At 72.5% G+C, this 52,423-nt stretch carries 54 protein-coding genes; 23 read left to right on the forward strand and 31 right to left on the reverse strand.

Translation table 11 applies throughout. The features are described 5' to 3' along the window. Positions 1–795: 795 nt before the first annotated feature. On the reverse strand, positions 796–1,200 hold the full coding sequence (locus L6E12_RS12715; RefSeq protein WP_236228107.1) for a DUF5318 domain-containing protein: 405 nt from the start codon (positions 1,198–1,200) through the stop codon (positions 796–798). Between the two features lie 257 nt (positions 1,201–1,457). On the opposite strand from L6E12_RS12715, the gene L6E12_RS12720 reads away from it, so the two are divergent. The 5 genes from L6E12_RS12720 to L6E12_RS12740 all read left to right on the forward strand — a co-directional run bounded on the left by L6E12_RS12720 (position 1,458) and on the right by L6E12_RS12740 (position 6,715). Beyond that, positions 1,458–2,009, forward strand: coding sequence for a PadR family transcriptional regulator (locus L6E12_RS12720; RefSeq protein ID WP_236228108.1), 552 nt, complete (start codon positions 1,458–1,460; stop codon positions 2,007–2,009). A gap of 74 nt (positions 2,010–2,083) precedes the next feature. Further along, entirely contained in the window at positions 2,084–3,175 is a 1,092-nt protein-coding gene (locus L6E12_RS12725) for an inositol-3-phosphate synthase (RefSeq protein WP_236228109.1), read from the forward strand. A gap of 219 nt (positions 3,176–3,394) precedes the next feature. Then, on the forward strand, positions 3,395–5,458 hold the full coding sequence (locus L6E12_RS12730) for a PhoX family phosphatase (RefSeq protein WP_236228110.1): 2,064 nt from the start codon (positions 3,395–3,397) through the stop codon (positions 5,456–5,458). Positions 5,459–5,587: 129 nt separating this feature from the next. Further along, a complete protein-coding gene (locus tag L6E12_RS12735) occupies positions 5,588–6,271 on the forward strand; it encodes an SDR family oxidoreductase (RefSeq protein WP_236228111.1) in 684 nt (227 codons plus the stop codon). Between the two features lie 42 nt (positions 6,272–6,313). After that, positions 6,314–6,715, forward strand: coding sequence for a hypothetical protein (locus L6E12_RS12740; RefSeq protein ID WP_236228112.1), 402 nt, complete (start codon positions 6,314–6,316; stop codon positions 6,713–6,715). Here the strand turns inward: L6E12_RS12740 and L6E12_RS12745 are convergent. From L6E12_RS12745 to L6E12_RS12775, 7 genes are all read right to left on the reverse strand, one after another. Beyond that, positions 6,630–7,940 (reverse strand): amidohydrolase family protein, encoded by a 1,311-nt coding sequence (locus L6E12_RS12745; RefSeq protein WP_236228113.1) that lies wholly within the window; start codon positions 7,938–7,940, stop codon positions 6,630–6,632. The two genes, L6E12_RS12740 and L6E12_RS12745, sit on opposite strands and share 86 nt — an antisense overlap. 19 nt (positions 7,941–7,959) lie before the next feature. Further along, positions 7,960–8,982 (reverse strand): nitric oxide synthase oxygenase, encoded by a 1,023-nt coding sequence (locus L6E12_RS12750; protein WP_236228114.1) that lies wholly within the window; start codon positions 8,980–8,982, stop codon positions 7,960–7,962. Positions 8,983–9,077: 95 nt separating this feature from the next. Continuing rightward, positions 9,078–9,710 carry a tRNA (guanosine(46)-N7)-methyltransferase TrmB gene (gene trmB, locus L6E12_RS12755; protein ID WP_236228157.1) on the reverse strand — a complete coding sequence of 211 codons (633 nt, stop codon included), beginning with the start codon at positions 9,708–9,710 and terminating at the stop codon, positions 9,078–9,080. 93 nt (positions 9,711–9,803) lie between these two features. Next, on the reverse strand, positions 9,804–10,319 hold the full coding sequence (locus L6E12_RS12760) for a hypothetical protein (protein WP_236228158.1): 516 nt from the start codon (positions 10,317–10,319) through the stop codon (positions 9,804–9,806). A gap of 394 nt (positions 10,320–10,713) precedes the next feature. Further along, the gene (locus L6E12_RS12765; protein WP_236228115.1) at positions 10,714–11,439 is read right to left on the reverse strand and encodes a hypothetical protein; all 726 of its coding nucleotides are present in this window, start codon (positions 11,437–11,439) and stop codon (positions 10,714–10,716) included. Then, positions 11,439–12,203, reverse strand: coding sequence for a hypothetical protein (locus L6E12_RS12770; RefSeq protein ID WP_236228116.1), 765 nt, complete (start codon positions 12,201–12,203; stop codon positions 11,439–11,441). Before L6E12_RS12770 ends, L6E12_RS12765 begins: the two co-directional genes overlap by 1 nt. Then, positions 12,200–13,147, reverse strand: a complete 948-nt coding sequence (locus L6E12_RS12775; protein WP_236228117.1) for an ATP-binding cassette domain-containing protein — start codon at positions 13,145–13,147, stop codon at positions 12,200–12,202. The genes L6E12_RS12770 and L6E12_RS12775 overlap by 4 nt, the downstream gene beginning before the upstream one ends. A gap of 215 nt (positions 13,148–13,362) precedes the next feature. Between L6E12_RS12775 and L6E12_RS12780 the strand changes: the two genes are divergently transcribed. Both L6E12_RS12780 and L6E12_RS12785 read left to right on the forward strand, forming a co-directional pair. After that, complete coding sequence (locus tag L6E12_RS12780) at positions 13,363–13,956, forward strand: TetR/AcrR family transcriptional regulator (protein ID WP_236228118.1); 594 nt, start codon at positions 13,363–13,365, stop codon at positions 13,954–13,956. A gap of 1 nt (position 13,957) precedes the next feature. Then, entirely contained in the window at positions 13,958–14,875 is a 918-nt protein-coding gene (locus L6E12_RS12785) for an SDR family oxidoreductase (RefSeq protein WP_236228119.1), read from the forward strand. Between the two features lie 158 nt (positions 14,876–15,033). Here the strand turns inward: L6E12_RS12785 and L6E12_RS12790 are convergent, their stop codons facing one another. The 3 genes from L6E12_RS12790 to L6E12_RS12800 all read right to left on the reverse strand — a co-directional run bounded on the left by L6E12_RS12790 (position 15,034) and on the right by L6E12_RS12800 (position 17,825). Continuing rightward, positions 15,034–15,867 (reverse strand): C39 family peptidase, encoded by an 834-nt coding sequence (locus tag L6E12_RS12790; protein ID WP_236228120.1) that lies wholly within the window; start codon positions 15,865–15,867, stop codon positions 15,034–15,036. A gap of 103 nt (positions 15,868–15,970) precedes the next feature. After that, positions 15,971–16,627, reverse strand: a complete 657-nt coding sequence (locus tag L6E12_RS12795; protein ID WP_236228121.1) for a response regulator transcription factor — start codon at positions 16,625–16,627, stop codon at positions 15,971–15,973. Between the two features lie 4 nt (positions 16,628–16,631). After that, positions 16,632–17,825 (reverse strand): sensor histidine kinase, encoded by a 1,194-nt coding sequence (locus L6E12_RS12800; RefSeq protein ID WP_236228122.1) that lies wholly within the window; start codon positions 17,823–17,825, stop codon positions 16,632–16,634. 157 nt (positions 17,826–17,982) lie between these two features. On the opposite strand from L6E12_RS12800, the gene L6E12_RS12805 reads away from it, so the two are divergent. The 7 genes from L6E12_RS12805 to mctP all read left to right on the forward strand — a co-directional run bounded on the left by L6E12_RS12805 (position 17,983) and on the right by mctP (position 27,364). Continuing rightward, positions 17,983–19,560 (forward strand): dynamin family protein, encoded by a 1,578-nt coding sequence (locus L6E12_RS12805; protein WP_236228123.1) that lies wholly within the window; start codon positions 17,983–17,985, stop codon positions 19,558–19,560. Position 19,561: 1 nt separating this feature from the next. Then, on the forward strand, positions 19,562–20,122 hold the full coding sequence (grpE, locus tag L6E12_RS12810; RefSeq protein WP_236228124.1) for a nucleotide exchange factor GrpE: 561 nt from the start codon (positions 19,562–19,564) through the stop codon (positions 20,120–20,122). Next, on the forward strand, positions 20,119–21,957 hold the full coding sequence (locus tag L6E12_RS12815) for a dynamin family protein (RefSeq protein WP_236228125.1): 1,839 nt from the start codon (positions 20,119–20,121) through the stop codon (positions 21,955–21,957). The genes grpE and L6E12_RS12815 overlap by 4 nt, the downstream gene beginning before the upstream one ends. Positions 21,958–22,069: 112 nt before the next feature. Next, a complete protein-coding gene (locus L6E12_RS12820; protein WP_236228126.1) occupies positions 22,070–22,843 on the forward strand; it encodes a DUF6802 family protein in 774 nt (257 codons plus the stop codon). A gap of 364 nt (positions 22,844–23,207) precedes the next feature. Continuing rightward, positions 23,208–25,031, forward strand: a complete 1,824-nt coding sequence (locus tag L6E12_RS12825) for a phosphoenolpyruvate carboxykinase (GTP) (protein ID WP_236228127.1) — start codon at positions 23,208–23,210, stop codon at positions 25,029–25,031. Positions 25,032–25,460: 429 nt separating this feature from the next. Next, positions 25,461–25,733, forward strand: coding sequence for a DUF3311 domain-containing protein (locus tag L6E12_RS12830; protein WP_236228128.1), 273 nt, complete (start codon positions 25,461–25,463; stop codon positions 25,731–25,733). Further along, positions 25,730–27,364, forward strand: coding sequence for a monocarboxylate uptake permease MctP (gene mctP, locus L6E12_RS12835; protein WP_236228129.1), 1,635 nt, complete (start codon positions 25,730–25,732; stop codon positions 27,362–27,364). The genes L6E12_RS12830 and mctP overlap by 4 nt, the downstream gene beginning before the upstream one ends. A 66-nt stretch (positions 27,365–27,430) precedes the next feature. Here mctP and L6E12_RS12840 read toward each other — a convergent pair whose 3' ends face one another. Then, a complete protein-coding gene (locus L6E12_RS12840) occupies positions 27,431–27,814 on the reverse strand; it encodes a hypothetical protein (protein ID WP_236228130.1) in 384 nt (127 codons plus the stop codon). Between the two features lie 397 nt (positions 27,815–28,211). On the opposite strand from L6E12_RS12840, the gene L6E12_RS12845 reads away from it, so the two are divergent. Next, positions 28,212–28,784 carry a peroxidase-related enzyme gene (locus tag L6E12_RS12845; RefSeq protein ID WP_236228131.1) on the forward strand — a complete coding sequence of 191 codons (573 nt, stop codon included), beginning with the start codon at positions 28,212–28,214 and terminating at the stop codon, positions 28,782–28,784. Between the two features lie 32 nt (positions 28,785–28,816). Here the strand turns inward: L6E12_RS12845 and L6E12_RS12850 are convergent, their stop codons facing one another. From L6E12_RS12850 to L6E12_RS12870, 5 genes are all read right to left on the reverse strand, one after another. Next, complete coding sequence (locus L6E12_RS12850) at positions 28,817–29,713, reverse strand: ROK family protein (protein ID WP_236228132.1); 897 nt, start codon at positions 29,711–29,713, stop codon at positions 28,817–28,819. Positions 29,714–29,881: 168 nt separating this feature from the next. Beyond that, complete coding sequence (locus tag L6E12_RS12855) at positions 29,882–30,028, reverse strand: hypothetical protein (RefSeq protein ID WP_181400036.1); 147 nt, start codon at positions 30,026–30,028, stop codon at positions 29,882–29,884. Positions 30,029–30,247: 219 nt separating this feature from the next. Beyond that, positions 30,248–31,441 carry an ATP-binding protein gene (locus tag L6E12_RS12860; protein ID WP_236228133.1) on the reverse strand — a complete coding sequence of 398 codons (1,194 nt, stop codon included), beginning with the start codon at positions 31,439–31,441 and terminating at the stop codon, positions 30,248–30,250. A 53-nt stretch (positions 31,442–31,494) separates the two neighbouring features. After that, positions 31,495–32,121, reverse strand: a complete 627-nt coding sequence (locus L6E12_RS12865) for a hypothetical protein (RefSeq protein ID WP_236228134.1) — start codon at positions 32,119–32,121, stop codon at positions 31,495–31,497. A gap of 81 nt (positions 32,122–32,202) precedes the next feature. After that, complete coding sequence (locus tag L6E12_RS12870) at positions 32,203–33,510, reverse strand: acetyl-CoA C-acetyltransferase (RefSeq protein WP_236228135.1); 1,308 nt, start codon at positions 33,508–33,510, stop codon at positions 32,203–32,205. Positions 33,511–33,599: 89 nt separating this feature from the next. Here L6E12_RS12870 and L6E12_RS12875 point away from each other — a divergent pair, with 89 nt between their 5' ends. The 4 genes from L6E12_RS12875 (at position 33,600) to L6E12_RS12890 (ending at position 37,067) form a co-directional block, all read left to right on the forward strand. Beyond that, entirely contained in the window at positions 33,600–34,961 is a 1,362-nt protein-coding gene (locus tag L6E12_RS12875; protein ID WP_236228136.1) for a 3-oxoacyl-ACP reductase, read from the forward strand. Further along, the gene (locus tag L6E12_RS12880) at positions 34,961–35,824 is read left to right on the forward strand and encodes a MaoC/PaaZ C-terminal domain-containing protein (protein ID WP_236228137.1); all 864 of its coding nucleotides are present in this window, start codon (positions 34,961–34,963) and stop codon (positions 35,822–35,824) included. Before L6E12_RS12875 ends, L6E12_RS12880 begins: the two co-directional genes overlap by 1 nt. 70 nt (positions 35,825–35,894) lie before the next feature. Further along, a complete protein-coding gene (locus L6E12_RS12885; protein WP_236228138.1) occupies positions 35,895–36,524 on the forward strand; it encodes a hypothetical protein in 630 nt (209 codons plus the stop codon). 9 nt (positions 36,525–36,533) lie between these two features. Next, positions 36,534–37,067 carry a DinB family protein gene (locus L6E12_RS12890; RefSeq protein ID WP_236228139.1) on the forward strand — a complete coding sequence of 178 codons (534 nt, stop codon included), beginning with the start codon at positions 36,534–36,536 and terminating at the stop codon, positions 37,065–37,067. 3 nt (positions 37,068–37,070) lie between these two features. On the opposite strand, the gene L6E12_RS12895 is transcribed toward L6E12_RS12890, so the two are convergent. Continuing rightward, positions 37,071–37,721, reverse strand: coding sequence for a TetR/AcrR family transcriptional regulator (locus L6E12_RS12895; RefSeq protein ID WP_236228140.1), 651 nt, complete (start codon positions 37,719–37,721; stop codon positions 37,071–37,073). A gap of 76 nt (positions 37,722–37,797) precedes the next feature. On the opposite strand from L6E12_RS12895, the gene L6E12_RS12900 reads away from it, so the two are divergent. Both L6E12_RS12900 and L6E12_RS12905 read left to right on the forward strand, forming a co-directional pair. Further along, positions 37,798–38,451: an SCP2 sterol-binding domain-containing protein gene (locus L6E12_RS12900; protein ID WP_236228141.1), complete on the forward strand. Its 654-nt coding sequence runs from the start codon at positions 37,798–37,800 to the stop codon at positions 38,449–38,451. Positions 38,452–38,477: 26 nt separating this feature from the next. Then, positions 38,478–39,086 (forward strand): alkyl sulfatase C-terminal domain-containing protein, encoded by a 609-nt coding sequence (locus L6E12_RS12905; protein WP_236228142.1) that lies wholly within the window; start codon positions 38,478–38,480, stop codon positions 39,084–39,086. Between the two features lie 46 nt (positions 39,087–39,132). Here the strand turns inward: L6E12_RS12905 and L6E12_RS12910 are convergent, their stop codons facing one another. Genes L6E12_RS12910 through pdhA form a run of 3 tightly spaced genes read right to left on the reverse strand, consistent with a single transcriptional unit; the run spans position 39,133 to position 42,845 of the window. Further along, positions 39,133–40,611, reverse strand: a complete 1,479-nt coding sequence (locus tag L6E12_RS12910; protein WP_236228143.1) for a dihydrolipoamide acetyltransferase family protein — start codon at positions 40,609–40,611, stop codon at positions 39,133–39,135. A 3-nt stretch (positions 40,612–40,614) separates the two neighbouring features. Beyond that, positions 40,615–41,640 (reverse strand): alpha-ketoacid dehydrogenase subunit beta, encoded by a 1,026-nt coding sequence (locus L6E12_RS12915; protein WP_236228144.1) that lies wholly within the window; start codon positions 41,638–41,640, stop codon positions 40,615–40,617. Then, the gene (gene pdhA / locus L6E12_RS12920; RefSeq protein ID WP_236228145.1) at positions 41,640–42,845 is read right to left on the reverse strand and encodes a pyruvate dehydrogenase (acetyl-transferring) E1 component subunit alpha; all 1,206 of its coding nucleotides are present in this window, start codon (positions 42,843–42,845) and stop codon (positions 41,640–41,642) included. Before pdhA ends, L6E12_RS12915 begins: the two co-directional genes overlap by 1 nt. Before the next feature lie 373 nt (positions 42,846–43,218). On the opposite strand from pdhA, the gene L6E12_RS12925 reads away from it, so the two are divergent. Next, positions 43,219–44,637, forward strand: coding sequence for a M20/M25/M40 family metallo-hydrolase (locus tag L6E12_RS12925; RefSeq protein ID WP_236228146.1), 1,419 nt, complete (start codon positions 43,219–43,221; stop codon positions 44,635–44,637). A gap of 44 nt (positions 44,638–44,681) precedes the next feature. Here L6E12_RS12925 and L6E12_RS12930 read toward each other — a convergent pair whose 3' ends face one another. The 10 genes from L6E12_RS12930 to L6E12_RS12975 form a co-directional block, all read right to left on the reverse strand. Beyond that, on the reverse strand, positions 44,682–44,933 hold the full coding sequence (locus tag L6E12_RS12930) for a hypothetical protein (protein WP_236228147.1): 252 nt from the start codon (positions 44,931–44,933) through the stop codon (positions 44,682–44,684). Then, entirely contained in the window at positions 44,930–46,750 is a 1,821-nt protein-coding gene (locus tag L6E12_RS35375; RefSeq protein ID WP_236228148.1) for a glycohydrolase toxin TNT-related protein, read from the reverse strand. Before L6E12_RS35375 ends, L6E12_RS12930 begins: the two co-directional genes overlap by 4 nt. Then, positions 46,747–47,055, reverse strand: coding sequence for a type VII secretion target (locus L6E12_RS12940; protein WP_236228149.1), 309 nt, complete (start codon positions 47,053–47,055; stop codon positions 46,747–46,749). Before L6E12_RS12940 ends, L6E12_RS35375 begins: the two co-directional genes overlap by 4 nt. A 22-nt stretch (positions 47,056–47,077) precedes the next feature. Next, positions 47,078–47,626 (reverse strand): YbaB/EbfC family nucleoid-associated protein, encoded by a 549-nt coding sequence (locus L6E12_RS12945; RefSeq protein WP_236228150.1) that lies wholly within the window; start codon positions 47,624–47,626, stop codon positions 47,078–47,080. A 34-nt stretch (positions 47,627–47,660) separates the two neighbouring features. Next, entirely contained in the window at positions 47,661–48,779 is a 1,119-nt protein-coding gene (locus L6E12_RS12950; RefSeq protein WP_236228151.1) for an ADP-ribosylglycohydrolase family protein, read from the reverse strand. A gap of 22 nt (positions 48,780–48,801) precedes the next feature. Beyond that, positions 48,802–49,650: a WXG100 family type VII secretion target gene (locus tag L6E12_RS12955; RefSeq protein ID WP_236228152.1), complete on the reverse strand. Its 849-nt coding sequence runs from the start codon at positions 49,648–49,650 to the stop codon at positions 48,802–48,804. Further along, positions 49,650–50,000, reverse strand: coding sequence for a type VII secretion target (locus L6E12_RS12960; protein ID WP_236228153.1), 351 nt, complete (start codon positions 49,998–50,000; stop codon positions 49,650–49,652). The genes L6E12_RS12955 and L6E12_RS12960 overlap by 1 nt, the downstream gene beginning before the upstream one ends. Continuing rightward, positions 50,000–50,434: a YbaB/EbfC family nucleoid-associated protein gene (locus tag L6E12_RS12965; RefSeq protein ID WP_236228154.1), complete on the reverse strand. Its 435-nt coding sequence runs from the start codon at positions 50,432–50,434 to the stop codon at positions 50,000–50,002. Before L6E12_RS12965 ends, L6E12_RS12960 begins: the two co-directional genes overlap by 1 nt. 26 nt (positions 50,435–50,460) lie before the next feature. Then, positions 50,461–51,240, reverse strand: coding sequence for a hypothetical protein (locus L6E12_RS12970; RefSeq protein WP_236228155.1), 780 nt, complete (start codon positions 51,238–51,240; stop codon positions 50,461–50,463). Positions 51,241–51,343: 103 nt separating this feature from the next. Beyond that, positions 51,344–52,111 carry an ESX secretion-associated protein EspG gene (locus tag L6E12_RS12975; protein ID WP_236228156.1) on the reverse strand — a complete coding sequence of 256 codons (768 nt, stop codon included), beginning with the start codon at positions 52,109–52,111 and terminating at the stop codon, positions 51,344–51,346. A gap of 89 nt (positions 52,112–52,200) precedes the next feature. On the opposite strand from L6E12_RS12975, the gene L6E12_RS35090 reads away from it, so the two are divergent. Beyond that, the coding region (locus L6E12_RS35090; protein ID WP_304523879.1) for a hypothetical protein at positions 52,201–52,423 on the forward strand (223 nt) is incomplete at its 3' end.

The raw sequence follows: 52,423 nt of genomic DNA on the forward strand, positions 1-52,423 counted from the left end.
CCCACCGGCCCACCAGGGCCGCCGGGTCCGCCTGCCGGTCCACCGGGACCGCCCGCCGCCGGGCCGGGCCTGCCGGGGCCACCCTGGCCGGGGTCACCGGCACCGGGCCACGCGGGCCCGGCCTGCGGCCCACCAGCCCTGCCCGGGCCACCGGGACCGCCCGCTGGGCCCGGTCCACCGTTGGGGCCGGGACCGCCACCGGGACCAGGACCGCCGTTCGGGCCAAGTCCGCCGTGGGGACCGGGGCCGCCGTTCGGGCCGGGCCCGCCACGGGGACCAGGGCTGCCGTTGGGGCCGGGTCCGCCGTTGGGGCCGGGAGCGCCGCCGGGGCCGGGGCCGCCGGGTCGAGCGGGTCCACCGCGACCCTGACCGGCGGGGAAACCGCCGTTGGGGCCGGGACCGCCCGGCCTGCCCTCGGGCCCACCCGGCCCGCCACTCGGTCTGCCCTCGGGACCGCCAGGTCCGCGTCCACCCATCCCGCCACCCATGTTCACATCACCATTCGAGCCAGGCCCGGTCGGGCCGCCGCGTCCACTGCCGTTGCCACCCCGGTCGCCCGCCCGCTCCCGCGGGGCGGGTCGCTCTTCCCCGGGCTCGTCGTCCCACAGCGGGCTGTAGAAGCCCGTCTGCTCCTCCTGCGGGGGTGCAGCGGGTTCGCCGGACGGCCACCCGGGGTCACCGGATCGCCGCGTGTCGCCGTGGTCGTTCACGAGAAAGGGCCTCCCAGACCGGCCGCACCCGGGGGTGCGCCGTTCGGTGGTCGTGCTGTGCTCGGTCGAGCGGAGAAAGCGCTGGTCACTCCGCCGCCGTCCTCCTGCGGGGCTTGGGCGTGCGAACGCCCCCCTTCCCCAGGACGTACGACTGGACCAGGTGGTTCCACGAACACGTCCGGCAGACCTCGACCGCGTGGACGGTGAACTCCTCGAACAGCCCCGCCATCCGCTCCAGCTCCTCGACCGCGCGGGCCGAACCGGAGACGTGCTTGAGCTCGTCCCCGTAGACCCAGCTGACCTGGGTCAGCTGTTCCCTGCGGCAGACCGGGCAGGTCACGTCGGTGGCCTGGCCGTGGAACTTCGCGGCGCGCAGCAGGTACGGGTTGGCGTCGCACACCTCGTTGGTGCCGACGCGACCCGAGTGGACCTCGGCGAGCAGCGACCTGCGCTGCAACGCGTAGTCGACCACCTGCCGCTGCGTTCGCACGGGAACAGCGTACTTGCCGCCGATACCACGGCGATGGGCCGATCGGGCCAGCCGACGTGCACCGTGCGTCACGTTTGTGATCCGAACGGTTCCGGAACGCTTCCTGACCGGCCACGACGCGCGGTCTCCCGACTACCCGCCCCACCTGCGCAGTTCACGTGTCCATCGACACACGGTTCCGAGTTGTCCACCGAGCTGATGTATCGGCACGATATAGTCATCCAGTAGGTCAGCGATCGGTGCGACGGGAGGTGTCCGTGCTTGAGTTCGCGATCCTCGGCCTCCTGCACGAGGCATCGATGCACGGGTACGAGCTGCGCAAGCGCTTGCACGACCTCCTCGGCACCCTCCGCGCGTACTCCTACGGCTCGCTGTACCCGACCCTGCGGCGGCTGCTGCGGGCCGGGCTCATCGCCGAGGAGGCCCCGGAGGCCGAACCGGCGAGGTCGTCGTGGGGCAGGCGCGGCAAGCGCGTGTACAAGCTGTCCGCCGAGGGCAAGGAGCGGTTCGCCGAACTCCTCGCCGACGCGGGCCCGCAGACCTGGGACGACGAGGGGTTCAACGTCCACATGGCGTTCTTCTCGCGGACCCCGGCCGAGGTGCGGATGCGCATCCTGGAGGGCAGGCGCAGGCGCGTCGAGGAGCGCAGGGAGGGCCTGCGCAGCTCGATGGCCAGGGCGGGTGAGCAGATCGACCGCTACACCCGGGAACTGCACCGGCTGGGACTGGAGACCAGCGAGCGCGAGGTGCGCTGGTTGAACGAGCTGATCGCGCACGAGCAGCGCGAGCAGCGCGGACCGACTGAGTAACCCCCGGCAGGCGTTGCGGCCTGTGACCGAGTCCCGCGTGCACTGCGCGGCTTGAATCGAGAAGGAGAACCGGCATGGGCGAGAACCGCCAGAGCGTGCGGGTGGCCATCGTCGGCGTCGGCAACTGCGCCGCGTCGCTGGTGCAGGGCGTGCACTACTACCGCGACGCCGACCCGGCCACCCGCGTCCCCGGGCTGATGCACGTCCAGTTCGGGGACTACCACGTGCGCGACGTGGAGTTCGTCGCCGCGTTCGACGTGGACGCGAAGAAGGTCGGCAGCGACCTGTCCGAGGCGATCGGCGCCTCGGAGAACAACACGATCAAGATCTGCGACGTGCCGCCGCTGGGCGTGCCGGTGCAGCGCGGCCACACCTACGACGGCCTCGGCGAGTACTACCGCGAGATGATCACCGAGTCGGACGACGCCCCGGTCGACGTCGTCGCCGCGCTCAAAGAGGCCGAGGTCGACGTCCTGGTGTCCTACCTGCCGGTGGGCTCCGAGGAGGCGGACCGCTTCTACGCGCAGTGCGCCATCGACGCGAAGGTGGCGTTCGTCAACGCCCTGCCGGTGTTCATCGCCTCGGACCCGGAGTGGGCGCAGAAGTTCACCGACGCTGGGGTCCCGATCGTCGGCGACGACATCAAGTCCCAGGTCGGCGCGACCATCACGCACCGGGTGATGGCGAAGCTGTTCGAGGACCGCGGGGTCGAGCTGCAGCGCACGTACCAGCTCAACTTCGGCGGCAACATGGACTTCATGAACATGCTGGAGCGCAAGCGCCTGCAGTCGAAGAAGATCTCCAAGACGCAGTCGGTCACCTCGCAGATCCCGCACGAGATGGCCAAGGCGGACGTGCACATCGGCCCGTCGGACCACGTGCCGTGGCTCGACGACCGCAAGTGGGCCTACGTCCGGCTGGAGGGCCGCTCGTTCGGCGACACCCCGCTGAACCTGGAGTACAAGCTCGAGGTGTGGGACTCGCCGAACTCGGCGGGCGTGATCATCGACGCGGTGCGCGCGGCCAAGATCGCCCTGGACCGGGGCGTCGGCGGCCCGATCCTGTCGGCGTCGAGCTACTTCATGAAGTCCCCGCCGGAGCAGTACGCCGACGACGCGGCCTACCGCGCGGTCGAGGACTTCATCAAGGGCGCCATCGAGCGCTAGGCCGAGCTTCGGACCAGGACCGGACCGGGAGGCGGCGCGCGGGGGACCCCGCTCGCCGCCTCCGGCGCGTCCGCGACCCGACGACCTGCTTGGACCGCCCGGGTGTTCGTCTGCCGTTCACCTCGATGTCCGTCCCCCCTGGTGTTGGACTCTTACGGTCACGCCGTTCCCCACCGCGACCTAGGGCTTGTCCGTGTCCGGGCAAACCGAGGAGGCACCTTGTCCACCACTGACGGCCGGATCGACCTGCCGCTGCTGCCGCCGAACCACCCGCTGGGCCGCTCGGCGCTGACCTGCCAGTACCGCTGCGCCAACGCCTGTTCGCACGAGGCCCCGAACCACTCGGACAACGCGTACTTCGGCGACGTCGTGCGCTCGATCGTCAGCAGGCGCGGGATGCTCCGCGCGGGCGCCGTCCTGGCCGTCGCGGGTGCGGGCGCCACCGCGCTCGCGGGCACCGCCGCCGCCGACCGCGGCAGGCCCGACAAGCCCGGGAAGCCCGCCCCGGCGCCGAGGGGCCTGGACTTCCAGGCCGTCGCCGCCAACCGCGAGGACAAGCTGGTCGTCCCGCCCGGCTACCAGTCGAACGTGGTCATCCGCTGGGGCGACCCGGTGCTGCCCGGCGCCCCGACCTTCGACTTCGACAACCAGACGGCCGCCGCGCAGGCCAAGCAGTTCGGCTTCAACAACGACTTCTGCGGCCTGGTGCCGTTCGGCCACGACCGCTGGCTGATGGGCTCGAACCACGAGTACACCACCGAGTCCGCGATGTTCCGCGGCTACGACGCCGCCAACCCCACCGACGAGCAGATCAAGATCGGCTGGACCGGTCACGGCTTCTCCGTCGTCGTGGTGGAGCGCGAGCACCGCACCGGCAAGATCGTGCCCAGGCTCGACCGGCGCTACAACCGCCGCATCACCGTGCAGACCGAGTTCGAGTTCGCCGGTCCCGCCGCGGGCAGCCGGTTCCTGCGCACCAACGCCGACAAGACCGGCCGCAAGGTGTTCGGCACCTTCGGCAACTGCGCCGGTGGCGTCACCCCGTGGGGCACGATCCTGTCGGGCGAGGAGAACTTCAACGGCTACTTCGCCAACGGTGACACCATCACCGACCCGGTGGCGCAGGCCCGCGTCGCCCGCTACGGCACCCCGAAGGGCGCCAGCCTGCGCAAGTGGGAGCGCCTCGACCCGCGCTTCGACCTGTCGAAGGACCCCAACGAGTTCAACCGGCACGGCTGGGTCGTGGAGATCGACCCGTTGGAGCCCGACGCCAAGCCGGTCAAGCACACCTCGCTCGGCCGCTTCAAGCACGAGGGCGCCACCATCCAGATCGCCCGCGACGGCCGCGTGGTCGCCTACCTCGGCGACGACGAGCGCTTCGACTACGTCTACAAGTTCGTGTCGAAGGAGCGCTTCGCCCCCGGTGCGAGCAAGCGCGCCCGCGCGCACAACAAGACCCTCCTGCACGAGGGCACCCTCTACGTCGCCAAGTTCACCGGCGACAGCCCCGCCGCCGAGATCGGCACCGGCACCCTCCCGGCCGACGGCCAGTTCGACGGCTCCGGCCAGTGGATCCCGTTGGTCTCCGGCAACGAGTCCCACGTCGAGGGCTTCACCGCCGAAGAGGTCTACGTCTTCACCCGCCTCGCCGCGGACAAGGTCGGCGCCACCAAGATGGACCGCCCCGAGGACGTGCAGCCCAACCCGGTCACCGGCCGCGTCTACGCCGCGCTGACCAACAACACCGATCGCGGCAAGCCCGGCAAGGAGGGCCCCACCGAGATCAACCCCCGCAACGGCAACCGGCACGGCCACGTGCTGGAGTGGGAGGAGAGCCGGGGCGACCACACGGCCACCACGTTCGCCTGGCGCCTGCTGCTCGTCTGCGGTGACCCCGCCACCTCCGACACCTACTTCGGCGGCTACGACAAGACCCAGGTCAGCCCGATCAGCTGCCCCGACAACCTGGCCTTCGACCGCTACGGCAACCTCTGGATCTCCACCGACGGCAACGCCCTGGGCTCCAATGACGGCCTCTTCGCGGTCCCGACCACGGGTCCCGAGCGCGGTCGGGTCAAGCAGTTCCTGACCGTCCCGCTCGGCGCGGAGACCTGCGGCCCGATCGTGGAGGACGACTTCGTCCTGGTCTCGGTCCAGCACCCTGGCGAGCTCGACGGCGCCAGCGCCGACAACCCGCTCACCCACTGGCCCGACGGCGGCACCTCCCAGCCCCGCCCGTCCGTGGCGCAGATCTGGAAGCCCGGCCGCCGCGTCGGCTGCTGAGCACCGGGCTGCCCGGGCCGCACCGGCCCGGGCAGCCCCCGGCCCCACCGCCGGGGCGTTCCCCCGCCGCGACTCGGGGGTGTCCCCGGCCCCGGCGTGCCCGTTCCGGGGCCTCGATAGGTTCGTGCCATGACCGCCCGCCCGCTCGCCCTCGTCACCGGTGCCTCCCGGGGGATCGGTGCCGCCATCGCCCGCGCGCTCGCCCCCGACCACTCGCTGCTCCTCGGCGGCCGCGACGTGGACACCCTGCACGCCGCCGCCGACCGGCTGCCCGACGCGCGGGCGTGGCCGGTCGAGCTGACCGACCCGACCGCGCTCGCCGCCGCCACCTCCGGCATCCCCGCCCTCGACGTGCTCGTGCACTCCGCGGGCACCGCCGAGGTCGGCCCGCTCACCGAGGCGACCGCCGAGCGCTGGCGGGCCACGTTCGAGCTCAACGTGGTCGCCGTCGCCGAGCTGACCCGGCTGCTGCTGCCCGCGCTGCGCCAGGCGCGGGGCCACGTCGTGCTGATCAACTCCGGGCAGGGGCGCACCGCCTCCCCCGGGTGGGGCCCGTACGCGGCGAGCAAGTTCGCCCTGCGCGCCTACGCCGACGTGCTGCGCGGCGAGGAGCAGACCTCCGGCCTGCGCGTCACCACCGTCTACCCCGGCCGCACCGACACCGACATGCAGAGGGCGATCCGCCGCGACGAGGGCGGCGACTACCGCCCCGAGGACTACCTGACCCCGGACTCGGTGGCCAAGGCCGTGCGCGCGGCCGTCACCGCGGACCCGGACGCCCACCTCACCGAGGTGGTCATCCGACCGCGGTGAAACGGTTTGCGGCCGGGGGCGCGGTGCCGCGACAGTCGACCCGTGACCGCCGAGCACCGCGCCGCCGAGCCGGATGAGCCGACCCGGTCGACGCCCACCCCCGGCAGCGGGGTGGGCGGGGATCGGGGCGCGGACCCCGCCCCCCGGCCACCCCGCCACCGGGTCCGGCTGAACGCCGAGGAAAGAGCGGCGATCAGCCGCTTCCTCCGGTGGAGCGCGGGGTTCGGCGCGGTGCTGGTGGGTCTGGCCGCGCTCCTGGGGTGGCTGGTCGACGACGTCCCCACGGCGTTCCTGCTGTTCGTCTTGGCCTTCTGGATCCCCCAGGAGACCGTCGACTTCGTCCGCGAGTACCGGCGGCTCAGGCGGACAGCAGCCGCCCGGTCACCTTCCCCGCCCGCTCCTGGGCCGCCCGCCGGTCCACCAGGACCGGTTCCCCCTCGGTGACCACCGGGGTGCCCGCCACCCACACGTCCGTGACGCTGCGCGAACCGGCCGCCCACACCAGGGTGGAGAGCACCTGCTCGTCCGGCACGTCCAGGCCCGCGGCGAAGGCCGGGTCGTCGACGCCGATGTGCACCACGTCGGCCCAGCGGCCCGCTTCCAGGGCGCCGATGTCGGTGCGGTGCAGCGCGTCGGCGCCGCCGCGGGTGGCCAGCAGCAGCAGGTCGGCGGCCTTCACCACGGTCGAGTCCAGCGTGGCGACCCGAGCCAGCATGCCCGCGAGCCGCACGTCCTCCCACAGGTCGAGGTCGTCGTTGGAGGCCGGGCCGTCGGTGCCGATGCCGGTGGCGACGCCCGCGGCGCGCAGGTCGCGCAGGCGGGCGATGCCCGACGCCAGCTTCATGTTGGAGCCGGGGCAGTGCGCCACCGACACGGAGTTCGCCGCGAACAGGGCGATGTCGGCGTCGGACAGGTGCACCGAGTGCGCCGCGAGGACGCGACCGCCGTAGACGCCCGCCCGCTCCAGCAGCGCCGGGACCGAGCCGAACTCCTCCCGCTGCTTGACGTCCTCGGGCAGCGACTCGGCCACGTGGATCTGCAGCAGCGCGCCGCGGGCGCGGGCCTCGGCGGCCACCTCGGTCAGCGCGGCGGGGGTCAGGGTGTAGGCCGAGTGCGGGCCGTAGCCGACCTCGACCCGCTCCCCCGGGCCCGAGCGCACCCCGTCGGCGTCGATCCAGGCGTTGATGCCCGCGAGCTGCTTGCGCCAGTCCCAGCCGGGGACGTCCATCACCGCCGGGGCCAGCACCGCCCTGGCGCCGGTGTCGAGGACCGCGCGGGCGACCTCCTCGGCGTGGAAGTACATCTCCGCGCTGGTGGTGACACCGGCGCGGAGCATCTCCACCGAGCCGAGCACCATGCCGTCGTAGACGTCGGACGGGGTGAGGCGGCCCTCGGCGGGCCAGATGATCTCGGTCAGCCAGCGCATCAGCGGCAGGTCGCCGCCCATGCCGCGGAGCACGGTCATCGGGCTGTGCGCGTGCGTGTTGATCAGACCCGGCAGCAGGATGCCGGTCAGCTCGCGGACCGGGCCGGTGTGCTCGGGCGCGGAGTGGAACGGGCCGCAGTGGACGATCCGGCCCGCGTCGTCGAGGTCGACGACGGCGTCTCGCAGCACGGTGCAGGAGGGGTCACACGGGAGGACGACGGGGGCGCGCAGACGCAGACTCATGCACCCGGATGATGCCACGTCACCGCGGGCGGACCGGCGCCTGGCGCAGGAAGGCGGGACCGCCGGTGGGCTCGATGGCGGGCAGGTAGGCGTCCGCCGAGTGCTCGACGCTGACCCCGGCCCGGTCGAACGAGTGCAGCACCGCGCGGTTGAACTCCAGGCCGACCCGCTCGCGCCACAGCGTGCGGTCGCTGGAGGTGTCCAGGCCGAGCCGCTCGGCCACCACCCGGCCCAGGCCGTACGCGCCGTCGTCGGCGAAGGACTCCTCGCCGATGCCGCGGGCCAGGTAGACGCCGTTGAACGGGGCGGACGGGTAGTCGATGCCGCCGATGTGCAGCCGCATGTTGCTGACCACCGGCACCGCGTGCCAGCGCAGCGCCAGCCCGGCGAACCAGGGCAGCTCCGGGTGCGCCAGCGGCACCTCCAGCACCGCCGCCCTGGGCACCTGGTGCAGCCGCACGCCCTCGTGGCCGGTCTCGACCACCAGCGGCAGCAGGTCGAACGGGCCCTGGTCGCCGGGGGACAGCCAGCCGAGCCTGCACACGGCGGTGGTGAAGTCGACGAACCGCCGGTCGCCGTGCACCCGGTCGCCGTCGCGGTACCCGGCGTAGCGCACGAGCTGGTCGTTGCGGATGCGCGGGCCCGGCCGCCACGGGGTGTCCGGGGCGAACACGCTGACCATCGGGCGGACCGTGCCGCCGCCGGTGGCCATCCGCAGGTGCCGCACGCACTCCTCGGCCACGTCCTCGGCGTCGCGCACCGACCGCAGGTCGCGCACCAGCAGCCCGCGCCAGGGGACCCCGTCCGGGCACCAGCCGCTCTCGCGCAGCGCGATCCGGGCGCCGAAGGCCAGTTCGGCTGGGGTGTGCCGGTAGGTGCCGGTGGCGGCGATCTCGGCCCGGACCTTGGCCAGCCGGGTCTCCAGCTCGCCCGCGCGGGGCCGGGCGCCGTGGAACCGGCGCAGGAACCGCTCGGCGACGTCGAACAGCCCCGGCCGCCCCACAGCCGGGAGCAGACCTCGGTCGTCGCGCAGAGCGGTCACTTAGTGTCTATCGGCCCGAATGGGCCCGTACTGGAGTACTCGTATGGGTGGTTTTTTCGGCTCTTCTACTACAGAGAGTCAGCGCTGCCAGCCGGTCACACTCGCTCGAACAGCAGATCGCGGCTGATCCGACCCTCCACCTCGGCCCGCGCCTCGAACTTCGTCAGCGGGCGCCAGTCCGGCCGCGGCGCCCACCCGTCGTACCGGTTGCGCAGCAGCGGCTCGGCGGAGAGCACCTCCAGCATCTGCTCGGCGTAGTCCTCGACGTCCGTGGCGCAGTGCAGCACCCCGCCGGGGGCCAGCCGCGACGCGGCCAAGGCCACGAACCCGGCCTGCACCAGGCGGCGCTTGTGGTGCTTCTTCTTCGGCCACGGGTCCGGGAAGTAGATGCGCACGCCGTGCAGCGAGTCGGGGGCGATGTGCTCGCCGAGCAGCACCACCGCGTCCCCGCGCAGCAGCCGCAGGTTCCGCAGCTCCATCGCCTCCGCGCGCAGCATGAGCTGGGCCAGACCGGGCTGGTAGACCTCGACGGCGAGGTAGTTCAGCTCCGGGGCGGCGGCGGCGAGCTGCGCGGTGGTCTCGCCCATGCCGGAGCCGATCTCCAGCAGCAGCGGCGCCGAGCGGCCGAACCAGGAGTCGGCGTCCAACGGCCCCGGCGGCAGGTCGGGGACCTGCCTGCCCAACTCGCCCCAGCGCCGCTCCCAGGCACGCGCCTGGCCGACGGTCATCCGCCCGCCGCGGTGCACGAAACTGACTACGCTGCGCTTGCGCGGCTCCTGGTCCGTCGGTGTCACGGCGGACAGCCTGCCACCCGCCCCCGGTCAGGGTGCCAGGGACTCCAGCCGGGCGAGGTTCTTGCGCAGGTCGACCAGGCCGCCGACGGCGATCGGCGCGGGCGTCGGACCGGCGTGCACCGGCACGACGTCCAGCCAGCCGGGGTGCCGGTGGGTGTAGGCCAGCGTCGTGGGCATCCCGGGTTCGCCGAGCCTGCGCTCGGACGGCATGTACTCCCAGTAGCCGGTGTCGCCGTCCACGCCCCACGGCACGAACACCCAGCCGGGGCGGGCGTCGAGCAGCTTGGCCGTGCGGTCCTCGACGGAGAACCCCTCGCGCCGCGAGGACAGGCCGCCGTCCGCGATCGCGCGGAGCCACCAGGGCGCCGGGAGCTCGCTGTGCGGGGCGGCCAGGACCGCGGCCCGGAACAGCGCGAGGACCTGAGCCTCCGGTGCCCGGTGCACCCAGGCGCGGCGGGCCTCCGCCGGAACTCCCGCCGAAGTGGTGTCGGGCTGTTCGAGCGCCTCCGACCACTCCAGTTCGATCAGGGGCTCGACGAGCAGGCCGCGGTTCTGGCCGCGCTGCTCGGACGGCTGCCGCGTCGAGCGTGTGCCGGAATCAACCACCGTCAAGGTCCACCTCCAGGGCTCCGAGACGGGTTTCTCACGTCCATCTGACCCCGGGACGGCGAGCGGCGTCCGCAAGCTGTGGGCCGCCTCACAGGCTCTTAACGCGGTCTTAATCCGGATGGTCGATCCGGGAAACGCGACAGCGGCGCGCGGGCGGAAATCGGCCTCCCGCAACAGGATCGGTTCAGTGCTGCGTCCACTGCGGACTGCCCGCACCGCTCCCGGCGCCGGACGCGCGAGGGCCCTGGGCACCCCCCGAAGGTGCCCAGGGCCCACCGCTCCCCGAGGGGGTCCGGCCGTTCCCCGAAGACCGGCCGGACCCGTGGTCCTACGCGTCCCGCTTGTTCACCACGACCACCGAGACGGCCAGGAGCACCGCGGCGATCCCGGCGAAGTAGGCCATCGACGCCCACGGGCCCAGCACCGGGTCCGGCCCGGGGTCGCCCAGGAACCGGTTGACCGCCATGAACGGCAGCCAGTCCTGGACGTCGTCGCCGACCCGCGGGATGAGCCCCACCAGGTTCTCCAGCAGCATCGTCCAGATCAGCAGGATCGAGATCGCCCCGGCCGACTGCCGGACCAGCGCGCCGACCGCCACCGCGATGACGGCCGCCACCGCGAACACCAGCCCGATCCCGGCCACCGAGCGCCACCCGGCCTCACCCGAGATCGCCAGGTCCGCGCCGGGGGCGAGCACCTTCGCCGTGCCCCAGGCGCCGAAGGCGGCCACCTCGCCGATCACGCCCGCCAGCGCCGCCACCACGCCCGCCTTGGCCAGCAGCACCGCGGTGCGGTTGGGCACGGCCTGGAAGGCGGTGCGGATCGTGCCGAACCGGTACTCGGTGGTGATCGCCAGCGCGCCCATCACCAGCACGACCATCAGGCCGAACTGCCAGCCGAACAGCGTGCTGCGCAGCCCCAGGGCGGTCGGGTCGTCCTCGGCCAGCGCCAGCAGCCCGGCGAAACCGATCACCATCCCCAGCGCGAGCACGGCGCAGAACCAGGGCGAGCGGGTGCTGAACAGCTTCATCCGCTCGGTCGCGAGCAGGGTCATCAGGCGTCCCTCCGGTTGGTCGTGACGACCGCGGCGGCGAAGACCAGCGCGGCCACCCCGGCGAAGTACAGGAGCGCGGGCCACGGGCCCAGGGCGGCGTCCGACGGCGGCGGGCCGTAGAACACGTCCCGCCCGGTCGGGTCCGGGTCCCCGGTGATCAGCTTGTCGGCCATGGTGAACGGCAGCCACCGGTGGATGTCGTCGCCGACCCGCGGGATGAGCTGGACCAGGCCCTCGACCAGGAAGCTCCAGATCAGCAGGATCGAGATGGCGCCCGCCGACTGCCGGACCAGGGCCCCCACCCCGACCGCCAGCACCGCGGCCACCGCGTAGACCAGGCCCACCCCGGCCACCGCGCGCCACTCGTAGGGCGTCTGCAGCGCCAGGTCGGCGTTCGGCGCGAGCAGCTTCGTGATCCCCCACGAGCCGAACGCGGCCACCTCGCCGATGATCCCGGCCACCAGGGCCACCACGGCGGTCTTGGCGAACAGCACCGGGGTCCGGCCGGGCGAGGCGAGGAACGTGGCCCGGATCGTGCCGAACCGGTACTCGGTGGTGATGGCCAGCGCGGCCATCACCATCACCACGACCATCCCGAACGTGTAGCCGAACTGGCTGGCCCCCACGGTCACCGGCGCCTGCGCGTCGGCGGTGGCCGCCATCAGCGCGGCGAACCCGATGGTCAGCGCCAGCGCCAGCGCGGCGCACCACCACGGTGAGCGGGTGGTGAACAGCTTCATCCGCTCGACGGCGAGCAGCGTCATCGCTTCACGCCCTCGGTGGTCAGCAGCGCGGCGGCCTCGTCGGCGATGTCGGTGTGGTACTCCACCGAGTCGCCGGTGAGCTGCATGAACGCCTCTTCCAGCGAACCGCGCTGCGGGCTCAGCTCGTGCAGCACCGCCCCGCTGCGCGCGGCCAGCTCGCCGATCTCGGCGATGTCCATCCCGGACACGACCAGACTGTCGCCCTCGTCCCGGATGGACACGCCCGAGCGGCCCAGCGCGGCGCGCAGGTCGGCGAGCTGCGGGCTGCGCACCAGCACGGTGTTCTCGGTGGCCTGGGCGACGAAGTCCTCGGTGCTCGACTGCGAGATCAGCTTCCCGCGGCCGATCACCACCAGCTCCTGCGCGGTCAGCGCCATCTCCGAGAGCAGGTGGCTGGAGACGAAGACCGTGCGGCCCTCGTCGGCCAGCCGGTGCATGAACTTGCGGATCCAGAGGATGCCCTCCGGGTCCAGGCCGTTGACCGGCTCGTCGAACAGCAGCACCTGCGGGTCGCCGAGCAGCGCCCCGGCGATGCCCAGCCGCTGCGACATGCCCAGCGAGAAGCCGCCCGCGTTCTTGCCCGCCACCCCGGTCAGGCCGACGATGTCGAGGACCTCGTCCACCCGCTTGGCGGGGATCCGGTTCGACTTGGCCATCCACGCCAGGTGGGCGCGGGCCGAGCGGTTCGGGTGCACCCACTTCGCGTCGAGCAGCGCGCCGACCGTGCGCAGCGGGTTCTTGAGGTCGCGGTAGTTCTTGCCGCCGATGTGCACCGACCCCCCGGTCGGCGTGTCCAACCCCAGGATCATCCGCATCGTGGTCGACTTCCCGGCGCCGTTCGGGCCGAGGAAGCCGGTGACGCGTCCGGTCGGGACGGTGAACGACAGGTTGTCGACCGCGACCGTCTTCCCGTACCGCTTGGTGAGGCCCACTGCCTCGATCATGCTGATCTCCCCTTGTTGTCCTGCGTGTCCCCCGGGCTGACCCGACCAGCGTGTCCCACCGCCGGTCGTGGGCGCGTCGTCCTGTGGTCGTGCGCGCCCGTCATCTTCAGGAGGTAGCTTCCCGCCCCCTGGATACCCCGCGGCATCGGTGAGCACCCTGAGTCGACCCTGATCCGTTGATGACAGGGTTTCTGAACCGTGGTTCAATAACTGGTGTGGCCCGCCCGAAGACGATCACCGACGACCGGCTGCTCGCCGCCGCCGCGGTGGTCGCCGGGCGGATCGGCCCAGCGTTCACCCTCGCCCAGGTGGCCGGGGAGGCGGGGGTGTCGGTCGGCACCGTCGCCGGGCGCTTCGGCTCCAAGCCCGGCCTGCTCGCCGCGCTGACCCGGTACACCACCGCGAACGCGGTCGCGGCCGTGCGCGCGGCGCGGATGGCCGAACCGGACCCGGTCGCCGCCCTCCGGGCCGCCGCGGTGAGCACCCACGGCGGACTCGGCGACGCCGAATCCGCCGCCAACCACCTGCGCCTGCTCGGCGTCGACCTGGGCGACGCGCGGCTGACCGCCCTGCTCGGCGAGCACTTCGCCGCCCTGGAGGTCGAGCTGCGCGCCGCGGTCGAAGCCGCGGACCTGCCCGCCGCGCCACCGCCACCGGTGGCCGCGCGGGTGCTGCTCTCGCTGGTCAACGGCGCATCGATCGACTGGTCGATCCGCCCGAGCGGCCTGCTCGCCGACCGGCTCACCGAGGACACCGACGCCGTGCTCGACGCCTGGCGCCGGACCACCGAACCGATGAGGGGGAACTGACATGGCACGCCCGCTGGAGGGCAAGGTCGCCGTGGTCACCGGGGCGACCCGGGGCTGCGGCCGCGGCATCGCGGTCGAACTGGGCGCGGCCGGGGCGACCGTCTACGCCACCGGCCGCACCACCCGCGAGACCGCGTCACCGATGAAGCGCACCGAGACCATCGACGAGACCGCCGAACTGGTCGACGCGGCGGGCGGCACCGGCGTCGCCGTCCGCTGCGACTTCACCTCGGTGTCCGATGTGGACGCCCTGCGCGACCGGGTCGCCGCCGACCACGGCCGCATCGACGTGCTCGTCGACGACGTCTGGGGCGGAGACCAGTTCGTCGAGTTCAACACCGACTTCTGGGCGTCGGACCTGGACCGGGCGCTCGGCGTGGTGCGCAACGGCCTGGAAACGCACCTGATCGCCCTGCACCGGTTGCTGCCGCTGGTCGTCGCCCGCCCCGGCGGCCTGGTCGTCGAGGTCACCGACGGCGACGACGAGGAGTACAACCACGGCGTCGGCATCCCGTACTTCCTGGTCAAGTCGGGTGTCCGGGCCATCGGCCGCGTATTGGGCAAGGACCTCGCCGCGCACGGCGCCACCGGCCTGGCCGTGACCCCCGGTTTCCTGCGCTCGGAGATGATGCTGGAGCACTTCGGCGTCACCGAGGACAACTGGCGCGACGGCACGGCCAAGGACCCGAACTACATCATGGCCGAGTCCCCGCACTACGTCGGCCGGGCCATCGCCGCCCTCGCCGCGGACCCGGGGGTCTCCCGGTTCGCCGGGCGCACCATGGCGAGCTGGACCCTGATGCGCGAGTACGGCTTCACCGACCTCGACGGCTCCCGCCCCGACTGGGGCCGCTGGTTCGCCGAGGTCGTCAAGCCCGGCGTCGACCCGACCACGGTGGACGCCTCGCAGTACCGCTGACGGGCGGTTCAAGAGCCGAGATTTTCAGGATGTGCCCGGGTGGGTGGCTGGTAACTGCGCACATGCGGTTCGAGTGGCTGGTGGTCTCGCCGGCGGAGCCGGGGTTTGCCCGCAAGTCGGTCATCCACCCAGCCGGGCACCCCCACCAAAACCCCGGGCTAGAGCAGGACCCCCGCCCGGCCGAGGTCGTGGTCCCAGTACGCGCGCAGGACCGTGGCCGAGGTGCGGTAGACGACGGTGTCGGAGGCCGGGTCGAGGACGAGGTACTGCCCGCCCTCGTACCCGGCCACCGTCAGGAAGTGCGGCACGCGGTTGCCCGACCAGGGCAGGCTGACCATGTTCCCGGCCAGCACGACCGGCCTGCCCGCGCGCACGTGGGCCAGGGTCGCGTCGAGGTCGCCGAAGAGGACGCGGGCCTGGACGCCGTTGCGGGCCAAGGCGGTGCGCACGTCCTGCTCGCCGGTGCCGAACTGGTTCGGGTTGTTCCAGGTGGGGTCGTAGCCCATGTCGCGGCGGGCCTGGTTGATCGCGGTGACCGGGCTGGTCGGGCTCCAGCCGCGCGGGGTCACGCCCGCGGCGAGGAGGGCGGTCACCACGCTGGTCGGGCCGCAGTCCTCGCCCTGGTTGGGTTGGCCCTGGAACTGCGAGACCGGCACCAGCCTGCCCTGCGCACCGCCGCAGTCGGGGACGCCGGGGATGCGGTAGTCGTGCCCGGTCGCCATGTACGCGTCGGCCAGGTAGCCGCCCAGGGCGGGGACGAAGTCCCACAGGTCGCTGGTGAAGCCGCGGGTGTTGGTCACCGACTGGCCCCTGGCCTGGCAGGAGATGTCGACCGCGCGGCCGTCGAACACCAACCCCAGCGACCCGCTCGCGGAGGTGGGCGAGACCCGGACGTTGAGGCCGTCGCCGTCGGTGTTGCCCACCGTCGCCGGGGCCGCCTGGGCGACGCCCGCCAGGCCGCCCACGCCTGCGGCGACCAAGGCCACGACCACTGAGAACCGCTTGAAGATCACAGGGAACCCCCGGTGCCGGTGGACAACTCCCGCGATCATGGCCGAGGGCGCCCGCGGCGGGTACCGCTCGGGTGCGAAGACCTCAGAGATCGCCCGGGCGGACCAGCCCGGTCTCGTAGGCCAGGACCACCGCCTGCACCCGGTCGCGCAGGTCCAGCTTGGACAGCACCCGGCCGACGTGGGTCTTCACCGTCGCCTCGGACAGGAACAGCTTGCGGGCGATCTCCGCGTTCGACAGGCCCTGGGCGATGAGCACCAGCACCTCCCGCTCCCGCTCGGTCAGCACCTCCAGCGCCGACGGGTCGCGGGGTTCGCCGCCGCCGGGGCCGAGGAACCGGTCCAGCAGCCGCCGGGTCACGCTCGGGGAGACCACCGCGTCGCCCGAGGCGACCGAGCGCAGGGCGGAGACCAGGTGGCTCGGCGGGGTGTCCTTGAGCAGGAACCCGCTGGCGCCGTTGCGCAGCGCCGACAGGGCGTACTCGTCCAGGTCGAAGGTGGTCATCACCAGCACCTTCGCCGTGCCCGCCTCGGTGATCGCCCTGGTGGCCTCGACGCCGTCGAGGACCGGCATCCGCACGTCCATCAGCACCACGTCCGGCCGCAGCGCCGCGGCCAGCTCGATCGCCGCCCGCCCGTCGCCCGCCTCGCCGACGACCTCCATGTCCTCCTGCGCGCCGAGCACCATGCGGAAGCCGACCCGCATCAACTCCTGGTCGTCCACCAGCACGATCCTGATCACGGCCTCAACCTAACCTCTCCGCCACCGGCAGCACGGCCCGCACCCGCCAGCCGCCCCCCGGGCGCGGCCCCGCCTGGAGGGTGCCGCCGAAGACGTTCGCCCGCTCCCGCATCCCGATCAGCCCGTTGCCGCCGCCGGTGGTCAGGCCGGGCGCGGTGCTCAGCCCGGGGCCGCGGTCGGTGATGTCCAGCTCCACCCGGTCGCCGACGCGGGAGACCAGCACGTCGGCCCGCGCCCCCGGACCGGCGTGCTTGATCGTGTTGGTCAGCGCCTCCTGCACGATCCGGTAGACGCCCAGGCCGACGCCCGCGGGCAGCGAGTCCAGCTCCCCGGCCAGGTCCAGCCGCACCGGGACACCGGTCGCCCGGACCCGCTCGGCCAGCTCGGCGATGGACCGGGTGCCCGGCTGCGGCGCCCGCCCGGACCCGGTGCCGTCGCTGCGCAGCACGCCCAGCAGCCTGCGCAGCTCGGTCAGCGCCTCGCGGCCGGTCGCCGAGATCACCGACAGCGCCTGCTCGGCGGCCTCCGGCTGGGTGCGCACCGCGTAGGCGGCGCCGTCGGCCTGCACCACGATCACGCTCACCGCGTGCGCCACCACGTCGTGCAGCTCGCGGGCGATCCGGGTCCGCTCGTCGGCGACGGCGATCCGCGCCTGCTGGTCGCGCTCGGTCTCCAGCAGGTCCAGCCGCCGCTCGACCTCCACGTGGTAGGCCCGGCGGGCCCCGGAGAACTCCCCCAGCGTCCAGCACAGCGCGAACACCACCGAGAACACCGCGGCCGGGACCACCCCCTCCGGCATCCCCATCCGCCACACCGCCCAGGCCACCGTGCCGATGGCCAGCCACACCGCGTACAGCGCCGCCTGCCTGCGCCCGACGTAGGCCACCACCGTGTAGAGGCAGATGCCCAGCGCCAGGTCCGCCATCCGAATCCGCATGTCGCCACTGCCGGGCTCCGCGCCGTGGGTGAACAGTTGCAGGAACCCGGCGGCGAGGATCAGGTAAGCGGCGAGCATCGGCCGGTGCCTGCGGACCAGCAGGGGTGCGAGCAGGCCCACCCCGACCACCCAGTACCAGAGCGACATCGAGCCGCCCGGCAGGCCGGTGCTGGCCAGCGTTTCCAGCCCGGCCAGCGCCAGGGCCAGCACGGTGTCCCCCGCCGTCGGGTGCGCTTTCAACCACAGGCTCAGCCACCGCACCCGCTCAGCGTAGGTTCCGCGACCGTTCCCGCGCGTCAGCCCGCCGTCGCACCCCGTGTCCTCCCGGAGGTTGACCGGGCCGCGCGGTAGCGGCAAGCGGGGGACGCGGCGGAATCGACCATGGCACGATTCCCCCATACCGAGGGGAGGGACGGCCGTGACGACCGCGACCGAGCAGCAGCACCTCGCCGGACCGCTGTCCGCGGCGGTGGCGAACCTGTGCCAGCGCTTGCAGCCGCAGGTCTCGGCGCGGACCGCGGCCGGGTTCCGGGAGGTCCTGCGCAGGCTCTCCGCCCCGTTGCAGGTCGCGGTGGCCGGGCGGATCAAGTCGGGCAAGTCCACCCTGGTCAACGCGCTGATCGGGCGGCGGGTGGCGCCGACCGACGTCGGGGAGTGCACCCGGCTGGTCACCCGGTTCCAGTACGGGACGGTCGACCGGGTGGAGCTGGTGTTCTTCGACGGGCGCAAGCAGGTGCTCCCGTTCGACGTCGGCGGGATGATCCCCAACGACCTGGAGGTGGACTTCGACCAGGTCTCGCACCTGGAGGCGTACCTGACCAACGCCGTCCTGCGCGACCTGACCGTCATCGACACCCCCGGCCTCGGTTCCCTCGACGCGGCCTCGGTCAAGCGCACCGAGCAGTTGCTCGGCGCGGCCAAGCACGCGAAGCCCGACTCCGAGGACGAGGCCGAGGCGGGCGGCGACGAGCTGGACGACACCTCGCGCAACGCCGTCGCGGGCGCCGAGGCCGTCCTCTACGTGGTCACCCAGGGCGTGCGGGCCGACGACCAGCAGGCGCTCGCCGCGTTCACCGCCGCCACCGCCAGCCGCGAGGCCGGACCGGTCAACGCGATCGCCGTGCTCAACAAGGCCGACACGATCACCCCGGAGTCGGTCGCGGGCAGCGACGGCGACGTGTGGAAGGCCGCGACCCTGCTCGCGGAGAAGCAGGCCGCCACCCTCAAGCCCCGGGTCGCCGACGTCATCCCGGTGATCGGGCTGCTGGCCGAGTCCGCCGAGTCCGGCGGGTTCACCTCCGCCGACGCCGACGCCCTGCGCAGGCTGGCCGACCTCGACGACGCCACCTGGGAGACGATGCTGATCTCCGCCGACATCTTCACCACCTGGGACTGCGAGGTCCCCACCGGCACCAGGGTGCGGCTGCTGGAGACGCTCGACCTCTACGGCATCCGCACCGCCGTCGACGCGCTGCGCGCCGAGCCGGAGCTGACCGCGGGCGCGCTGCGGCGCAGGCTGCTCGACGCCTCCGGGCTCGCGGGCGTGCGCAACCGGCTGGACGCGGTCTTCCGCGCCCGCGCCGACGGCATCAAGGCCGCCGCCGCGCTGGCCAGCGTCACCGCGCTCGCGCACGCCTCCGGCGACCCCGGCGAGCGGCAGCGGGTGCACGACGCGATCGAGGTGCTGCTGGCCAAGCCGGAGGCCCACCAGCTCCGCCTGCTGGAGGCGCTGACCCTGGTCACCTCCGGCGCGGTGTCGATGCCCGACGACCTGGCCGAGGAGGTGCTGCGGGTGGGCAGCAGCGCCGTCGTCGGCGAGCAACTGGGCATGAAGGGCCGCCCGCACAAGGAGCTGTCCGCGTACGCGCTGGAGCGCGCGGGCTGGTGGCGGTCGTTCGCGTCCTTCGGTGCCACGCCCGCGCAGAGCCGGGTCGCGCACGTGGTGCACCGCTCGTACTTCCTGATCTGGCAGCAACTCCGCGAACAGGCTGGGTGAGATGGCTTCCTGGTTCAAGGGCAAGCGCAAGGACACCGGCGAGGACAACACCGTCGAGGTCCGGGCCCGGGTCATCGCCGACGCCGCGCACGCGGGCTCCTACGTCGAGCAGGCCCCGTCGGGGGTGCTGCCGGTGCAGTACCCGCCCACCGAGGCGCCGCAGCAGCAGCCCCCGCCGCCCCCGCAGGAGGAGGTCGAGTTGGAGAACGACTTCCGCGTCGAGCCCGCGCTGGTCAGCATCGCCCCCGAGGTCTACGACCAGGTCCTCGACGAGCGCCGGGCGCTGGTGGCGCTGGCGCTGTACGCGCACGACCGGGCGCGCAGCTCCGGGGTGGCCGAGCGGATCGAGGCGGGCCTCGCCGAGGTCGGGGTCACCGCGCTGCGCCCCGACGGCGACGCCTTCGACCCGGCCGTGCACGAGGCCGGGGGCACCCTGGACACCGGGGACGCCGCGCTTGACGGCACGGTCGCCGAGACCGAGGTGGTCGGGTTCAGCGACCGCGGCCTGGTGCTGCGGGCGCCGATCGTCACCGTCTACCGGGCGGGGGCGAGCACCGCGTGACCCAGGCCAAGGCGCAGCCGCTGTCGCTGCCCAAGCAGGTCGCCCAGGCCCGCGAAGCGCTGCTCAAGCTGCTGCGCGAGTCGGCCCCGGAGTCGGCGGCGTGGGTCGAGGAGATCCGCGGCAAGCGCCGCAAGCTGCCCTCGGTGGTGGTCGTCGGCGAGACCAACCGGGGCAAGAGCTCCCTGGTCAACGCGATGATCGACGCGCCGGGCCTGTCCCCTGTGGACGCCGACGTCGCCACGGCCACCTACCTGGTGTTCGGGCACGCCGAGCAGTGGCGGGCGCGCGCCTGCTACCCCGGGCAGCTCGAACCGGTGCCGGTGCCGCTCGACCGGCTGGTCAACTGGGTCTCCGCCGCGCACGAGCTGCCCGACGGCGAGCTGCCGCCGCGCCACGTCGAGGTCGACGGCCCGGCGCCGCTGCTGGAGAAGCTGGTCATCGTCGACACCCCCGGCGTCGGCGGGCTGGACTCGGTGCACGGCGAACTGGCCGTGGAGGCCGCCGCCACCGCCACCGCGCTGCTGTTCGTGGTCGACGCCTCGGCGCCGTTCACCTCCGGCGAGCTGGACTTCCTCGCGGGCATCGGCGACCGGGTCGAGACCGTCGTCTTCGCACTGTCCAAGGTGGACGCCTACCGCGGCTGGCGGCAGGTGCTGGAGGCGAACCGGGCGCTGCTGGCCGAGCACGCGCCCCGGTTCGCCGGTGCCACCTTCCACCCGGTGTCCTCGCGGATGCACGACATGGCCGCGAAGGCGCCCACCCCCGAGGCCGCCGACATGCTCAGGGAGCGCTCCGGCGTGCCGGAGCTGCTGGCCGCGCTGGAGGCGCTGCTGGTCGGCCGCTCCGCCATGCTGGGTGAGGCCAACACCCTGCGCGCGCTGTCGTCGGCCCTGGGCGAGCTGAAGGTGCTGCTGGACAACGAGCGCCGCGCGCTGACCACCGGCGAGGCGGAGGCGGAGGCGCTGCGCGCCCGCAAGGACGAGCTGGCCGCCGAGCGCCGCTCCTCCACCCGCGGCTGGCAGGTGAAGCTGCGCAGCGAGGTCCAGCGCGCCCGGCTGGAGAACGCCCACGAGGTCAGCCGGGAGATGCGCGACCTGCAGTCCTGGTTCCGCCAGGCCATCGACAACGCCGACCGCGACCAGCTCAAGCTGCTGCCCGCCCACGTCGACACCGCCATGCAGATGGTGTCCGGCCGGATCAGCGAACGCGTCGGCGCCCGGCTCAACCAGGTGGCCGACACGGTGCTCGCGGAATTGTTCTCCGCGGACGAACTGGAAGTGATCCGCTCCCAATTCGCGCGGTCCGGGCATTCGCAGGTGATCCTGCGCGGCGCCGAGAAGCGCGCGCCCACCGCCGAGGACAAGCTGCTGGTGTTCATGGGCGGGGTCAGCGGCATCGGCGCGGGGAAGATGGCGGTGCTGCCGCTGGCGGGCGCGGTCGCCGCGCCGATCCTGCTGGTGCCCACGATCATCATCGGCCTCGGCGCGGGCTGGTGGATCGCGCGCACCCGCAAGCACACCGCGGACAAGGCGCACATGAAGACCTGGCTCAACGAGTCCATCGCCGACACCCGGTCCACCCTGGACCAACTGGTCACCGAGCAGCTCATCGACGCGGAGTCGCAACTGTCGCTGGCCCTGGACGAGGCGCTGGGCAAGCGCATCACCGGGATCGAGGAGCAACTGCGCGAGGTGGACAAGGCGCTGCGGCTGGACGTGGCCGAACGGCAGAAGCGGACCACCTCGGTGAGCAAGCGCCTCGCCGAGGTGACGGCGGGCCGGGAACGCGCGGAGAAGCTCCTCGCCGACATCCGCGCGGTCCGGGACAAGAAATAACCCGCACGCCAGTCACGAGAACCCCCGTAACGGCGGGAACCGGACAGGCGAATCGTCAGTCATATCCGCAACAAGCAGATGAAGCCCGTGAGGGACGAGTAAGGGGTACGTCATGTACGTGGACGAGACCGGCGCGGACGACACCACCGACACCACCGCCGACGAGCAGGGCCACGACGTCCTCACCGTCGAGGTCGGTGGCGAGGAGTACGAGGTCAGCGAGAACTACGACTACGACGGCGACGGTGACAACGACGCGGCGGTCGTGCAGACCGAGGACGGCTACATGGCCTTCTCGGACTCCGACGGCGACGGCAACGCCGACACCGTGGTCGAGCTCGACAGCGAGGGCAACGTGACCTCCGCGGCCGAGTACGACGAGAGCACCGGCGAGTGGACCGAGGCCGAGCCCGGCTCGGTGGCGAACCCCTCCGGCGACGGCGCCGACGACTCCGGCTCGTCCGCCCCCACCGCCACCGACGACAGCGCCGACGCCGACGCAGCCCCCGCCTCCACCGGCGGTGGCGGCGAGATCCTCGTCGACACCCCCGAGGGCGACATGACCGCGGGCACCGCCGAGTACGACTCGGACGGCGACGGCGTCAACGACACCGCCGTGGTGACCGACGAGTCGGGCAGCACCTACGCCTTCACCGACACCGACGGTGACGGCTCCGCCGACCAGGCCGTGGTGATCGAGGCCGACGGCGACGTCACCGTGGCCCAGCACACCGGCGACGACGAGTGGACCACGGTCGAGACCGGTCACATCGGCGCCGACGGCGGCTACGAGGCCGACGGCACCGGCTCCACCGGCGGCGACACCGCGGGCGGCGAGCAGAGCGCGGGCGCCAGCACCGGCTCCGACGCCGCCTGGCAGAGCTGATCCCCGTACGGCAGGCCCCCAGGACCCCCGGTGCGCTCGCACCGGGGGTCCTGTCCGTCTCCCCCGGTGGACGTGGGGGATTTCACTGCCCGTGACGGTTGTTCCGGAAACGAACACCCACCAGCCGCAATCGCCGCAGCGTTCAGGTTCTGAATCGATTCCCTGATCGGTCTTGTGAGGGAGCCGACAGGACAGACATCGGTTACCTGCGCGTCACTTCGCTAACCTCGATGTATTCCTTCACGGCCAGCACCCGCTCCGTCCTGGGGCGGGTACCGAGCCCATTCGATGAGGACACCGACGTCCGGTCGGGACAAAGGCGTCCTGATCGGCATTTCGGCGTTCAGTCAGGAGACGAGGCGAGATGACGGCAGTGACTATCCCTGGCGTTGACCAGGCACCGACCACGCACAAACGGCTCCTGGCCTGGGTGCGTGAGGTGGCCGAGCTGACTACTCCGGACGCCGTGGTCTGGGTCGACGGGTCCGAGGAGGAGTGGACCAGGGTCACCGACAAGCTGGTGGCCGCGGGCACCTTCACCCGCCTGGAGAAGAAGCCGAATTCGTTCTACGCCGCCTCCGACCCCAACGACGTGGCCCGCGTCGAGGAGCGCACCTACATCTGCTCGGCCGACGAGGCCGACGCCGGTCCCACCAACAACTGGATGGACCCGGCCGAGATGAAGGCCATCATGACCGAGCTGTACCGGGGGTGCATGCGCGGTCGCACGATGTACGTGATCCCGTTCTGCATGGGCCCGCTGGACGCCGACTCGCCGATGCTGGGCGTGGAGATCAGCGACTCCGAGTACGTCGTGGCCTCGATGCGGATCATGACCCGGATGGGCACCCAGGCCCTCGACCGCTTCATCGACGCCGACGGCACCGAGCGCGACTTCGTCCCGGCGCTGCACTCCATCGGCGCCCCGCTTGAGCCGGGCCAGGCCGACGTCGCGTGGCCGTGCAGCGACACCAAGTACATCGTGCACTTCCCGGAGGAGCGTCTCATCTGGAGCTACGGCTCCGGCTACGGCGGCAACGCGCTGCTGGGCAAGAAGTGCTACTCGCTGCGCATCGCCTCGGTGATCGGCCGCGACGAGGGCTGGCTCGCCGAGCACATGCTGATCCTCAAGCTGACCTCCCCTGAGGACAAGGTCTACTTCGTCGCGGCCGCGTTCCCCAGCGCCTGCGGCAAGACCAACCTGGCCATGCTGGAGCCGACCATCCCCGGGTGGAAGGTCGAGACCATCGGCGACGACATCGCCTGGATGCGCTTCGGCGAGGACGGCCGCATCTACGCGGTCAACCCGGAGAACGGCTTCTTCGGCGTGGCGCCGGGCACCGACTACCACACCAACCCGAACGCGATGCGCACCATCGCCAAGGGCAACTCGCTGTTCACCAACGTCGCGCTGACCGACGACGGCGACATCTGGTGGGAGGGCATGAGCGAGCCGCCCGCCCACCTGACCTCGTGGAAGAAGCAGGACTGGACGCCGGGGTCGGAGGAGAAGGCGGCGCACCCGAACTCGCGCTACTGCACCCCGATCGACCAGTGCGACACCAAGGCCGCGGAGTGGGACGACCCGAAGGGCGTGCCGATCTCGGCGATCTTCTTCGGCGGGCGCCGGGCCACCACCATCCCGCTGGTGACCGAGTCCCGCGACTGGCAGCACGGCACCTTCATGGGCGCCACCCTGTCCAGCGAGACCACCGCCGCGGCCGTGGGCAAGACCGGCGTGGTGCGCCGCGACCCGATGGCGATGCTGCCGTTCATCGGCTACAACGCCGGTGACTACTTCAACCACTGGATCGAGACCGGCAAGCGCGCCGACGCGACCAAGCTGCCGAAGATCTTCTACGTCAACTGGTTCCGCCGCGCCGAGGACAAGTCCTTCCTGTGGCCCGGGTTCGGCGAGAACTCCCGCATCCTCAAGTGGGCGATCGAGCGCATCGAGGGCAAGGCCGCCGCGACCGAGACCCCGATCGGCTTCATCCCCAGTGCCGACGAGCTGGACCTGTCCGGCCTCGACGACGACCGGGCGGCCATCGAGGCGGCGCTGCGGTTCGACGCCGACGAGTGGCGTGCCGAGCTGCCGCTGATCGAGGAGTGGTTCGACAAGATCGGCGACAAGCTCCCGACGCCGCTGCGCGACGAGCTGGAAGCGCTCAAGCAGCGCCTGGGCTAGTCCCCGCGGTTCCCGGCGGAAGGCCATCACGCTCCGGCGTGGTGGCCTTCCGCCGTTCCCGGGGCTGGACCGGATCATCGGCCTGCGCGCCCGCTCGGCGTGTTGGTCATCGAGGAGCGGTTGTGGGGCGCGTCTGCACCCGCCTGTGGATTGATGCGGGTCCACCTGTGCACAACTGCGGCCTGCCGACTCACTAGGCCATTTGCCTGGTCCAGGGCTTTCTCTCGCTTCTCCGCAGCCCCGTGGACCCCAGGTGTTCCAGAGTTGTCCACAGGTTGTGGACAAGGTTGTGCACAGCCTGTGGAAACAACGGCCGGGGAACCGTCGGTGCCCGCCCCTCCATCTCGAATCGGCGTTAACCAGTGACGGGACGGGTCGGACGTCCTACTGTTTCCCGGCACCACTTCGCCACACGATCGAGGTCCGCCGATGGCACCGCCGAAGAAGTCGGCCTCCGGCATCCGCTGGAGCCCCTGGAACCTGCTGCTGCTGGTTCCCCTCCTGCTGCTGATCACACCGTTCTTCAACCGGACCGGCCCCGAGCTCATCGGGATGCCGTTCTTCTACTGGTTCCAACTGCTCGGCGTCGTGGTCGGGGTGGCCGCCACCACGACCGTGTTCGTCATGACCAAGGACAGGCCGACCACCCCGCCCGGCCCCGGCCGCGACGTGGACGAGCTGGATGAGGGGGCCACCCGATGAAGTGGACCGAGCTGGTCATCTTCGTGGTGCTGTTCGGCGTGGTCACCGTGCTGGGCTTCCTCGCCGCGAAGTGGAAGGCGGGCGGCACCCTCGACCACCTGGACGAGTGGGGCCTCGGCGGCCGCAAGTTCGGCTCCTGGGTCACCTGGTTCCTCATCGGCGGCGACATCTACACCGCCTACACCTTCGTCGCCGTCCCCGCGCTGATGTTCAGCTCCGGCGCCCTGGGCTTCTACGCGCTGCCCTACACGGTGGTGCTGTACCCGATCATCTTCCTGCCGCTGCTGCGCATGTGGTCGGTGTCGCGGGCGCACGGCTACGTCACCCCGGCCGACTTCGTCCGCGGTCGCTACGGGTCCTCGCTGCTGGCGCTGCTGGTCGCGGTCACCGGCATCGTCGCCACCATGCCCTACATCGCGCTGCAGCTCGTCGGCCTGGAGGCCGTGCTGCGCACCATGGGCATCAACGGCAGCGGCATCGTCGGGCACCTGCCGCTGCTGATCGCGTTCGTCGTGCTGGCGGTCTACACCTACCAGTCCGGCCTGCGCGCCCCGGCGCTGATCGCGTTCGTCAAGGACATCCTGGTCTACGTCGTGATCATCGCCGCGGTCGTCTACCTGCCGATCAAGCTCGGCGGCTGGTCGGAGATCTTCTCCTCGGCCAAGGAGAAGTTCGACGCCACCCCGGCCGCGGGCGACGGCCTGCTGCTCAACGCCAACAACCAGCTCCAGTACGCCACGCTGGCCCTGGGCTCGGCGCTCGCCCTGTTCCTCTACCCGCACTCGGTCACCGGCGTGCTGGCCTCCAAGGGCCGCAACGTGATCAAGCGGAACATGTCGGCGCTGCCCGCGTACTCGCTGCTGCTGGGGCTGCTGGCGCTGCTCGGCTTCGTCGCCATCGCCGCGGGCGTCACGCCCATCACCAACCAGGCCACCGGCCAGCCCGACACCAACACCATCATCCCGGTGCTGTTCCAGAACGAGTTCTCCTCGTGGTTCGCGGGCATCGCCTTCGCCGCCATCGGCATCGGCGCCCTGGTGCCCGCCGCGATCATGTCGATCGCCGCGGCCAACCTGTGGACCCGCAACATCTACAAGGAGTACTTCCGCAAGGACGCCACCCCGAAGCAGGAGGCCAAGCAGGCCAAGCTCGCCTCGCTGGTGGTCAAGTTCGGCGCGGTCGCGTTCATCCTGTTCATCGACCCGCAGTTCTCCATCGACCTGCAGCTCATCGGCGGCGTGATCATCCTGCAGACGCTGCCCGCGGTGGCGATCGCGCTCTACACCCGGTGGCTGCACGTGTGGGGCCTGGTCGCCGGGTGGTTCGTCGGCATGGGCTGGGGGATGGTGCTGCTCTACGGCATCCCGAGCGCCAACGGCAAGCGCGCGCACTTCGGCGGCTCCGCGCTGGCGCTGGACAAGCTCAGCCTGTTCGGGTGGCACCCGTTCGCGGGCTCCACGGTGCAGATCTACGTCGGCATCATCGCCCTGGTGGCGAACCTGCTGGTCGCCGTGGTGGTGACGCTGATCGCCCGCAAGCTCAAGGCGTTCAACGGCATGGACCAGACCCGCCCGGACGACTACCACGTCGACGACGGCGACAAGAAGCTCCGCCAGATCGGCGCGCACTGACGCGGCCCGACCGCGAAGAGGCCCCGCACCAGCAGGTGCGGGGCCTCTTCGCGTCGAGCGGACCGCTCAGCGGTTGCGGGTGGAGCTGATGACCGCGGCCAGCGCGCCCGCGCCGATCAGCGCGGGCAACGGGCCGGTGGCGAGCGCGATCACGACCAGGGCGCCGACCATGCAGGCCAGCATGGCCAAGGCCATCCGGAGCGTCGAGGCCCAACTGCCGACCAGGTGCTCGGCGAGCACCAGCACCCGGTCGCGCGGGGTGCGCCGGGGGGCGGGCAGGTCCGCGGTGGCCCGACCGGTGTCCGCGGCGGCGGTGTCGGCCTGGTCCTGCGTATCGGCCGATGCGGTGTCGGCCGCCGCGGTGGGGGCTGGTCCGGTCTTGCGGTCCGGTTCGGGTGCCCCGAGGACCTCCGGGGCGAAGGTCAGGTGCAGGGTTCGGCGGTCGTCCACACGGGCGGACTCCGTTCCTGTCACAGCCAAAGCGACGAACTCCTTCGTGGTACTGCGGTTACTCCCAGTCTGCACCCATCGCTCCCCCGAACGCGCGCCTACTGCGTAGTAGACGATAAACGGAGCGTGTTCAGCGCCGAACGGCACGGTGCCCGCGTAATCGCCGATCGGGTGAGGTAAACACCAGGTGCTACGGCAGATAGCGCTTCCGAGGACGAGTCGACTGGCTGTAGCGCCCAACGGGTGAAGTCACGATCAGTCAGTTGCGCGCGCAATCCCACCGGCACTCGGGCGACCCGGGAACGGCCCACCGATCCCCCTGCGCGGTAACCCTCTGCTTACATCTCCCGAAACGGGCAGCACCCCACCCCGTCGTGCCGAAGACTAGTTTCGGGGTATGACACCGAGCCGCTTCCCGGTCGCCGACCCGGCTGACCTCCCCGAGGACCTGCGGGACCGGATCGGCGCCATCGCCGAGAAGTCGGGCTTCGTGCCGAACGTCTTCCTCGGCTTGGCCCACCGCCCCGCCGAACTGCGCGCCTTCCTCGACCACCACGACGCGCTGATGGACCGCGAGGGCGGGCTGAGCAAGGCCGAGCGCGAACTGGTCGTGGTCGCCACCTCCGGCGCCAACAACTGCACCTACTGCGTGGTCGCGCACGGCGCGATCCTCCGCGTCCGCGCCAAGGACCCGCACCTCGCCGACCGGGTGGCCACCAACCCGTGGGCGGTCGACCTGCCCGCGCGTTCACGCGCCATCGTCGACCTGGCCCTCACCCTCGCCCTGGAACCCGCCACCCTCACCGACGCCGACCTCGACGACGCCCGCGACGCGGGTCTCACCGACGACGAGGTCTGGGACGTCGGCGCGATCACCGCGCTGTTCGCCATGTCCAACCGCCTGGCCCACCTGATGGCGCTCACCCCGAACCCGGAGTTCTACCTGATGGGCCGCACCCCCGAGGCGTAGTCCCGCCCGATCCGCCTGCGCGTCCGGGCGGGTCAGCCGCGCGCCACCAGGGCTGCGGCGCCGACGATCCCCGCGTTCCCGCCCAGGGCCGCGGGCACGACGACTGTGCCCCGGGTGAAGTCCATGGTCGCGTACTCGGCGACGGTCGCCCGGATCGGGTCGAACAGCAGGTCCCCTGCCTGCGCCACCCCGCCGCCGACCACCGCCAGCTCCAGGTCGCACAGCGCCGCGGTACCCGCGATGGCCAACCCGACGGCCCGGCCCGCGCGGGTGAAGGCGGCCAGCGCGATCTCGTCGCCGTGCCGCGCCGCCGCCGCGAGGTGCGCCGCGTCGGCGTCCCCGGGGGCGGACCAGCCCCGCGCCCGGGCCCACCGCACCAGGTTGGGGCCGCTGGCCACGATCTCCACGCAGCCCCGGCCGCCGCACGAACACGGGTCGCCGTCGGGTTCCACGACCACGTGACCGATGTGGCCCGCGTTGCCGGTGCGACCGCCGAACAGCCGCCCGCCGTGCACCAGCCCGCCGCCGACCCCGGTGGACACCACCAGCCCGACCATGTCCGAGGCCCCGCGCCCTGCCCCCACCCAGTGCTCGCCGAGCGCCATGCACGGCCCGTCCCCGGCCAGCACGACCGGCAGGCCCACGACCTCGGCCACCCGGGCGCGCAGCGGGAAGCCCCGCCACGCGGGGATGTTGAGCGGCGACACGGTGCCGTTCGGGATGTCCACCGGCCCGGCGGACCCGACCCCCACCGCCTCGACGTCGTACCGCGCCAGCGCGGTCCCCACCAGCCCGGCCACGACGGCGAAGACCTCCTCGGCCGTGCCGTGGCGGTGCGTGCTCCGCTGCTCCCGCCAGACCACCTGCCCGGCCGGGTCCACCACACCGACAGCGATCTTGGTCCCGCCCACGTCCACACCTAAGAACACGGCGGAAGTATGCACTGCCGGGCGGGGCCGATCTGACCCCAGACATGTGGAAACCCCGTAGTGCTGCCAGGTCGGGGGTCCGCCAGCACTACGGGGTCAACCGGTTCATCGCTTGACGAGCCGGGGGTGTTACACGATCACAAGTTGTGATCCAAACCACTCGAACAGTCAGCGCCAGTTGTGCTGCTGGTTCTGGGCGAGGGTCATCAGTTCGTGGCGCATCGAGGGGGTGGCGGCGGTCTCGATCGCGCGGGTCACCGCCTTCCGGTTGCGGGCCTCGACGCGGCGGGCACGGAACTTGGCAGTGAGGTTCATCGGACTTGCATCTCCTTCGGAGGTCTTCGGCTTGTGCCTCAAGTATGCGCGTTACCCAATCGAAACGCCAGCGATTAGCCGGTGAGGTGGCGCACAGGCCGGTGAATCATCGGCCGATAACTGAGCTGAGCCGCCATCTGTCCGGTGGGGACGGTCACGCGAGGTGTTCATGTCACTCTCTAGCGTGTGGCCTAGACCCCGCGAGACAGGCCGAGACGCCTACTCCTCCATGCCGAGCAGGTACCGGCCGAAGTGCGGCACGGTGAAGGCGATCCGGCCGCGCTCGGCCGAGTACACCAACCCCTTCTTGATCAGGCTGTCCCGCGCGGGTGACAGCGACGACGGCTTGCGCCCCAGGAAGACCGCCACGTCCGAGGTGCCCGCGCCCTCGTCGCGGCCGTGCGTCAGCTCCGCCATCGCCCGCAGGTACTCGCGCTCGGCCGGGGTGGCCCGCTCGTACCGGGAGCCGAAGAACCCCACCGCCAGCTCGCCCTCCGCCTCCGGGGCCGCCACCAGCACGTCCTCCGCGGTGATCGGGTCGGCGGGGGCGGCGTCCCAGGCGGCCTTGCCGAACGCCTGGATGAAGTACGGGTAGCCGCCGGAGCGCTCGTACAGCGCGTCGAGCGCCTCCGGGGTGATGCCAGCCTCCTCGCGGTCGACCGGGGCGAGGACCGCGCGGTCGGCGTCGGGGCGGTCCAGGCGGTCGATGCGGACGTAGCGGAACAGTCGCTCGGAGTACGACTTGCTCGCCGAGAGCACCGCGGGCAGGTGCGGCAGCCCGGCGCCGACCACGACCAGCGGCGCACCGGACTGGGCCAGTTCGTGGCAGGCGGCGCACAGCGCGGAGATGTCGTCGGCGCCGATGTCCTGCATCTCGTCGATCAGGACGGCCACCCCGGTGCCGACGTCCTGGGCCAGTTCGGCGACGTCGGTGAACAGCTCCACCAGGTCGATCTCGATGTCGCCGGAGTCGGCGCGGCCCACCGCGGCGGGCACGTCGATGCCGGGCTGCCAGCGCTCGCGCAGCTTGGCGCCGTCCGGGTTCGACTTGAGCGCGAACGCCTTCAGCACGCCGAGCACGTACTCGACCCGTTCCGGCGCCCGGTGCCGCACCGCCAGGTCGCGCACCGCCCGGTGCAGGGCCGCCGACAGCGGCCTGCGCAGCGCGGCGTCCGGCCGGGCCTCGATCTTCCCCGCGCCCCACCCGCGCCGGACGGCCATCGACCGCAGTTCGCCCAGCAGCACCGTCTTGCCGACCCCGCGCAGCCCGGTCAGCACGAGGCTGCGCTCCGGCCGCCCCCGCGCGACCCGTTCCAGCACCACCTCGAAGGCGGTCAGCTCCTTCTCGCGGCCTGCCAGTTCCGGGGGGCGCTGACCTGCGCCGGGGGCGAACGGGTTGCGCACCGGGTCCATTCTCGGACGGTATCGGCGTCTCTAGCGCAGATCCGATATCCGGCGAGATTCCGCTACGGCGTGTCGGCCGCGACCCGGTTCGCCTCGTCCTGCGCGGACGCCTGGCCGATCTGCCGCCGGTCGGCGCTGCGGAAGTGGCGCAGCACCGCCGCGTCGGCCCGGGCATTCCCGCACAGCAGGTCGGTCAAGGGGCCCGCGGCCCGCCCGTCGAGGTGCGTCGCCGACGCCCCCTCGCGCAGCACCAGGTCCAGCCGGTCGCCGACCGGGACCACCTCGGCGAGGTCGGCCCACCGGATCCGCACCCACTCGGGGACGTGCGTCGAGGAGTTCCGGAAGACCACCCGGAAGTCGTCCCGCTCCAGCGCGAACGCGTGCTCCCGCTTGGACAGCTCGCGCACCGCGCCCACCCCGAACCCCGCCCCGACGACCGCGAAGAACAGCGCCGCGCCGAACGAGAGCCACGCCGGGGCGCATCCCCGGGAACCGACCGACCGGCACACCCGGTCGTCCCAGCCGCCCGCCAGCGCGACCTCGACCGCGTGCGCGGCGACGAACACCGCGGGCACCAGCAGCACCAGCCCGGCGACCGCCAACCCGACCATCGACCTGACCCTGGTCCGCCGCGGGGACAGCCCGACCAGCATCCCGTGCCGGGCCTCCCACTCGCACGCCCGCTCCATGCGTTTCACCTTAGAGCCGTACAAACCTCTACGGCTCTCTAGCTGGTGAGCTAGAGAGCCGTAGAGGGTGCTACCGAGGTCCTACTTGGCAGCGGGTGCTGCCGCTTCCGGCTTCTCCAGGATCGCGGTGACGCCCTGGCCGCCCGCGGCGCAGATGGAGATCAGGCCGCGGCCCGAGCCCTTCTCGTTGAGCAGCTTCGCCAGCGTGGCCACGATCCGGCCGCCGGTCGCGGCGAACGGGTGACCGGCCGCCAGGGACGAGCCGTTGACGTTGAGCTTCGACCGGTCGATCGAGCCGAGCGGGGCGTCCAGGCCCAGCTTCTCCTTGGCGAAGTCCACGCTCTCCCAGGCCGCCAGGGTGGCCAGCACCTGCGAGGCGAACGCCTCGTGGATCTCGTAGAAGTCGAAGTCCTGCAGGGACAGGCCCGCGCGGGCCAGCATCCGCGGCACCGCGTACGCGGGCGCCATCAGCAGGCCCTCGCCGCCGTGCACGTAGTCGACGGCCGCGGTCTCGGTGAAGGTCAGGTACGCCAGCACCGGCAGCCGGTGCTCCTTGGCCCACTCCTCGGTGGCCAGCAGCACCGCCGAGGCGCCGTCGGTCAGCGGGGTCGAGTTGCCCGCGGTCATGGTGCCGTCGGCGCCGCCGAAGGCGGGCTTGAGCTTCGCCAGCTTCTCCGCGGTGGACTCCGGCCGCAGGTTCTGGTCCTTGCTCAGGCCCTGGAACGGGGTGATCAGGTCGTCGAAGAAGCCGCGGTCGTAGGCGGCGGCCAGCTTCTGGTGGCTGGAGGCGGCCAGCTCGTCCTGCGCCTCGCGGGTGATGCCCCACTCCTTGGCGGTGATCGCCGCGTGGTCGCCCATCGCCAGGCCGGTGCGCGGCTCGGCGTTGCGCGGGATGTCCGGGACGATGTGGCCGGGGCGGATCTTGGCCAGCAGGGCCAGCCGCTGCGGGACGGTCTTGGCGTTGTTCAGCGCGATCAGGATGTGGCGCAGGTCCTCGTTGACCGCCAGCGGCGCGTCGGAGGTGGTGTCGACGCCGCCCGCGATGGCCGAGTCGATCTGGCCGAGCGCGATCTTGTTCGCGACCTGGGCGATGGCCTGCAGGCCGGTGCCGCACGCCTGCTGCACGTCGTAGGCGGGGGTCTCCGGGGAGAGCCTGCTGCCCAGCACGCACTCGCGGGCGAGGTTGAAGTCGCGGCTGTGCTTGAGCACCGCACCCGCGGCGACCTCGCCGAGGCGCTCGCCCTGGAGGCCGAAGCGGGCGACCAGGCCGTCGAGCGCGGCGGTGAACATGTCCTGGTTCGACGCCTTGGCGTACTTACCGTTGGACCGCGCGAAGGGGATGCGGTTCCCACCAAGGACCGCAACTCGGCGCACGCGACTGGGGGCCATTCCGTCCTCCAAAGCACAGGTTTGCATCTGAGGTAGCATCCTAACCTACTCTTGAGTAAGTTTACTAGCGAGTAGGGAGGCGCACACAGATGACTGACCGCTATCAGCAGTTCACCACCTCCGGCGTCGGAAAGCTTCTCGTGAAGCGTCTCGGACTGCCGAACCCCCCGACGCTGCGGCGCCACAAGCCCGGCGCGCCAGCGCTGGACGGCCCCGCGCTGGTGGGCGGTGCCCCCGGCGGGCGGTTGGGCGACGCGCTCGCCACCACCGCCAAGGCCGCGGGCATCGACGTGTTGACCACCGCCGCTCCCGCCCCCAAGGGCGAGCGCGGAGTCGCCTACGGCGGCCTGGTGTTCGACGCGACCGGGATCAAGGCACCCGAGCAGCTCCGCGCGCTGTACGACTTCTTCCACCCCGTGCTGCGGCAGCTCGGGGCCTGTGGCCGGATCGTGGTGCTCGGCACCCCGCCGGAGAACGTCGAGGACCCGCTGGAGCTCATCGCCCAGCGCGCCCTCGAGGGCTTCGTCCGGTCGCTCGGCAAGGAGATCGTCCGCGGCGCGACCGCCCAGCTTGTCTACGTGCAGCCCGGCGCGGAGAGCGAGGCGGAGTCCACGCTGCGCTTCCTGCTGTCGGCCAAGTCCGCCTACGTCGACGCCCAGGTCATCCGGGTCGGCACGCACGGCGGTGCCGGGGTCGAGCCGGAGGACTGGAACGCCCCGCTCGCGGGCAAGGTCGCGCTGGTCACCGGCGCCTCCCGCGGCATCGGCGCGGCCATGGCCGACGTGCTCGCCCGCGACGGCGCGCACGTCGTCGTGCTGGACATCCCGGCCCAGGGCGGCGACCTGGCCAAGGTCGCCAACCGGGTCGGCGGCTCCTCGCTCCAGCTCGACATCACCGCCGCCGACGCCCCGGCCAAGCTGGTCGAGCACCTCAAGAGCAGGCACGGCGGGGTCGACATCGTCGTGCACAACGCGGGCATCACCCGCGACAAGAAGCTGGCCAACATGAAGGAAGGGCTCTGGGACTCGGTGATCGCCGTGAACCTGAGCAGCCAGCTCCGGGTCAACGACGCCCTGCTCGCCGAGAAGGTGCTGCGCCCCAACGGCCGCATCATCGGCGTGTCCTCCATCGCGGGCATCGCGGGCAACACCGGCCAGACCAACTACGGCGCCAGCAAGGCGGGCGTCATCGGCATGGTCAACGCCTACGCGCCCAAGCTGGCCGAGTACGGCGGCACCATCAACGCGGTCGCCCCCGGCTTCATCGAGACCCAGATGACCGCGGCCGTCCCGCTGTTCATCCGGCAGGCCGGTCGCCTGATGAACTCGATGTCGCAGGGCGGGTTGCCGGTCGACGTCGCCGAGGCCGTCGCCTGGTACGCCAACCCGGCCTCCGGTGCGGTCAACGGCAACGTGGTCCGGGTCTGCGGCCAGTCGCTGCTGGGGGCCTGATGTCCACCCAGGCCCTGCGGGAGTCGCCCAACCTGGGCGTCCTGTACCCCAAGGCGGTCGTCGCGGGCTTCGGCAAGAAGGGCGGTCGGGAGCTGCCCGACCGCACCTACCTGCGGCAGTCCGTGTCCGTCGACCCGGCCCACCTCGCCGCCTACAACCGGGTGTGCGAGTTCCGGCTGGGCAACGAGCTGCCGGTGACCTACCCGCACATGCTCACCTTCCCCATGCAGGTGAAGCTGATGACGGACCCGGACTTCCCGTTCCCGCTGATCGGCTCGGTGCACGTGGCCAACGTGATCACCCAGCACCGGCCGCTGCTGGTCAACGAGAAGCTCGACCTGCGGGTGCACGTGGAGAACCTGCGCCCGCACCCCAAGGGCAAGCAGTACGACATGATCAGCGAGGTCGCCGTCGGCGAGGAGGTGCTCTGGCACGAGGTGAGCACCTACCTCTGCCGCGGCGGCGGCTCCGACAACTCGGCGAAGTCGTCGGAGTCCGGTCCCGGGCAGCGCGGCGCGCTGCCCGCCCCGTCGGCGGTCTGGAAGGTGCCCGGCGACCTCGGCAGGCGCTACGGCGACGTCTCCGGCGACCGCAACCCGATCCACCTGTACGGGCTCACCGCCAAGCTGTTCGGGTTCCCGCAGGCGATCGCGCACGGCATGTGGACCAAGGCCCGCTGCCTGGCCGCGTTCGAGGGCAGGCTGCCCGACGCCTACACCGTCGACGTCCGGTTCAAGCTCCCGGTGCTGCTGCCCGGCAAGGTCGGCTTCCACGCCGAGCAGGTCGGCGCGGACTGGAAGTTCGACCTGTTCGACGCGCGCAAGCCCAAGCCGCACATCGAGGGCCTGATCACCGCTCTGTGACACCGAGCTGTGAACACACCGGTGTGGTCCCGTCCGACGCGACGGGACCACACCGGTCCAGGATTGACCCATGACCGACCCGCTCGACTGGCCGATCGTGGTCACCGACCGCTGCGCGGACGCCTGCGCCGACGCCTTCGGCTTCGGCGACCGGGAACGCGCCCGCGACTGGCTCACCGACGCCATCGCCGACCGGGGCGAGGTCACCGACACCCTCCCCGGCCCGGTGCGCGGCAGGCGCAGCCCGTCCGGCTACTTCGTGCTGGTCCCCGGCTCCTTCGTGCTCCCGCTGGCGCCGTACCGCCGCGCCCCCGAGCACTGGGCCGCGACGAACTGCGTCCCGTTCCCCCGGTCCCGCTCCCGCGAGGACCCGCTGGCCCTGCGCGGCAACGCCCTGCTGTCGCTGGTGCACTTCCTGCCGCACGCGGTCGAGCGGTTCCAGGAGCGCGCGGGCGCCGACCCCGACCCCGCGGTGGCCCTCGCCCAGCTCCTCGACCGCATCTCCCCCACCGTTCGGGCCACTCGCCGGTCGCCGAGCTGGTCGGGCACCCGCGACGCCGACTTCTACCTGGTCGCCGGACCGGGGGACGCGTACTGCCTGCCTTGCCGGGTCGGCGCCCACGAGACCCGCCCGTACGACGTGATCACCTGCATCATCCGCGACGACTCGCGGACCGAAGGTGTCCGCAAAGGTTCCTAGGCTGCCCGCATGAACATCGACTGGACCCGCGAACTCGTCGAGCAGCTCGACCTGCACTGGACCACGCAACTGCGCCCGCGCCTCGACGGCCTCACCGACGACGAGTACCTGTGGGAGCCCGCGCTCGGTTCGTGGAACGTCCGCCCAGCCGGTCCGGGCACCGGTGGGTTCACCATCGACTTCGAGTACCCGCAGCCCGACCCGGCGCCGGTCACCACCATTGCCTGGCGCATGGCCCACCTGGTCGTCGGGGTCTTCGGCGCGCGCACCGCCGACCACTTCGGCGGCCCGCGGTACGACTACCCGACCCACGCCTACGCCGGGGACGCGGCGGGTGGGCTTGCCCAGCTCGACGAGACCTACGCGGCCTGGGTCGCGGGCGTTCGCGGTCTCGACGCCGACGACCTGGCCCGCCCGTGCGGTTCCGCCGAGGGGCCGCACGCCGACGCCCCGATGGCCACCCTCGTGCTGCACATCAGCCGCGAGGCCATCCACCACGGCGCCGAGATCGCCCTGCTCCGCGACCTGTACCTCCGGCGGTAGCGGCTACTCCGGGGTCGGCAGCCAGGAGGTGCCGTCGACGAGGTCACCGAGGCCCATCCAGACGAGGTTCATCAGCCAGGAGGCCACGGTCTTCTCCGGCACGTCCGGGTGGTCCAGCCACCAGTCGGCGAGGGACTCACCCGCGCCGACCAGGGCGACCGCCATCGCCTCGGTGGACTTCGTCGGCACGCCGTGGCTGGTGGCGGAGCGGACGAGCAGCGCGTCGACCAGGTTGATCGCCCGGCCGCGCATCCCCATCAGCTCCTCGCTGAACGGACCGCCCTGGGAGGTGGCCTGGCGGTGCAGCACGCGCCAGCTCTCGCGCTGCTCGCCGACGAAGCGGAAGAAGGCGCGCAGGCCGTGCCAGAGCTGCATGTCCGGGGGCGCCTCCGCCCGCACGCCGCTCGCGATGGCCTCCACCAGGAGGGTGGCCTCGCGCCGGATGCAGGCGGCGAACAGGTCCTCCTTGTGCCCGAGGTACGCGTAGATCATGGGCTTGGAGACGCCCGCGACCTCGGAGATCTCGTCCATGGACGCGTTGTGGTACCCGTGCTCGGAGAACACCCGCACCGCCGCGTCCAGGATCTGGCGCTCGCGGACCTCGCGTGGCAGGCGCTTCACGCGCGCAGGCCGACGCTGTTCGTCGACGCTCACGCCAACCTCCTGTGCCCCACTTGCCGGAAAACCTACTCACCCGTAGCCTACTGGTGAGTAGGTCCTGGAGGTGTCCATGCCCGAGTCAAGTCACACCGGTGAGGCCATCGGCGCGCTGAAACCGCGGGATCTCGTGGCGATGCTCGACCGCATCGACGTGGCTGACGTCGCCGCGTCGAACATCGACGTGGATGCTATCGGTCGCGCAATCGATCCGAGAAAACTTGGCACGAATGACCTGACTTCGGTGCTCGCCGCGGTCAACCGGCTCGCCGAGGCGGGCGCGGACATCGGCCTGTCCCGGATGGGGCCGACCACGTTCGCCCGCCTGATGGCGCACGCCACCACCGACCAGGTCGAGTCGATCATGGCCGACCCGGTGCTGCGCGAGCGCGTCCTCGGCGAGATCTTCCGCCGCATGGGCGCCCACCTGCGCCAGGACCGGGTCAAGGACCTGCACGCCGTCGTGCACTGGCGCCTCACCGGAGGCGCGGGCGAGGGCGGCTACGACCGCTACGAGACGGTCATCCGGGGCGGCACCTGCACGGTCGGCCGCGAGATGGCGGAAAGACCCCGCGTCACGGTCACCCTGACCCCGGTCGACTTCCTCAAGCTGATCAGCAACAACGCCTCGGCCCCCGTCCTGTTCATGACCGGCAAGCTCAAGGTGCGCGGCGACCTCGCGTTCGCCGCGAACCTGATCGGCCTGTTCGACCTACCGCGCCCATGAGCCGCTCCAGGGCGCACACTGCGGGCATGACCGGTTCCCGCAGGCGCCGCGGCGAGAAGTGGCACCGCCTCGAACCCACCGCCGTGGTGGACCTCGACGGCTTCGCCGCCACCATCGACCCCGCAAAGCTCGACCCCGACCAGTTCGTCCAGCTCATCGCCACGCTGGACATGCTCGGCACCGCGGGCACCGGCGTCGAACTGGCGGGCATGTCCACCGAGACCTTCGCCCGCTTCTTCGCCCGCACCAGCCCCGACCAACTCGAAGCCCTGATGGCGCACCACCGCCTGCGCCACGTCGTCTTCGAGGAGGTCTTCCGCCGCATGTCGGCCCACCTGGACCTGACCAAGGCCGCCGACCTGCGCGCGGTCGTGCACTGGCGCTTCACCGGCGGCTCCGGCGAGGGCGGCTACGACCGCTTCGAAACGGTGATCGCCCGGGGCACCTGCACCACCGCCGACATCCCCACGGCCGACCCCCGGGTCACCATCACCGCCGACCCCCCGGACTTCCTCCGCGCGGTCACCGGCGGAGCCACCCTCCCCAAGCTCTTCATCTCCGGCAAGGTCAAGGTCCGCGGCGACATCGCCTTCGCCGCCACCCTGACCGACTACTTCGACCTGCCCCGGCCCTGACCGGCGTGGTGGGGGCCCACCCGGGCGGGCCCCCACCACGCACGGGTCAGTAGGTCATCGCCACCGCTGGGTCGGCCAGCAGCGCGCCGACGTCGGACAGGAACTCCGACCCCTGCTGCCCGTCCACCAACCGGTGGTCGAAGCTCAGGGCCAACTGGCACACCTTGCGCACCACGACCTCCCCGTCGACCACCCACGGCGTGTCCCGGATGGCACCGAACGCCAGGATCGCCGACTCGCCGGGGTTGATGATCGGTGTCCCGGTGTCCACACCGAACACGCCGACGTTGGTGATGGTGATCGTCCCGCCGACCATGTCCGCGGGCGGCGTCTTGCCGTCGCGGGCGGTGACCGTGAGCGCGTCCAGGGCCTCGGCCAGCTCGCGCAGCGACAACCGCTCCGCGTTGCGGACCTTCGGCACGATCAGCCCGCGCGGGGTCGCCGCGGCGATCCCGAGGTGCACGTAGTCCTTGTAGACGATCTCCTGCGCGGCCTCGTCCCACGCGGAGTTGACCTCCGGTGTGCGCTTGACCGCCATCGCCACGGCCTTGGCGCAGAACGCCAGCGGCGTCAGCTTGACGTCGCGGAAGTCCCGGTGCGCCTTCAACCGCGCCCGCAGCTCCATCATCGGCGTCACGTCCACGGTCAGGAACTCCGTGACGTGCGGTGCGGTGAACGCGCTGCTGACCATCGCCGCCGCGGTGACCTTGCGGACGCCCTTGATCGGCACCCGCCGCTCACCACCGGAGGACGCCACCGCCTGCGCGGCCGGGGTTCCCGCCGGGGACGCGGCCACCGGCCCGGCCACGGCGCGCTCGACGTCGGAGCGGGTGATCACCCCGCGGTCGCCGGACCCGGTCAGCGACCGCAGGTCGACGCCCAGCTCCTTGGCCAGCTTGCGCACCGGCGGCTTCGCCAGCGGCACGTAGCCGCCCGCATGGCCGTCCGCGTGGTCGTCCGGCGCGGCGGGCAGGGCGTTGGGCACGGCGGCGGCGGAGACGGCGGAAGCGGCCGTGGGGGTGGTGGCGGTGTTCGCGGGTACGGGTTCCTCCACCACCGGCAGCGGCCCCGGCGCGTGCTCGAACGCCGCCGCCACCGAACCCTGCGCCGCCGCGGCGGCGGGCTCGGCCGGGACCGCGGGGCCCCGCCGCGCCCGCCGCTTCGCGGTGACCGCCTTGGAGCCATAGCCGACCAGCGGCTTCATCTCCTCCTCGGCGGGCGCCGCGGCACCGTTCAGCGAACCGTTGATCGAGCCCACGTCCGGTGCCGCCGCGCCGCCGGGGTCGACGTCGACGGTCAGGATCGGGGTGCCGACGTCCACCGTCTGCCCCGGGTGGACGTGCAGCTCGGTCACCACCCCGGCCCACGGGCAGGGCAGCTCGACGGCGGCCTTGGCCGTCTCGATCTCGACGATGATCTGGTTCACGGTGACCACGTCGCCCGGCTTGACGTGCCAGGACAGGATCTCGGCCTCGGTCAGCCCCTCCGCGGTGTCCGGCAGGGGGAAGCTCTTGTACTCAGGCACGGGTCACCACGCCAGCGAGCGGTCGACGGCCTCGAGCACCCGGTCCAGGTCGGGCAGGAAGTGCTCCTCCAGCTTCGCGGGCGGGTACGGGGTGTCGAACCCGGTCACCCGCAGCACCGGCGCCTCCAGCGAGTGGAAGCACTCCTGCTGCACCCTGGCGGCGATCTCGGAGCTGAGCGAGGCCTCCGACGGCGCCTCGCTGACCACGACCAACCGCCCGGTGCGGCGCACCGACTCGAACACCGGCCCCAGGTCGAGCGGGGACAGCGCGCGCAGGTCGATGACCTCCAGCGAGTGCCCGTCCTCCTCGGCGGCGGTGGCCGCGTCCAGCGCCACCTTCACCGACGGCCCGTAGGCCACCACGGTCGCGGTGCTCCCGCGGCGCAGCACCTTCGAGGCGAACAGCGGTCCCGGGGTGGCCGCGGTGTCGACGTCGGCCTTCATGAAACCGGAGTGGTAGAGCCGCTTGGGTTCGAAGAACAGCACCGGGTCGTCGCACTCGATGGCCTGCTGGATCATCCAGTAGGCGTCCACGGCGTTGGAGCAGGCGACGACCTTGAGGCCCGCGGTGTGCGCGAAGTACGACTCCGGGGACTCCGAGTGGTGCTCGACCGCGCCGATGCCGCCGCCGAACGGCACCCGGATGACCATGGGCACCTTCACCCGGCCCAGGGTGCGGTTGTGCAGCTTGGCGACCTGGGACACGATCTGGTCGAAGCCGGGGAAGATGAACCCGTCGAACTGGATCTCGCACACCGGGCGGAACCCGCGCACGGCCAGGCCGACCGCGGTGCCGATGATGCCGGACTCGGCCAGCGGCGTGTCCAGCACGCGGTGCTCGCCGAAGTCCTTCTGCAGGCCGTCGGTGATCCGGAAGACGCCGCCGAGCTTGCCGACGTCCTCCCCCATCACCAGGACCTTGGGGTCGGCCTCCATCGCGGTGCGCAGGCCCAGGTTGAGCGCCTTGCCCAGGGTCAGCGAGCGGACCGACGACGCGGTCGCGGACCGGTCGATCACGGGTGCGGCCATCAGTGCTCACCTCCGGCGAACCCGGCCTGGTAGGCCAGGAACTCCTCGCGCTGGGCCGTCACCAGCGGGCTGGCCTCGGCGTAGACGTGGTCGAACATCTGCCCCACCGGCGGTTCGGGCATGGAGAAGCAGAACTCGCGCAGCTCCGCGGCCAGCTCGTCGGCCTCGGCCTGCACCGAGTCGAAGAAGTCCTGCTCGGCGTGCTCGTGCCGGACCAGGTTCACCCGGACCCGTTCGATCGGGTCCTTGAGCTTCCACGCCTCCAGCTCGTCGGAGAGCCGGTAGCGGGTCGGGTCGTCGGTGGTGGTGTGCGCGTCCATCCGGTAGGTGAACGCCTCGATCAGCACCGGCCCGTTGCCCTGGCGGCAGACGTCGAGCGCCCAGCGGGAGACCGCCAGGGTGGCCAGCACGTCGTTGCCGTCGACCCGGATGCCGGGGAAGCCGTAGCCGCGGGCGCGCTGGTAGAGCGGGAGCCGGGTCTGGCGCTCGGTCGGCTCGGAGATGGCCCACTGGTTGTTCTGGCAGAAGAACACCAGCGGCGCGTCGTACACCGACGCCCACACGAAGCCCTCGTGCACGTCGCCCTGGCTGGTGGCGCCGTCGCCGAAGAAGCACATGGTGGCCTCGCCGTCGGCGTCGCCCACCTTGCCGTCGAACCGCTGCCCCATGGCGTACCCGGCGGCGTTGAGCACCTGGTTGCCGATGACGATCGTGTACGGGTGGAACCGGGTCTCCACCGAGTCCCAGGTGCCGTGGTCGGTGCCGCGGAAGATGCCCAGCAGCTCCGTCGGGTGCACGCCCTTGCACCAGGCCACGCCGTGCTCGCGGTAGGAGGGGAAGGCCATGTCGGTCGGCCGCATCGCCCGACCCGCACCGATCTGCGCCGCCTCCTGGCCCAGCAGCGGGACCCAGATCCCCAGCTGGCCCTGGCGCTGCAGCGCGTTCGCCTCGCGGTCGACCCGGCGCACCAGCACCATGTCGCGGTAGAGCCCGCGCAGGTCCTCGGCGGTGACGTCGGCGACGTACCGGTCGAACTCGGCGTTCTCCACCCGTTCACCCTCGGGCGTCAGGAGCTGCACCAGCTCCGGACCGCCCTCGCTGGTGGCACGCAAACCCGCGATCACCTGCTCTGCTGTGGGCGCGGCGGCCGTGGCCGCCGGGCCACCCCGGGGCTCGGGGTGCGTCCACTGTTCTGGGGACGACATGTGCGATCTCCTCGTGGTTCGAGCCGCCCGACCGCTCGTGGCGGGCGGGCGGCCGCGCTGCGCGGCACGCCACGGGTAGTGGCGTTGGCCACCGTCAGCGCAGACGGTTTCCTCCCACATCCTGGCACGGCACAGCATGGCGGAACGAGGCGCCGAACGTCGGGAGTTGTCCACAGGGTGCGGCTGAGCTGGGAAAACGCTTGGACTCCCGATGTTCGGGGGTCAGAGCAGCCGCCGATCGGAGCAGCTCAGCGCGACCGGCGCCGCGCGGCGGCGGACCCGGCCGCGAACGCGGGTGAGCTACCTCACCTTGTGCCGCACCGTCGCGATCCGGTCACGGCGGGTCGCCCGCGCCGGGTGGCAGGATCGGGGGGTGGACAAGACAGCAGCACACGACGCCGTGACGCGCCTGTGGGAGGCGGAGATCCTGCCCAGCCTGCGGGAATTCGTCGCCATCCCGGCCCTCTCCCCGAACTTCGACCGGAACTGGGCGGAGACCGGCCACCTCGACGCGGCCGTCGAGCACCTGCGCCGGTGGATCACCGGTCGGGACCTGCCCGGTGCCCGGGTGGAGGTGGTGCGGCTGCCGGACCGCTCGCCGCTGCTGGTCGTGGACGTCCCGGCCACCGAGGGTGCCCCGGACACCGGCACCACGCTGCTCTACGGCCACCTGGACAAGCAGCCGCCGGTCGGCGGCTGGGGCGAGGGCCTCGGCCCGTGGACGCCGGTGCTGCGCGACGGCAGGCTCTACGGCCGCGGTTCGGCCGACGACGGCTACGCGGGCTACGCCGCCACCGCCGCGATCGAGGCCGTGCGCGCCGCGGGCGGGGCGCACGGGCGCTGCGCCGTCCTGCTGGAGACCGGCGAGGAGTCCGGCAGCCCGGACCTGCCCGCCTACCTGGAGCACCTGGCCGAGCGCCTGGGCCGGGTGTCGCTGGTCATCTGCCTGGACTCCGGCGGCAACGACTACGAGCGGCTCTGGCTGACCACGTCGCTGCGCGGCCTGGTCTCGGTCGACCTGACCGTGCGGGTGCTCGACGCCGGTGCGCACTCCGGCCTGGCCAGCGGGATCGTGCCCAGCTCGTTCCGGATCGTGCGGGCGCTGCTGGACCGCGTCGAGGACTCCGAGACCGGCGAGATCCGGATCAAGGACATGCACGTCGACATCCCCGACGATCGCGCCGCCGAGGCCGCGGCCACCGTCGCGGCGGCCCCGGGCACGGTCACGGGCGCGTTCCCGCTCACCGCGGGCGCCCGCCCGGTGTCCGACGACGAGGTGGAGCTGGTCCTGAACAACAGTTGGCGCCCGACGCTGTCGGTCATCGGTGCCGCGGGCTTCCCGGAACCGGTCGACGCGGGCAACGTGCTGCGCCCGTCCACCACGCTGACGCTGAGCTTCCGGCTGCCGCCGACGGCCGACGGCGAGGCGGCGCTCGCGGCCGTCGCGGAGGTGCTGACCAGCGACGTCCCCTACGGCGCGCGGGTCGAGCTGTCGCGCACCGAGGTCGCCGACGGCTGGAACGCGCCCGCGCTCGCGCCGTGGCTGCGCGCGGCCCTGGACGCGGCGTCCGACGAGGTGTTCGGCGCCCCGTGGCGCACGATCGGGCTGGGCGGGTCGATCCCGTTCATGGGCCTGCTCGCCAAGGCGTACCCGGACGCGCAGTTCGTGATCACCGGCGCGCTGGGGGCGGACTCCAACGCCCACGTGCCCGACGAATGGCTTCACGTGAAACAAGCGCAGCGGGTCACCGAGGCCGTGGCACACGTCCTCGACGCCCAGACCCGCGCCTGACACGCGCCCGGTGGGCGGGGGTGGCCCCCGCCCACCGGTGTGCGTCAGCGGCGGGTGAGCCTGCCCGCGACGAGCTGGCTGTAGGTCAGCCTGCCGAGCAGCAGCTCGCACGCCGCGCTCTCGTCCGGCAGCTCGACCAGGTGGTTCTTCTGGCCGCGCTCCATCCAGTACACCTGCCACGGGCCCTCGGGGGTGCCGTGGATGCACCAGCACTGCTCGTCGCGGGAGCCCAGGGCGACCACCAGGGGCTCGATGCCGATGTCGTCGAGGGCGGTGCCGAGGCCTTGCAGGTTCACAGCGGGATCTCCCTGAGGTAGCCGGCGTTGATCAGGTCGACCACGGAGTGCGGCAGGACGTACTGGGTGCCGCCACCGGGCTGCCCCATGGCCGGGGCGATCGGACCCTCCCACACCGGCAGCGGTCGGACCACCTCGTACTGGTGGTAGCCGTTGTTGAGGTTGTCCGGCGGCAGACCGCGCTGCGGGTAGGGCGTGTCCGCGGGCGAGACGAAGTCGCCGCGGGCGCTGCCGAAGCGGTCGATCGTCTGGCCGGGTTGCAGCACGCCCGGGGTCCGCGCCTCCGGGGAGTCGAAGCCCTGCGGGTGCGCGTCGCCGTCCGGCCACTCCAGCAGCCGGTTGCCGTAGCGGCCGGTGTCGCCGCTGGGCCAGTACTCCTGGTTCCAGCCCGCCTCGCCGAGCCCGGCGTGCGGGTCGTAGTCCGGTGGCACGAGGTCGCGGACGGCGGGGTGGTCGGCGGGCACGCCGTTGGTGTTGATGATGGCGTCTCGATTCGGGTTCGCCCGCGCCTGGGCGATCAGGTCGTCGTCGAGCAGGTTGGCGTTCGGGTGCTGCAACTGGCTGGTCGGGATGGTCCTGCCCGACGCGTCGTAGTCGCGGGTGTTCACCGGGTGCGCAGGCGTCGCGGGGTCCACCGGGGTGGTGGGCGGTGCGCTGCTCGGTGTGGTGGTCGAGCCCGCGGGCGGGTCGACGCGCGCCGGCGTCGGCGTCGGTGTGCTGGTGGGTGGAGCGCTGCTCGGTGTGGTGGTCGAGCTCGCGGGCAGGTCGACGCGGGTGGGCGTCGGTGTGCTGGTGGGCGCGCTGCTCGGCGTGGTCGTGCTGCCCGGGGAACCCGCGGGCGCGTCGACGCCACTGGGTGTGGTGGTGGGGGCGCTGCTGGGCGTGGTCGTGCCACCGGTCGACCCGGGGGGCGCGTCGACGCCGCTTGGGGTGGTGGTCGGCCCGGCCGGGGTGGTGGGCGCGGCCGGGGTGCCGCTGGTGGGGGCGTCCACGGGCGGCGGGGTGGAGCGCACCGGGCTGGGCGCGTCCGGGGTGCCCGCGCCGGTCGGGCTGGTCCGGAGGCCGCGCAGGCCGGACTTGATGGCCTCCCAGATCTCGCCCAGCTTGGCTATGATCGGCCGCAGCTTCTCCACCGACCGGGTCAGCTTGGTGATCACGTCGGTGATCCGGCCGACCCACTTGGCGATCAGCGCCGCCGCCGACGCCACGACGTGCGGGGTGGCCAGGCCCAGCGTCAGGCCCGCCTCCGCCAGCCACTGCGGGATGCGCACCAGCAGCGTGGAGACGCACTCGGCCACCAGGTCGCGCACGATCCCGCGGACCGTGCCCACCAGCACCCCGACGACCTCGACGACGGTGCCGATGGTGCCCGCGCCGGACGCGGCGGCGGTGATGTGCTCGTTCTGCCCGGCGGTGTTGCGCCGGTAGGCGTCCGCGGCGGGCCCGGCCCAGCCCGCGGTGCCGTTGTCCACCTCGGTCTTGAACTCCGCGGCGACCGCGGCGACCGCCTCCGACACGTTCTTCCAGGTCGCCGCGTACGCCGCGATCTGGTCCGCGTCGCCTGCGAGCCAGTTCAGCGCGTCGCGCAGCGGCTTGATGTGCTCGATCAGCCAGGACACCGCGTACTGCCCGAGCGTGCCCACCGGGTCCAGCGCCAGCGACAGGATCTCCAGGCCACCGCCCACGACCCCCAGCCCGCCCTCGACCCAGGACCCGTTGTTGACGCCGTTGTAGACGTCGACGGCGGACTCCACCACGCCGATGCCGGTGTAGGACTGCGTGGAGTCCTGCCGCTCGGCGACCAGCGGGTTCGTCACCGCGCACCCCCGGCGAACGGCGAGGTGTTGGCCTGCTCGGTGTTCGCGTACGAGCCCGCGGTGTCGCGCACGCCCTGCGCGGTCGCGTCCATGGTCTGCGCCGACTCGCTGATCGACTCGACCGCGGGCGTGCTCACCGACTGCACGATCGGGACGAAGAACTGGCAGATCTGCCCGTACGCCTGCGACCCCAGGTTCACCTGGTTGGCCGCCTGGAGGGCTTGGTCGAGCTTGTCGTGCAGGGCGGCGAGCTTCGAGGCGTGCGCGCCCAACTCGCCGACGAGGACACCGTAGCCGTCGGGCACCGGGGGCTCCTTCGATCAGGGGTCAACTCAGGATGGAACCGCCGCCCCACGGGTTGTCGTCGTCGTCCTCGGTCTCGGGTCGCGGCCTGCGGGGCGGGCGCCGCGGGGTCGGGGGGTCGTCGGGGTCGTCGGCGCGGCCGAGGGTCATCTCCTCGACGTGGCCCCCGCTGTGACGCACGTCCTCCGGCTCCGGTTCCGGGAACCTCTCCCGGTACGACCCCACCACCGCCGCGACCGTCCCCGGGTCGTCGCCGACGGTCCGCTCCATCACCTCGGCCACCCGCTCGGTGATCCGCGACTGGGCCCGGCGCATGGTGGCCAGCACCAGCGCGGACAGCTCCCGCCCCGGCATCTCCCGGTTGCGGTCGCTGATCTCCAGGGCGGTCACCGCGCCGGTCGTGTCCACGGTTACCCGCACCACGTCGTCGCGCGAGACCTCGGTGACCGCGACCGCGGCGACCTCGGCCTGCATGGCCCGGTAGCGCTCCGCCTTCGCCTCCACGTCGGCCGCCCACCGGGTCATCTCCTGCTCGGTGCGGAACCCGTCCCCACCGAATGACGGCAGGCTCACCGCGTGCCTCCTGAAGTCGGGACCGGGGACGATCTCACCAGGCCGGGTACCGCTGCTGCCAGTCCGCCACGTCCAGCGAGTTGGTCTGGCTGAACTCCACCAGCGAGTCGCGGCCGATCCGCTCGATCACCTCGCGCAGCTCCAGGTCCGCCAGCCAGTGCTCCGGGATCGCCCCCACCCCGTGCACGGCGCCGAGCAGGTTGCCGCAGATGGCGCCGGTGGAGTCGCTGTCACCGGAGTGGTTGACCGCCAGCAGCAGCCCGTCGGCCAGGTCGGTGGCGGTCAGCGCGGCGCACACGCCGATCGCCAGCGCCTCCTCCCCGACCCAGCCGCCGCCCAGCTCCGCGGCGATCGCCTCCGGCGTCGGCCGCCCGGACTCGGCCAGCTTCACCGCCGTGTCCAGCGCCTCCACCGTCTCCGCCGAGTCGTCCCAGGTCACCAGCTCCGTGCGCACCTCGACCAGCGCCGAGGGCAGGTCCGCGCCGTCGAGCAGCCGGTGCACCAGGAACGCCAGCGCACCCGCGGTCAGGTAACCGCTGGGGTGCCCGTGGGTCAGCGCCCCGGCCTGCGCGGCCACCACGAACGCGTCCAGCGGGTCCTCCGACCACAGCGCGCACGGCGCCGCCCGCATCACCGCCCCGCAGCCCTTCGAGTCGTTGAGCCGCTCGGACAGCGTCCCCCGGTCCCGGCCGTCGGCGAAGCCCTTCAAGGCGGTCAGCACCGTCGACCCGGGGGCGCGGCGGTGGAACAGGCCCGGCTCGCGGACCAGCCAGCCGTCCGGCTCCGCCTCCATCGCGTACGACCCGCCCGCCTCGTGCCACGGGACGCCCTGCGTGTGGTACCAGCGCTGGTAGGCGTGCTGCACCACGGACGCGGGCTGCTGCTCGAAGTACCCCAGCCGCCGCCCCACGTGGCCGCGGATCATGGCCTCCAGGGTGAACAGCGTCATCTGGGTGTCGTCGGTGATCCTCCCCGGCCCGCCGTAGGCGTCGGCGTAGCCGGTGGCCCCGCGCGGGCCGAACCGCTCGCGGATCGTGTCGATGTGCAGGAACTCCACCGGTCCGCCCAGCGCGTCGCCCACGGCCCCCGCCAGCAGGGAGCCCAGCCACCTGTCCGCCGGGATCACACGTTCGTAAGGAAGGTCGCCGTCCACGACCGGCAGGGTAGTAGTTCGGTCAACGCCCTTGCTCAAGAGCGTTGAGCCGGCGCAGCAACCCGTCGAGGACGTCGCGCAGCGCGACCAGGGCGGTGATCGCGGCGCCGAGCACCGTGTCCAGCTTGGCGATGGTCCTGGCCACCGTCGACACCACCTGGGCGATCTTCGAGGTGGCCTGCGCCACCACCAGCGGCGTGGCCGTGCCGAGCGAGGCGGCGATCTCGATCGCCCAGCTCACCAGCGACCCGGCGATCGCCGACAGCACGTCGCGGACCGCCGTGCGCACCCCGTTGACCACCTCGGCCATGCCCTGGGTCAGCGTCGCGATCCCGTGCGCCGCGCCCGCCACCCCGCCGCACACCCCGGCCGTCTCGGCGGCCTTGTTGCGGTACGCCGAGGCGGCCTCCCCGGTCCAGCCGGGCGCCTCACCCGCCGCCGCGTCCCGGTAGTCCTGGGCCACCGACAGCATCTGCTGCTCGACGTTCGTCCAGGACTGGGCGTACCCCTTGACCATGTCCGGGTTGCCGGACAGCGCGTGCAGCGCGGCCCGCGCGGGCTCGATGTGCTCCAGCATCCAGGAGAAGAGCTGCCCCGCCACGTAGGCGATCGGGTCCAGCGCGGCACCGGCCACGTCCAGGGCACCCGCGGCGAGACCGCTCAGCGCCAGCTTCCAGTCACCCTTGTCGATGCCCTCGGCGATGGCCCACCCGGCCTCGAAGGCGGTGATGCCCGCCATGAACCCCGGCCCGCCGTCGGCGCTGGGCAGGCCGACGTTCTCCACGGGGTTCCAGTCCTGCAGGTAGTTCTCCCGCAGGTCGGACCGCTGGTCGATGAGCGGGTTGTCGGACCTGTTGTCGACGTCGACCATCAGTTGCCCCCCACGGTCGGGATCATGCCCGCGGCGGCGTCGAGCTGGGCGACCAGCGCGTCCAGCACGGCGGTGACCTTCTCGTCCACCGCCTGGTACTCGGCGGCGGCCTGCTCCAGCGACTCGGTGAGCCCGTGCAGGGCGGCGGCGGCCTTGGCGATCGCCTCGGTGCCGCGCTGCTGCGGCTCCACGAGCATCTGCCCGAACGGCTGGCAGAACAGCCCGTAGGCGTCGTTCAGGCTGCTCAGGTGCGCGCCGGCCTCGGCGGCCACGTCGGCCCTGGCCGCCTGCGCCTCGGCGGTGGCGGCGTGCGCGAGCACCTCGCCGATCGTCACGGTGAAGCCGTCCATCAGTCGTCCCATTCCTGCTCGGTCAGGGTGGTGTCCCGACGCGGTCGCTTGGCGAACTCGTTCTCCGGCGGGTCCGGGAACCGCTCCCGGTACTGCGCCAGGATCGCCTCCCCCGGCCCGTCCTCGCCGACGGTCTCCCTGGTCACCTCCTCGACCCGGGCGCGCAGCTTCGCCTGCGCCGCGGCCAGGCACGCCATCAGCGCGGCGGACAGCTTCGCCGGGTCGGCGCCGCGACCGCGGTCGGTCACCGTCAGCTCGGTGGGCAGGCCGTTGCCGTCCACGCTCACCCGCACGGTCCCGTCGGCCGAGGTCTCGGTCTCCGACAGACCGCTCATCCGCTGGTGCAGTTCGGCGTAGCGGGCGGACCGCTGCTGCAACTGCTCCGCCCACTTCTCCATCTCCCGGGCCGCTTTGCCCGGCTGTGCGCTGACCATGCCCGCCTTGCTACCAGATGTCGCTTTCAGGCGTGTGCTCTTCGGACTCTTCTGTCGACGATCCCGACGACCGCCTGCGCGTCGTCGCTCGGGATGAGCACCGCGCCCCGCGCTGTCCGCACCACCACGACCGGCCCCGGCCTGGCCAGCAGCGGCGTCCCGTCGGCCAGCGACAACCACGGCTGGAGCTGCGCGAGCAGTTCCACGTGGACACCCAGCACCTCGACCCACGGCACCGCGACCCGAGCGGGCGACCCCGCGCTGTTCGGGGCGTGCCTGCGGGCGTGCAGCACCAGGTGCGTGCGCCCGACCGTCGCCCCGGCGGTGATCAGGTCGGCGCGCTCGACGGCGATCCGCACCCCCACCCGCAACTCCAGGTCGGTCGACCCCAACTCCGCCACCAGCGGCAGCATCATCGTCCGGTAGGCGCTGCGCCCCACCAGGAACGCGGTCGGCAGCGCCGCCCAGGCCACCAGGAAGAACGGCAGCGCCGCCACCCCGCCCGCGACCCCGTACGCCGGGATCGCCCCCAGGACGAGCTGCCCAGCCGACCCCAGCCAGGCGACCTTCGCCCACGACGGCGGGTCGACCCGCGCCGCGGGCAGCACGACCGCGGGCACCAGCGCCCCGAGGACGGGCAGCGCCGACCACCACCCCACCGGCCGGTCGCCGACCAGTGCCATCGCCGCGCAGGCCAGCACCACCGCACCGGGCACCCACCCGAACGCCCCCGCGAGCAGCGCCCGACTCCGCCGCCACCGAGCCGCCAGCCCCGGCTCCACACCGCGCGCGGACAGCGACCTCACCGGACCGCCCCCGCGAACAGCACCGGTACACCCCGTGTCGACAGCGGCCCCCGCCGGACTGCCTCTGCGGGTGGCACCGGTGCGCCGCGCGCGGGCAGCGGACTCACCTGATCGTCGCGTGCAGCTCGGTCAGCCGCTTCCGGATGAACTGGGGCGTCCCCGGCACGGCGCTGATCGACCGCTCCCCGCGCCCGGAGGTCCGGTAGAGCGCCCACCGCCCGTCGGGGAGGTCGATGAAGCTGAGCCAGTCCGCCGCCCGCACCCGGGTGCCCCGGTGGTGGCGCCGAGCGGTGTACAGCTTCCCGCCCCCGACCCGGGGGGCCCGCACCAGCGCCTCCAACCGCCGGGCCTCCGGTGCCCGAGCTGACCGCGGCCTGCTCATGTGGAACCCGCCGGTGTCGGCCGTCGAGGCCCCGTCCGCGTAGTCGCTCTCCCGCACCGAGATCGCCTCCCCGCGCGCGGCGGGCACGTTCGGCAGCCGGAACACGAAGGACTCCACCAACCGGGCCGGATCGATCCGCTCGAAGGCCACCTTCTCCCCGACCCGCTGCGCCAGCACCCCGATCCGCCCGGCAGCGGCCACCAGCACCGAGTACGGCCCCTCGGCGTCCTGCAACCACCCGTAGTACTCGACCGCGCCCCGCTGCACCACGCCGAGCAGGTCCAGGAACTCGGGATCGAGCCCCCGGGCCCCGTTCACCCCCGCCGCGTCCAACTCCCGCCGCAACTCGGCGTCGGCTTCCTGCTGGTGGCGCTGGGGGTAGTAGCGAGCCCCACCGGTGAACAGCGTGTGCGGCTCCCCCAGCCCCTGCGCCGCGCACAACCGGTGCAGCGACTCGACCGACAGCTCCACCTTGTCCCGCGTCTGCACCGCTACCCCCCGATCACCGGCGGCGCGGTGACCTCGTCGGTGCCGAAGACGGCCTCCGGGTCGTCCTCGATCAGGAAGGAAGCGCGCTCGTGCTCCTCGTCTTCCCCACCCTGACCGCGCCCGCCCCCGGCACCGCCGCCCGCGGGCTGCCCACCACGCCCACCAGCGCGTTCGTCAGCCGCCGCCCCGAACCCGCGCGACCCCGGCCCGTGCTCACCGGCACCGGCGCCTGCGCCCGCCCCGGCCCGCGCGCCCGGCCCGTGCTCAGCCGCGCCTGCGCCACCGGCGCCCACCCCGGCCCCACCGCCACCG

Origin of the sequence: Actinokineospora sp. PR83 (assembly GCF_021056305.1) — a bacterium.
GTDB lineage: Bacteria > Actinomycetota > Actinomycetes > Mycobacteriales > Pseudonocardiaceae > Actinokineospora > Actinokineospora spheciospongiae.

Excerpts from the sequence above, each read along its gene's own strand:
- L6E12_RS12820 (WP_236228126.1), top strand. The coding sequence starts at position 22,070 with ATGTACGTGGACGAGACCGGCGCGGACGACACCACCGACACCACCGCC.
- mctP (WP_236228129.1), top strand. The coding sequence starts at position 25,730 with ATGAAGTGGACCGAGCTGGTCATCTTCGTGGTGCTGTTCGGCGTGGTC.
- L6E12_RS12915 (WP_236228144.1), bottom strand. The coding sequence starts at position 41,640 with ATGGCCGCACCCGTGATCGACCGGTCCGCGACCGCGTCGTCGGTCCGC.
- L6E12_RS12775 (WP_236228117.1), bottom strand. The coding sequence starts at position 13,147 with ATGATCGAGGCAGTGGGCCTCACCAAGCGGTACGGGAAGACGGTCGCG.
- pdhA (WP_236228145.1), bottom strand. The coding sequence starts at position 42,845 with ATGTCGTCCCCAGAACAGTGGACGCACCCCGAGCCCCGGGGTGGCCCG.
- L6E12_RS12865 (WP_236228134.1), bottom strand. The coding sequence starts at position 32,121 with ATGGAGCGGGCGTGCGAGTGGGAGGCCCGGCACGGGATGCTGGTCGGG.
- L6E12_RS12765 (WP_236228115.1), bottom strand. The coding sequence starts at position 11,439 with ATGACCCTGCTCGCGACCGAGCGGATGAAGCTGTTCAGCACCCGCTCG.
- L6E12_RS12890 (WP_236228139.1), top strand. The coding sequence starts at position 36,534 with ATGAACATCGACTGGACCCGCGAACTCGTCGAGCAGCTCGACCTGCAC.
- L6E12_RS12745 (WP_236228113.1), bottom strand. The coding sequence starts at position 7,940 with ATGAGTCTGCGTCTGCGCGCCCCCGTCGTCCTCCCGTGTGACCCCTCC.
- L6E12_RS12845 (WP_236228131.1), top strand. The coding sequence starts at position 28,212 with ATGACACCGAGCCGCTTCCCGGTCGCCGACCCGGCTGACCTCCCCGAG.
- L6E12_RS12860 (WP_236228133.1), bottom strand. The coding sequence starts at position 31,441 with ATGGACCCGGTGCGCAACCCGTTCGCCCCCGGCGCAGGTCAGCGCCCC.
- L6E12_RS12770 (WP_236228116.1), bottom strand. The coding sequence starts at position 12,203 with ATGACGCTGCTCGCCGTCGAGCGGATGAAGCTGTTCACCACCCGCTCA.
- L6E12_RS12955 (WP_236228152.1), bottom strand. The coding sequence starts at position 49,650 with ATGGTCGACGTCGACAACAGGTCCGACAACCCGCTCATCGACCAGCGG.
- L6E12_RS12830 (WP_236228128.1), top strand. The coding sequence starts at position 25,461 with ATGGCACCGCCGAAGAAGTCGGCCTCCGGCATCCGCTGGAGCCCCTGG.
- L6E12_RS12785 (WP_236228119.1), top strand. The coding sequence starts at position 13,958 with ATGGCACGCCCGCTGGAGGGCAAGGTCGCCGTGGTCACCGGGGCGACC.
- L6E12_RS12825 (WP_236228127.1), top strand. The coding sequence starts at position 23,208 with ATGACGGCAGTGACTATCCCTGGCGTTGACCAGGCACCGACCACGCAC.
- L6E12_RS12905 (WP_236228142.1), top strand. The coding sequence starts at position 38,478 with ATGACCGGTTCCCGCAGGCGCCGCGGCGAGAAGTGGCACCGCCTCGAA.
- L6E12_RS12900 (WP_236228141.1), top strand. The coding sequence starts at position 37,798 with ATGCCCGAGTCAAGTCACACCGGTGAGGCCATCGGCGCGCTGAAACCG.
- L6E12_RS12855 (WP_181400036.1), bottom strand. The coding sequence starts at position 30,028 with ATGAACCTCACTGCCAAGTTCCGTGCCCGCCGCGTCGAGGCCCGCAAC.
- L6E12_RS12885 (WP_236228138.1), top strand. The coding sequence starts at position 35,895 with ATGACCGACCCGCTCGACTGGCCGATCGTGGTCACCGACCGCTGCGCG.
- trmB (WP_236228157.1), bottom strand. The coding sequence starts at position 9,710 with ATGACCGTCGGCCAGGCGCGTGCCTGGGAGCGGCGCTGGGGCGAGTTG.
- L6E12_RS12725 (WP_236228109.1), top strand. The coding sequence starts at position 2,084 with ATGGGCGAGAACCGCCAGAGCGTGCGGGTGGCCATCGTCGGCGTCGGC.
- L6E12_RS12875 (WP_236228136.1), top strand. The coding sequence starts at position 33,600 with ATGACTGACCGCTATCAGCAGTTCACCACCTCCGGCGTCGGAAAGCTT.
- L6E12_RS12960 (WP_236228153.1), bottom strand. The coding sequence starts at position 50,000 with ATGGACGGCTTCACCGTGACGATCGGCGAGGTGCTCGCGCACGCCGCC.
- L6E12_RS12735 (WP_236228111.1), top strand. The coding sequence starts at position 5,588 with ATGACCGCCCGCCCGCTCGCCCTCGTCACCGGTGCCTCCCGGGGGATC.
- grpE (WP_236228124.1), top strand. The coding sequence starts at position 19,562 with ATGGCTTCCTGGTTCAAGGGCAAGCGCAAGGACACCGGCGAGGACAAC.
- L6E12_RS12870 (WP_236228135.1), bottom strand. The coding sequence starts at position 33,510 with ATGGCCCCCAGTCGCGTGCGCCGAGTTGCGGTCCTTGGTGGGAACCGC.
- L6E12_RS12965 (WP_236228154.1), bottom strand. The coding sequence starts at position 50,434 with ATGGTCAGCGCACAGCCGGGCAAAGCGGCCCGGGAGATGGAGAAGTGG.
- L6E12_RS12880 (WP_236228137.1), top strand. The coding sequence starts at position 34,961 with ATGTCCACCCAGGCCCTGCGGGAGTCGCCCAACCTGGGCGTCCTGTAC.